This is a genomic window from Nocardia arthritidis, from assembly GCF_011801145.1.
GTDB classification, from domain to species: domain Bacteria; phylum Actinomycetota; class Actinomycetes; order Mycobacteriales; family Mycobacteriaceae; genus Nocardia; species Nocardia arthritidis_A.
Window position 1 is genome coordinate 5,332,643 of record NZ_CP046172.1, and the last position, 57,671, is coordinate 5,390,313.

A 57,671-nucleotide genomic window follows, 5' to 3' on the forward strand; every position below is an offset into this window, starting at 1 on the left:
CATCGACGCAGCCGCTCCAAATCCAAATCCAAATAATGATCATCATCCCCGGGCTGCCGCCGATCCCCTGCGGCATCTTCTGCGTGCTGGAGCCGGATCCTGCTGACCCCTCGACCATTCCGTTGCCTACGACGACCAATCCCGGCAACTGCCAAGGACTGTGGATACCCACCTGCCCGCCTAGTACGCCGCCGAACCCGTCGACATACCAAACACCCACCGTGACAGTACAACCCACGTCACCCTGGTATCCGCCGACACCGACCACCCCACCGTGGTACACGCCGACGCCGACCACCTCTCCCGGCCCCGTACCGTCACCGACCACGCAGCCCACACCGAGTCAGCCAACCAACCCGCCACCCACACCATCCGAAACCCCCACCACGACAGCACAACCCACACCGCCACAGCCGACTACAACTGGGTCTGCTCCGAGTCAACCAAGCAGCCGGCCGCCGACGACTACCCCAGGCCAACCACCGCTCGAAACATCCACCGCGATAACGCAGAGCGATCCCACCGCGTCGACGCCTACGCCGGGCCAGCCGAGCAGCCAACCCCCAGCCGCGCCCCCACCGAATCAACCGCCACCCGAATCACCCACCGCAACAACACAACCCGTATCGCAACAGCCCGGGGAGCCCGCGCCGAGCCAACCGGCTCCGCCAGCCGCTCCACCGGCCCCGGCATCGCCGGACAACGGACAATCCGCAACCCCGGCGACACCGACGCCCGCCCCGCCACCAACGGCGCCCGCGCAACCAACGCCGATTCAGCCGACCACGCAGCCACCGGTATCGCCAACGGATCCGGTCTCATCCCGAGTACCAACGGCGGCAACCGAACCCGCACCACCCAGCCAACCCGCACCGCTGCCGCCGAACCAGCCCGCACCGGGCCCCGAATCGACCCCGATCGCACCGGGCCGGACCGCCGAACCCAAAGCGCCTGCGACCGAGCCGAACTCATCGGCGCCCAGTCAACAGCCGATCGCACCGGCGCCACCGATTCCCGAACCCCGCCCATCTCGAATACCCGGCACGACAACGAAACCCGCTCCCGCAGCACCGGCCGAGCCAACCCGATCAACCGCTCCGATACCACCGCCCGATGAGCCCGAGCCGTAGGTTCGCGCAACGGAACCGTAGTCCGAGATCGACTGCCTACACCAATATTTCGCAGCTCATCATGACGGAATCCCGCCAACCGATATCGGCTCGGGCAGCGGCCAACGCGGTCAGAGTCCAGCGCCAGCGGTGGCGTCGATTACTCGGCCAGTGCCCCAGCGGGCGTCGCCGGAGGCCAAGAACGCGACGATATCGCCAACCTACACGGACATTTCGCAGCTCATCAGGACGGAAACCCGGCAACCATAGCGGCTCGGGCAGCGGCCAACGCTGTCAGAGTCCAGCGCCGCCGGTCGCGTCGATTACTCGGCCGGTGACCCAGCGGGCGTCGTCGGAAGCCAGGAATGCGACGATATCGGCGATATCCTCGGGCTCGCCGACCCGCCCGAGCGCGGCGAGTGACGCGGCGTGCGCGATGGCCTCGGGGTTGTCGCGCAACCATCCGGCGTTGACGTCGGTGTCGACAATGCCGGGTGCCACGGAGTTGACCGTAATGCCCTGTGGGCCCAGGTGTTTGGCGAGGTTCATGGTGAAGTTGTCCAGGGCCGATTTGGTCGCGCCGTATGCGATGGCGTCCGGCATCGTGAGCCGGGCCGCCCCGCTCGAGATGTTGACGATCCGTCCGCCCGCGCGCAATCGCCCCAGCCCCTCCTGGACGACGAAGAACGGGGCGCGCACGTTCACCGCGAAGACGCGGTCGAAGTCGGCGGCGGTCAGCGCGGAAATATCACCGGGGCAGCCGATTCCGGCGTTGTTGACGATGATGTCGACCGCCGCGCCGCCCGTCGCGGCGTCGAAGGCCGCCCACAGCGCGGCGGCGTCGCCGTGCTCGCCCAGCGCCGCCCGGATCGCGACGGCCTGCCCGCCATCCTTGCCGATTCGTTCGACCACCTCTTCGGCCGCCGCGCGATCGGTCGCGTAGGTGATGGCGACCACGACCCCGTCGCGCCCGAGCCGTTCGGCGATGGCCCGGCCGATCCCGCGACTCCCGCCGGTCACCAACGCCACCTTGCCATTCAGCACACCCATGGGACTACCTTCCAGAATTGTTGGTCGATCAATCAATAAAGACCGTAGCAGTTGTTGATCGATCGATCTACAATTGGGAATGTGACAGCTACGACACGGGGACGCCCGCGCACATTCGATCGAGACGAGGCCCTGGCCATCGCGATGCGGCTGTTCTGGCAGCACGGCTATCACGCCACCTCGCTCAGCGAGCTGACCGAGGCCATGGGCATTCGCTCCGCGAGCCTGTACAAGGCGTTCGGCGACAAGGCGTCGCTGTTCCGCGCGGTCGTCGACGCGTACGCCGCGCTGCCGACCGCGGACTTCGCCCGCCGGGCCCTGGACGAAGAACCTTCCGCCCGAACCGCATTCGAGCGAATACTGCGTAAGGCGGCGGACAATTACACGGATCCGGCGCATCCGCCCGGCTGTCTGGTGATCACCGCGGCGACCAACATCACCGAGGCGGACGCGGATATCGAGGCATTCCTGCGCGGGCTGCGCGCACAGAACCTGGAAACCTTCCGCGCGCGCCTCGCCGCCGCGCAGCGCGCGGGCGAGCTGCCACCGGACGCCGACACCGCGGCGCTGGCCGACTATTTCGCCGTCGTCATCCAGGGCATGTCGCAGCGGGCCCGCGACGGCGCCGATGCCGCCGCGCTCGGCCGCGTCGCCCAGCTCGCTATTACCGTATGGCCTTGACGCACAACGGTATTCGGGTCAGCAGCTGAATGCGTACGTGGTGCCTGCGGATTTCGCGACGCCGCTGCGCACATCCATCACGACAATCGTCGCGGTTTTGTTCCGCGGCAGATCGCAACGGACGTCGGCCAATTGCTGCGGCCCGAGCGCGCCGTGCCCGTCGGCCTGCCGCTCGCCGAGTTGCCGCGGGTTGCCGGTATTCACTCCCGCGGCGTAGAAGATGACCTTGCCGCCCGCGGTCAGGCCCGTTGCGCCGTCGAGGAAAATGGTTCCGCCCGTGAGGGTCAACTCCGTCCGCACGTGCACGCCGCCCGCGGGCAGTTGGGTCGGATCGGCCAAATGCGTTACGCCCTCGGCATTCTGGGCGGTGGCCCGGTCGCGGCGGGATGGATCGGCGCATACGTGATCGGACGGCCGGGTCTCCCGCCACACGAAGCCCGGCAGGCAGGTGTCCGGACCGTAGGCACCGCCGTTCGGCGAGCGATGCGAGGGGCCCTGGACGTTTTCGGAGTGCGCGATGTCGCGGTCGCCGGGGGTGACACAGACCTGGTCGCCGTCGTACGCCTCGCGCCATACGAATCCCTGCGCACAGGTGTACGGGCCGTACGGCAGCGCGGAGGCCGGGGCGCCCGGCAGCAGCGCGACCGATCCGGCGAGCGCGGCGAAACCGATGGCGACGGGTGCGTAGCGGCGCACGGGTGCGAGCATTTCGGATCCTTTCGAAGAGGGTTCAGCCGAATTCGACTGCGACCACTGTGCGGAAAGGACCCAACGGGGTTCTAAGCGCCGGCCAACGGCGCGACGTGCAGCGTCAGCTCGCTGTCACCAATTCTGATCACATCGCCGTCGGCCAGCGCGGCGCTATCGACGATGCGCACGCCGTTCACCCGAATGCCATTGACCGACAACAGATCTCGAATAACATAAGTCACGCCGTCGAATACGATCACCGCGTGTTTGCGGCTCACCTTACCGTAGTCGAGCACGATATCGTTCTCCGGCGATCGCCCGATCTTCGTCCGCGGCCCGCACAGCGGATAGGTATGTCCGCGGCTGTCGCGCAGCACCGCGGCGCGGACCGGAATCGACTGCTCGACAACCGTATCGCTGCCGTCCGATGCGGTCGCCGCCCGGACGATCAGCGGCTCCTGCCGCAGGATCCGCCCCTCCAACTGCTGAATCGACGGGCTCGGATCGATGCCGAGTTCACCGGCCAGCGTCGCGCGCAGCCTGCGCGCCGCCTCCAGCGCGTCGGACTGCCTGCCGTTCAGGTACAACGCCGTGATCAATTGCTTCCAAAGGCGTTCGCGCAGTGGGTATTCGCCCACCAGCACGGTCAATTCCGCGACCACGGCGTCGACCCGGTCGCGGGCCAGGTCGGCCGCGGCGCGCGCTTCGATGGCGCCGATGCGTTCGTCGTCCAGCGCGGTGGCGTACACCTGTGCGAACTCGAATCCGCGCAGATCGGCCAGCGCGGGCCCGCGCCATTCGCGCAAAGCCTCGGTGACCGCGGCGCTGGCCGCGTCGAAGCGACCCTCCGCGAGCGCACGCAGCCCGCGCTCCTTGCCCGCACGGAACCGGTCCACGTCGCAGGCCGCGGCGGCCACCGAAATCCGGTAGCCGGCACCGATCTGGGAGAGTACGGCACGTGCGTCGAAACCCGCGTCGCGCAAGGGTTTTCGCAGATTGGACACGATGGTGTGCAGGCTCACCCTGGCGTCCGGCGGCGGATTGTCCGCCCACACCGCGCGGGTCAGGGATTCCACCGCGACCGGCCGGTTCGCGTTGAGCACCAAATACGCCAGGGTCGCACGCTGTTTCGGCCCGCCGAGCGGGCGGTCCACGCCGTCGATGGTCAGTTGCACCGGACCGAGGATCCCGAACCGCACCCGCGCATCCGACATCGAAATATGATAGATCCGTCCGCCGCGATCCCGTTGTGCGGCACGGGTTCCTACCGCTCGGTCCGGTTGCGCGCTACTTCGTGCCGGTGGAGCCGCTGGACGACAGCGAGCTCAGCAGGCAGTCCCAGTGCGGGGCGCCACCCGGGCACCCCGGATTCGCCACCGGCCCAGGCTGTTCGGCGGCAGGCTCCAGCGGAATGGCCGAGGCGGGTACGGCGGCGGCCAGTGGCGCGGTGAGTATCGCGCCGATCAGGATGCCGGCGCCGAGGCGGCTACGCATAGGATTTTTCCTTCCTATCGAGTGAAACTGTCCACGGCACGGTATCGACGCGGCCATCCCGCTGCCAGACCGTGGAATTCCTGCCCGGTAAACATGGGGCTACCGAACGGCCGCATCGTCGTCGCGTGCGACAGCGGCACCCGCACTTCTGAATTACCGTGCGGCGCAGATCAGTCTGTTACTCCGTCCGCGCATGCGCACGATCGAGGTGGCCGCGCGCCTGCTTCCAGTGTCGGGCGATGCGCCGGAGCGCACGGGTTTCGTCGACGATGTCGCGACCGGCCGCCGACTGATACAGCCGCAGGTATGGGCCAGGGGTGACACCACTTGCCTTGCGCCGCAAGGCAAGTGCGATCTGCACCGCCGCGGCGAGATCGGCGGGCAGCTCCCGTGGCGCTGGTGCGGCGAAGCGACCGAGCACGAGTAGCGAATCGCGGATTTCCACCGTCATCCGGTGCAGGCGCCGCCGCACGTCCGTCCCGGGATCGGCTGGCGACGGCGGTATCTCGACACATACCGCGACCAGGTCGCGCCACATCGGCGTCAACCACCGCACCGTTCGGGATGCCGAATCGACGCCGAACACCCGCGCGATCTCGGTGCCGACCCGGGCGCCGAGTGCCAGCGAACCCAAACCATCCATATAGACGAAGGTCATCTCGTCGGCCCGCAGCCGGAATTCGACGAAGGCGCGCCCGGTGCCCGTCGCCGCGCACACCGCGCCCGCGAAAACCGAGGCCGCCTCCTCTACCGAGCATCCGCCGACTATCAGGATCAAACCGTAGGTCAGCACGTGTGCGGGTCGCAGCCGCCCAGCGCGCAGTTCCCGGACGCCGACCGCGATCGCCAGCCAACCGACACCGCCGATCCAGGCCGTGAACAGGGCATAGTAGGCGACGGTCCGCCAGTCCTCGGTGCGATCGATGTACTGCCCGATGGCGCGGGCACGCGCACCGGCCAACAGCATCAGCACCATCGATACGACCGCCGCGCACCACACTGTCAGCCGCATGCGCCGGTAGCGCTCGCCCGTCTGATCCGACCAGCGCCGCGACCACGATTGCGCGAGAACCATCAGCGGCGCGAATGCCGCGACGATGAATACGGTGCCCAGTTGCCTGGTGAACCCGATGTCGAGCAGCCCGGCATCGGCGAGCGCGGTCTGTACCGGCCTCTCCCGCAACAGGTCGGCGAGCACCGCGCACAACTGGGCGTAGGTCAATTGGCGCTCGCCGGAATGGAACCGGCCGTGCAACCAGGTGAGCCGCAGCACGGTTACGGTCGCGGTGAATCCGATGATCAGCCAGGCGATGGGCTCCGGCGCCGACGAGGTCACCCCTGGTCGCCCCAGAACGAACGCATCGGCCACGACGACCGCCACCGCGAGATTCCGGTCAGCAGCAGATCCGCGAACAGCTCCGCCTCGGCCTCCTGATCGTCGGCGAATTCGCCGCGCCCGAGCACTCGCCGGATCAGCGCCGGATCGATATTCGGCAGCAGCCGCCGGATACCGCTCGAATCCCCGGCCCCGCCGCCGTGGCCGAGCACCATATGTCCGGTCTCGTGCGCGACGATGTGGTCGATGTGAAATTCAGTAGTGCCCGGGTAGTACGCGATCACATCGCTATCCGCGCACTCCAGCCACAGCCCGCACAGCGATCCGTCCCCCGTTTCGAAGCCGATCGCCGCGAGCTTGATCGGCCGCCCGCGCCACCGCCCGAGCGCACTCAGGAATTCGGCCCGGTCCCATGGCGAAGGGACCAGTCGCAGCACCGTTTCGCGCGCCGCCATGACGCGCCGCATCGAGTCTTCCATCAGAACCCCCACCGACTCAGCTCTGCCGAATACGTTACGGGACTCCGCAGTTCGTGTCCGCAACGCGGTTCACGTCCGCGGGTTCGGGCCGCCGCCGACGGCCCGCGCCGAAGTCAGTGCTTGGGTCGTGCGAGGTCGGCGAGCGCACCGAATACCGCTTCCAGTACCCGCGCCGTTCGCGCTATGGCGGTGCGCACGGTGCGCCGCGGCGTCGGGAACACCACCGCGGCGGTCCCGCCGACCGCGGACAGGGCCAGGGCGATGCCGCCTGCCGCGGTTTCGGCGCCGATCAGCAGCAGAAAGGCCACGAACAGCAGCGACAGCGTCAGCACCCCCATCAGCAGCCAAGCGGCGATCCGGAACACCTCCGCGCTCGGGGAGGCGGTCATCGGCAGGGCGCCCGGCAGCGAGACCATGCCGCCGTGTACCTGTTCGGCGTCGGCCGTAGCGGGTTCCGGATCGGCACGCCCCGGTGACGCGCCCACCGCCTCGCTCGGCGATTCGGCCTGCGGCGTATTCGCGATCGGATGCTCCTGGTCGAAACCGTGAACATGCGACGTCATTGGTTGCGAATTCCTTTCGTGGGTAAGGCGCGAATGCCGGTCGGCCGATTCCGGATTCGCGATTCCCGCCGACAAACGGGGACGGCATCGATCTTAAGCGCAATCCACCCCATCGGCGCAATCGCCGAATCGTCTGAGAAACAGCAATTTCCGGGGGCCGCCATCGAAACCTCTCGACACGCCATTTCCAAGACCGTTCCAACAGTTGAACCAGTTGCACGTCACCGGATTCCAACGTCCCGGTTCCACAGGTGCAAACAGCGCTTTACCTGCACCGATCCGCAGACCATCCGCGTGCCCCGACCGTTTGGATGGATACACCGCATCCCATCGTCTCTCGTCGCCGATTCCGGCCCAGGCTCGTCCGGCCAACGCCCAAGAGCGCCCCTGTCGGCCATCGCGAGACGATCTCGGAATCAATTACGCGCCCACGCAATCAGGGAAATACGAAAAGGAATTAGAGTCGTAAATAAAGAATCAATCGGAAAACAATCAGCGGGCGCACCGAGCGATATACCCGGAACCGCTCGGCAGCGGCGGCTGTTCGGCGTGCAGCCATCGACGTCGAGTTCCGTCACCGGACGCATCGGCCGAGCCGGGCGTGCATCTCGCGCCGGAGCCCGGCCGCCAGGCCCTGTGTGAAGTCAAGCGCTGGATGGGACTCGACACCGGGCCTAGGTTGTCGGCGCGCCGTCCCGAATATCCAGCGGCCGTTCACGATCGAGGGTCGCCATCAGCTCGCGCACGGTCACCTGGTCGGCATCGCCGTCCTCGCGGTGCCGGTGCCGCCGTCGTATGACCGGTACGGGCTCGGCGGCATCGGCCGCAGTCGGCAGGACACTTTCCCGCCCCGCGAATTCGTCCAGCAGGCGCCGCATGTCGAATGGCTGGGCGTCGGCTTCATCCAGCGGATCGCGGTCAGCGCCAGGAAGTTCCGCCGGTGCGCCGAAGCCCGGCCACGGCAGCTCTCCGGCGATCTCGGTCCACCACCGCGGGCATTCGTCTGGCACCTGCCATCCCGCGTGTTCCGTTGCGGGCGTTGCGGATTCGTCGGCAAGCAGGCAGCGCCGGGCGATGGAGACGGTACGGTCCAGCTTCCGGTAGGTCACCGGCGCGCCGAATTCCGGTGCCAGCACGACCCGTTCGTTGCCCGCGTAGATGCCCGAACAGCTGCCCCGGGCGTCGTGTATGACGATCAGATCGCCGCGCGCGAGATCGCCGAGCAGAACCGGGATTCCGATGGCGGACTGGCCGAATACTGTCTTCGGCACCTCGATACCCGCCTTGCGGAAGGCGAATTCGACGAAGCGCGCGGAGACGGTTCCACGGTCTTCGGGCATGTACTTGTCGTCCGGGTCGTGGAATACGGTCCCGACCAACGCTTCTCCCACCGCCGCCGCGGTAGCGGCCGCCGCATCCCGCGATGCCGACCATTCGTCGCTGGCGCGACCGGACAACGCCCGCTCTCGGCGCACGTCATCGTCGTCGACGACCAGCCCGGCAACCACGTTCGGAAGTTGATGCATCGGAACTACCGCACGGCGTCGTCGCAGCAGCAATACGGAGATGGGCAGCACCAGTGCCGCCCGCACCGGGCGCAGCCGGCGTGCCGCGCGCGAGGATTTGGCATGCCTGCGCCGTTTGCGCTGCCCGATCTCCTTGATCCGGACTCCACCGGGCCCAGCGGCACCGCGCTCAATTCCGCGGCGCCGCTTCAACATTCGAGCCCGTACCGCGACCAGCGCCCACCCGCCGACCACCACGATCGCGCAGCACGATATCGCGGGCAGCGCCACCGTTTCGAGCACCGCGACGCTCTGACCGCCCAACCACGGATACAGCAGCACCACCGCGATGGCCGCGATATGCGACAGGAGCGATCCCGCGACCGCGTCCCGCACCCGAACCGGCGACATGGTCTTCCCGCGCCGGGCCCGAACATGCCGGGCAACAACGATTTCGGGTACCGGCGTGTCCACCGCGCTCGGCGACGGTTCGCATGCGGCTTCCGGCGCGACCATCACGATGACGGGGTCCGGCACCATCACGGGTGTCGGACCGTTCGCCGGTTCCGGCGCGATCGCGTTGCCGGTCAGCCGATCCCACGCGGCCACCAGCCGCATCACGTCCCGCGGCTCGAGTCCGCACGCGACGAACCAGGCGCGAGCCATCTCGCGGTGTTCGGGCAACCGCCGATAGTCGGGGCGCCGATAGTTGTAGACGGTGGATTTGGACAGCGCGCCATCGCATCTGCGCAGGATCTCCGCGCCGGAGATGCCCACGGCGGCGGCGACCATCGCCGCACGGAATTCCGCGCGGGTCAGCGGGTCCCGGGCGGTATCGAGCACATCGCTCGTCCGGGCGGCCCCGGTCATGCCCGGGTCGGTGTGCGGTCCCGGATCCGGCCCAGGTGCGATAGCGATACGAATCCTGCTCCGGCGCGCACCATCTCGGTTCGCGGGAACCACACCGACTCGACGATCACACAGCCGAACACGAAAACCTCCCAGCTAAGCGGGAGTTCGGGGTGCGACCGGACAGCGCCCCGCATACGGTCGCTACATCCCGGGCCGGGCCACACTCGCACCTGGCGAACTCCCCGGCCACAACCAGCGGTGAACAGAGGGACTTCGACACCAAACGCGCCACCCGGCGATGCCGGCAACCTGTGCGCGACCCCTGCCGCAGGCGGGAGCACGGCAATTCTTCCACGCGAATCCCCCACCGGCCACCCTGAAACGACCAGTTTGTAATTCGCGTGCGGCCCGCCGTTTCCAACACGATACGACCAGCGGTTTGTTCGCGAGTCCAGCTGTTGCACAACCGGCTTGGACGGCTTCCTTGGACATGCCTACCGCGCAGCCGCGCCGACCTGCCCGGATGCCGGTCCAACACGATTGCATCCGCGCTTACATCCGCACATGCATCGGGCGTCTGCCCACCGGATCGCCGCCGCAGTGCGACACCTACTCGGCAGCTACCACCCGCAATCTTTCAGCGACCATCTGCCGGACCCCGCACCCGGCACAACGATCGGCGAACGCGCACCGACCGCGCGTTCGCTTCGATACCCTTATCGCACAACGACTCCCGCTGTGCACCGACGCGAGGCGATTGGAGTCCATGGCGGCCGGATCGCACGATCGGCCCGGCCGGGGACGAAAATCATTGCAGGGGAAGGACATCCACAGATGACGGCGCGGTGGACGGCAGCGGGGGTCGTAGCGGGGATAGGCGCACTGATGTGCGGGCTGGCGGCGGCGCCCGCCGACGCGGATCCGCTACCGCAGTGGGCGCCCCTCGGCACCACGCTGTACACCTTCGGCGATGCGAATTTCTGTGCGGGCACGATCGGCGTCGCACTGGAGGCCGCACCCAACCTACCCGGCCACGTGCTCGCGCATGTCACCCCGCTGGGTTACCAGCGCGGCCCATGCGGCAATCACGTGATGCTGGGCTGGGTCGGTTCGGCGGGCGCGCGGTCCCAGGACGTCTACGTGCGAACCGACGCCGCGCCCGGCGAGACCGTCACCGTCGACCTCTGGTTCGGGATGGGTCCCGCGAAACTCATGGCCGACACGTGGCCGATCCAGGGACCGTTCGCGGAATGGTATCTCTGGGTGCCTTGATTCAGTCGGTCTTGCGATCCTGTTGACCGAGGATGAAGGCGCCCTGGCCGTCCGGGTCGAGGCCGGTGTCCAGGATCTTGTCGTCCAGGAATGCGGCCGCCTGCCGATCCAGGTAGATCCGCGAACCCTCGGCGGTCAGCACCTCGTCGTCGTCGCGCGGTTTGTCGACGATGGCGAGTTGCAGTGTCTCGGCGCCGTCCTCCGTCGAAATGCGCAGTCCGGCGTTCTCCGATGCGTCCTGCGCCGAGGTGATGGTGCGAACCGCCTCGACGGCATTCGGGGTGAGCATCAACATCTGTCTGGTTCCTTCCGCTCTCGTGACAGTCAGCCGGTAGCCGACGGACTCCAGTTCCCGCTGGTCGGCCGTCATCGTGCTCGGCGGCACCGGCGTTCTCCCCCGGGTTACCCACAGCCGGTCCCCGAAACCTCGACACGATATTCATCACATCAGCGATCCTCGAGCCGGGCCTCGAGGATCGCCGCGATTTCGGCCGCTCGGTCGGCGTTCAGCATTCCGGTGTGCCATTCATCGATCGATATCCGTTCGATCCGTCCCGTGATGTGCGCGCGCCAGCTCTCCGCGAGTCGGTCCCGGCCGGATTCGCGGGCCGCGGTGAAGAGCAGGGCGTCGCCCGCGAAGCGGCCCGGAACGTATGGGACCGGCCGCGAGAAACTTTCCAACACCCGTTCCACCTGCTTGGACGACAGCAGCCCGGCCCGGCTGATCCGATCGCCGAGCAGCGCGTAGAACTCCGCCAGATCCTCGATCTCCGGCACGTCGTCCAGGCCGAGCGCGTCGCGCCAGCCGCCGAGTATCCGCGCGACGGCGGTCGCGACCTCGCGCCGCGTCGGCTCGGGTGCCTCCGCCGGACCCGACTCCGGACTCGCGTCGACGAGCGCCAGCAGGCCGACGGGATGCCCCAACTCCTGCAGTCGCACGGCGATCGCATGCGCGATCTGACCACCCAGCGACCAACCGACCAGATTGCACGGGGTGTCCGGGAACCGCGCCAGGATCTCGCGGACGTACCGATCCGCATATGCCCCAACGGATTCCGGCCGCGGCTCAGCGGCGACGATGTACGGGTCCTGCAGGCCGTAAACCGGGCGGTCCGGGTCGAGCTGTCCCGCCAGTGCTCCGTATACCCAGGCCAGGCCGCCGCCCGGATGCACGCAGAACAGCGGCGGCCTGCTGCCCGACGAGCGCAGCGGCGTCAGCACGCCGAGCGAGATATTCGGCCCGTTCTCCATTGCTTTCGCCAATGACGCCGGTGTCGCGTCGGAGAAGAGCTCACCGTATTGCAGTTGTCGGCCGGTCCGGGAGCGCACCAGCGAGACGACCTGTATCGCGGTGAGCGAGTTGCCGCCCAGCGCGAAGAAGTCGTCGTCGGCGCCGACCCGCTCGACGCCGAGCACTTCGGCGAACACGGCGGCCACGAGTTCCTCGGCCGCCGTCGACGGCGCGCGGAACACCCGCGGCGTGCGTTCCGGTTCGGGCAGCGCCCGCCGATCGATCTTTCCGCTGCCGGTGAGCGGCAGTTCGTCGAGTACGAGCACGACGTCCGGCACCATATAGCCCGGCAGTCGTTCGGCCACCGATCGGCGCACGGCGGCCGGATCCAGCTCACGTCCCGCCACGTACCCGATCAGGCGCACGGCATCGTGGATCACGGCCACCGCCTGTTCCACGCCCGCGACGCCGGCCAGCGCGGCCTCGACCTCGCCGAGTTCCACGCGCTGCCCGCGCACCTTCACCTGCGTATCGGATCGGCCGACGTATTCCAGAACCGCCGCGCCCGAACCGGATTCGTCGACGATCCAGCGCACCAGGTCACCGGTTCGGTACATCCGGCGTCCCGGTTCGCCGAACGGGTCCGCGACGAACCGCGACGCCGTCGCCCCCGCCCGGCCCCGATAGCCCCGTGCCACACCGGAACTCGATACATAGAGCTCTCCGACCACTCCGGCGGGCACTGGACGCAACCATGCATCCAGTGCGACCACGCACACACCGGCGATCGGGCCACCGATAACGATCGGGCGGTCCGGCGTCAGTCGCGCACCGGTCACCCAAATGGTGGTCTCGGCCGGACCGTACAAATTGTGCACCCGACGCACACCCGCCGAATCCGTACCAGCCCACCGCGACACCACCTGCGACGAACACCGATCACCACCGGTCAACACCACCCGCAAATCATCCAAACCCACCGGATCCACCGTCATCGCCACCGCAGGAGTCAAAAACGCATGCGTAATATGCCGGTCGCGCAACAGATTTCGCAACGGCTCGCCGCCGTACACATCGGGTGGCGCGATCACCAGTGCCCCGGATCCGGTTACCGCGAGCAGCAATTCCAGGATCGCCGCGTCGAAGGTCCGCGCGGCGACACCCAGTATCCGCGAATCGGCATCGACCGCACCGCGATCCAGGTGATCGGCGACCACCGAGGCCAACCCGGCATGCGTGACCTCGACGCCCTTGGGCTGTCCGGTCGAACCCGACGTGTACACCACATACGCCGTGTTCTCCACGCGCAACCTTCGGTCGGTCAACGGAGTTCGCGCACACCGCTCGATCCGGTTCGCGGTGGCGGGATCGTCGAGCACCAGCCACGAAATCCCTTCCATGGGCAGCGCGGCACGATGGCTGCCCATCGTAATCCCGAGCAGCACACCGGAATCGGCGCACACGAATCGATTGCGCTCCAGCGGATGCGCCGGATCCACCGACAGGAACGCGGCCCCCGTCTTGGCGATCGCCCACACCGCGACCACCCATTCCACGGACCGCGGAACCGCCACCGCGACAACCGATTCCGGACCGGCACCGCATTCGGTCAGGTAACGCGCCAAGCGGTTCGAGTGCTGGTCGAGGTCCCGGTAGGAAAGCCGCCGATCATCGTCGAGCACGGCCAGCCCATCCGGGTTTCCGGCCACGGCGGCCGCCAGCAAGCTCGGGAGCGTCACATCAGGCGTGACGGCTCGGTGGTTGTGGCCCCATTCGTGCAGTCGCGCGCGTTCGGCTGTCGACAGGGTTTCGATATCCCGCAGCGGGACAGTGGGATCGTCGGCGATCGCCGCCAGTACCTTCCCCAGCCGTCGCGCCAGCGACGCGATGGTAACCGCGTCGAAAAGGTCTGCGGCGTAGCTGATCCCGACGGGCATCGCGCCGTCGCGATCAGGGGCGTCGGTGAGCGTGAACGTCAGATCGAAGCGCTCGGTGCCGGTGTCGGCATCCGAGGGCGTCACGCTCACCCCCGGCAGTTCCAGACCGGCCTGATCCAGGTTGTGGAAGGCGAGCATCACCTGGAACAGCGGATGATGCGCCTGACTGCGCGGCGGATCCAGCGCCTCCACCACCTGCTCGAACGGCACCTCCGCATGCGCGAACGCGTCCAGGTCCACCGCGCGGACCTCTTCGAGCAATTCGGCGAACGACACCGATTCGTCGACTCGGGTGCGCAGCACCACCGTATTCACGAACATGCCGATCAGGTCGTCCAGCAGTGCCGATCCGCGACCGGAAACCGGTGTACCGATGGCGATGTCGCCGCCGCCGGACAGTCGGGACAACACCAGCGTCAATGCCGCGTGGAAGACCATGAACACCGTCGCGCCCCGCGCACGCGCCAACCGTCGCAGCCCGGACACCACGCTCGGTTCGATCGCGAAGCCGTACCGCGCGCCCCGGTGGGTGGCGACCGCGGGGCGCGGCCGATCGGTCGGCAGTTCCAGCACCTCGGGCAGATCCACCAATCGGCCGCTCCAATACCGGATCTGCCGCGCGAGCGGCGATTCGGCATCGTCGGCCGAACCGAGCAGTTCACGCTGCCACAGCGTGTAGTCCGCGTACTGCACCGGCAGCGGTTCCCAATCCGGTTGCCGCCCAGTGCATCGCGCCGTGTACGCGGTGGCGAGATCGCGGGCCAGCGGAGCCATGGAGAACCCGTCGGCATTGATGTGGTGCACGACGAGCACCAAGACGAATTCACGCTCGTCGTCGATCGAGAGCAACCGAATCCGCAGCGGGACACGTTCGGCCACATCGAATCCTTTTGCGATCACATCGGAAACCGCTGTGGACCAGTCGTTTTCGGCTATCGTAGTGGGAGCGAGATCGATATCGGCCGTGTCCGCCAATTCCTCGATCGGAACCACCGACTGGAACGGCACGCCGTCGATATCCGGGTACCGCGTCCGCAGTACCTCGTGCCGCGTCAACACATCCCATACCGCCGCCGACAATGCCGCCACGTCCAATGCACCCGACAGGCGCAGCACCAGCGGGATGCTGTAGGCCACCGATCCCGGCGCGAACCGGTTCACGAACCACATCCGCTGCTGCGCGAACGAGAGGGGCACCCGCGCGGGCCGGATCCGGGGCCCCAGCGGCAGTCCCGGCGCGGCGCCGGCGCCGGCCACCCGCGCGGCCAGCTCGCCGACGGTCGGGGCATCGAATACGTCCCGTACCGCGATCGCGGCGCCCACCCGATCCGACAGTCGCGCCGACAACCGGGTGGCGGACAGCGAATTTCCACCCAGCGCGAAGAAGTTGTCGTCGATGCCGACCCTTTCCACCCCGAGAACCTCGGCGAATACGGTCGCGACGAGTTGTTCCAGCGGCGTCGACGGCGCACGGTAATTCGCCTGCGCGAACACCGGTTCCGGCAGCGCCGCCTTGTCCACCTTTCCGTTCACCGTCAGCGGCAATTCATCGACCATCATCACCAGGTCCGGCACCATATATCCGGGCAGCCGGGCACCGAGGCGTTCGCGCAGCAACCTGCCAAGAGATACTGGGCCGCACCACTTCTCATGCGGCCGCAGCACATCCGTCGTACCGTGACGCCGATCGAGATTCCGGCGCAGCGCGTAGACGAGGTACAGGCCGGTGCCGGTCATATTCGGCGCGATGCGATTCGCGACCTCGAATCCGTGTTCGCACAACAGCTTTTCGACACCCGCCAACCGGTCCTCGACATCGTGGACCTCGAGCACCATCCGATCGATGAACGACCAATGACACGGCTCGATACCACGCAACGCATCCAGCTCACTGCCCTCCACATCGATCTTCAGCAGATCGATGTGATCGATCCCGTATTCCTGGATGATCTGCGACAAGGTTCGAACCGGCACCTCGATGCGCTCGCAGCGCAGCCTGTTCTCGATCAGCTGCTCGAGTGAGACGAGATCTTCACTCTCCGTTTGTGATTCGTGGTGTATGAAGGATTCGAGGAGGTCGCGCTGCACACTTCGGTCCGTGCCGCGACCGGACAGCATCGACATTTCCGGATAGTAGGTGAAGGTATCGGTGGTCGATTCCGCGCCGATCGCGTACGGCACCAAAATCGCATCCAGGTCGTGCAATGCCGCATTGGCCTCATACATCCGCCGCAGCTCCGGCATCGGCTCGACCGCATAGATTTTCACGGCCGGTGAGATCTGCTTCGCATAGATCGAGAACATCCCGATATGCGAACCGAGATCCACCACACAACCCGACTCCGGGATCGTCATACCGGCATGGCAGTACTCCGCGCGTCCGAAGATCTCCTCGTACAGGAATTCGACGTTGGACCGGTTACGGCCGACCACCGACATACCGTTCGGCAGCTCGTGCAATTCGTGTGCTTCGATCACGCCATCGCGTTGTAACTCTAGGCATTTCAGTGCCACAGGAGCGTTGGCTGGGTCGGGAACCGCATACGCGATGAGCTGTTTGGAACCGTCCGGCACCTGGGTGTCGCGCGCCGTGACTACAGCGCGGGCGACGGCGTCCTCGGCCGCGAGGACGGCCTCGATCTCGCCGAGTTCGATACGGTACCCGCGGATCTTGACCTGCTCGTCGGCGCGACCGACATACTCGAGCACACCCGTCTGGGTCCATCGAACCACGTCACCGCTGCGGTACAACCGGCCGCCGGTCGGATCGAACGGGTCGGCGATGAAGCGCGCCGCGGTCAGGCCCGGCCTGCTCAGGTATCCTCGCGCGACCTGATTACCGGCGACATACAGCTCGCCCGCAGCGCCTATCGGTACCGGGCGCAGCCACGAATCCAACACGTACACACGCAGATTCGCCAACGGCACACCGATCGGGCTCACACCCGGATCACCCGACCAATGCTCCTCGGCGAGCACCTGTTTCGTCACATGCACGGTGGTCTCGGTAATGCCGTACATATTCACCAGCACCGGACCGCGTCGCCCTTCGATAGGCCGCCAAGCCTGTAACCGCTTGGGATCCAACGCCTCACCGCCGAACACCACCATCCGCAGGGCCGACTCGGCACAGTCGCAGCCGGACTCGAGCAACGCGTAGAACGCCGACGGCGTCTGATTGAGGATCGTCACGCCCTGCTCGACAACCAGACCCCACAGCTCGGCAGGCGAATACGCCACCTCACGCGGCACCACCACCACACGACCACCGTGCAGCAGCGCACCCCAAATCTCCCACACCGAAAAATCGAACGCCTGCGAATGACACCACGCCCAAACATCATCCGAACCAAACCCACACCAAACTTGCGTCCCACCGAACAGCGACACCGCATTCGCATGAGTCACCGCAACACCCTTGGGATTACCCGTCGTACCCGACGTATAGATCACGTACGCCACGTTCTCCGGACACAACCTGCCCGAATCGATATGCCCGTCCGTGGTGTCCGGCAGCTGATCGATACGCAGACACGATGTGCCGCCAATGAGATCGGCGGTTGTCTCGTCGGCGACAACGAGCCGCGGTTGCGCGTCCGCGACGATATAGGTGAGCCGGTCCGCGGGCGATGCGGGATCGAGTGGCAGGTAGGCCGCGCCGGTTTTCAGCACCGCGAGCAGGGCGGTGATCAGATCGATGCCCCTCGGCAGCGCCACCGCGACAATGCTTTCCGGCCCGGCGCCCTGTGCGGCAAGTGCCGACGCCAGGCGATGCGCACGAATATCGAGCTCTCCGTACCTGATTCGCTGCGCCCCGGCGATCACCGCGACAGCATGCGGCGTCCGGGCGGCCTGCCGATCGAACAGATCGACAAGGGTCGCACCGGAATCGATCGGGACGGCGGTGTCGTTCCACTCCCGCAGCAGGCGCTCGCGCTCGCCCGCCGACAGCTGCTCGATCTCGCGCACGGGCCGTGCCGGGTCGTCCGCGATGGAGCCGAGCAACTGTTCCAGGCGTCCGGCGAATGCGGTGATCGCGGCGGAGTCGAACGCCTCCGGCCGGTATTGCAGACGGATCCGCAGTGTGTCCTGCAGGATCATGGTGCAGGTCAACGGGTAGTGGGTGGAGTCGGCGCCGACCACCTCGGTGATCTCCAGGTCGCCATGCCCGGTGATCCGCCGGATGTGCTGGGTGTCAACGGGATACGACTCCAGCACCATTACGGTGTCGAACAGGCTGTCGTAGCCGGTGAGCTCGTGGATCTCGGTCAGGCCGATGTACTGATGGTCGAGCAGCGCGGTCTGCTCGCGGTGCAGCCGGGACCACAGCTGTGTGACGGTCTCGGCCGGGTCGAGCCGCACCCTGGCCGGAATCGTATTGATGAACAGTCCGATAGTTCGCTCGGCAGCGGACAATTCGCCGGGGCGCCCGGATACGGTGGAGCCGAAGACGATATCGGTCCGGCCGCTCGACCACGCGATCGTCATCGCCCACACCGACTGCAGGACGGTGTTCACCGTCACTCCGGCCGCGGCCGCCGCGGCTGTCAGCCGCCGGGTGCCCGCGCTATCGATCGTGATCGACAGATCCACCACCGCACCGGACGCGGCGGTGTCCGCGATCAGGGTGGGTTCGGCACCGTCGAGGGCCTTCGCCCACGCCGCTTTGGCCGCCTCTCTATCGCGAGTTGTCAACCACGCCAGGAAGTCTCGATACGATCCCGGCTCCGCGCCGGTGGCACCGGCGTAGCCGGTGAACAAATCGGTGATCAGCAGCGGCAGCGACCAGCCGTCGACGATCGCGTGGTGATACGTCACGATCAACGCCCAACGATCGGCGGCCAACCGGGCGACGGTGAACCGCAGCAGCGGCGCGGAAGCGAGATCGAACCTCCGGCCCTTCTCGACCGCGGCCAGCTCGCGCAGTGGGCCGTCGGAATCGCGAAGGCCGGTGAGATCGACTATCTGCCAGGGCAGTTCGAGGTCGTCGCCGATCACCGCGACGGTCGCGCCGCCGCCGGTGGTGGTGAACGCGGTCCGCAAACCGTCGTGCCGCGTCAACAGCGCCGCTGCCGCCGCATGCAAGCGCTCCGGGTCGAGCTCGCCGGACAGGTGCAGAATGACCTGTGCGGCATAGGAATCGGTTGCGGCCAGTTCGGCGTGGAACAGCATTCCGGCCTGCAACGGGGTCACCGGCCACACATCGGTCAGCGACGGGTAGCCGCGGTCCAGCGCGGCGATTTCCGGCCGGGTCAGCGCGACCAGCCCGAAGTCCGATGGGGAATGCCCACCGGCGCAGGGTGTTTCGGCGTGTCCGGCGATCGCGGTCAGTATCCGCGACCACAGCCCGGCCAGCTCCTTGATCGCGGAGTTGCCGAGGAGTGTGCGGGGGTAACGGAACGTGGCCCGCAGCCGGTCCTCCAGCACTATCGCGCTCACATCGACCGCCGGGGTTACCGGCACGTCCGGATCCGGCGTCACCCGCAATTCCCCCAGACCGCCGTCCAGCCCGCCACCGAGATCGGCGGTCGAGACCCGGCCGAGGTAGTTGAACCCGACGCGCCCGGGCATCCGGGCGGGCAGCAGATCCGCGGTTTCCGGGTTGAGGTAGCGCAGCATTCCGTAGCCGATGCCTTTGTCCGGGATCGAACGGAGGGTTTCCTTCACCGAGAACACCGCCGCCGCAACGGCATCACCACCAGCGGCCACGTCCGCGAGATCGATATCGGTCAGGTCGAAGCGGACCGGGAACATCGTGGTGAACCAGCCCACGGTCCGCGACAGGTCGGCGCCCGCGAGCACCTGCTCCTCACGGCCGTGTCCCTCCAACCGGATCAACACCGACGGCTCGGCGATACCCTGCCGTTCGCGCCAAATCCGCAGCGCCACAGCAAGTCCCGCGATCAGGCCATCGTTCACGCCACCGTGGAACACCGTCGGCACCCGAGTGAGCAACGACCGCGTCACCGACTCAGGCAGTTCGACTTCGAGCTGATCGAGCGTTGCGGCGGTGTCGATCTCCGGATCCAGTTCCCGGCCACCCAGCACCGGATCGACACCCGACACCATCGACTGCCACAACCCCAACTCCCGAATCCGGGTCGCTTCGGTCGCCGCTGCCGCCAAACCGTGCGACCAGCGCCGCATCGATGTGCCGACCGGAGCCAGTACCGGCGTCACGCCCGCCCGCGCCTGCGCCAACGCCGACAACAGATCCGGAACCAGCACCCGCCACGACACACCGTCGATCACCAGGTGATGCGCCGCCACCACCAAATATCCCGGCGCACCATGTCCGGCGGCGTCCAGCCAGACGAACTGCACCATCACGCCATCGGCCGGAGCCAACCGGCCCAGCGCGGAATCCAGTTCCGCCGCAACAAAATCGGAGTCGATGTCGACGCCCGGATCGATTACGCGACGATGCAGCACGCCGGGCGCCGATTCGCCATTCGGCGGGGCGACCACCAACGACCATTCCCCGGAATCATTGCGCCACAACCGGGAACGCAACATGTCGTGCCGCGCCATGACCGCGCGTACCGCCGCCGCCATCTCGGATTCGGCGACGGCTTCCGGCAACCGCAACACCACATGCTGATCGAACCGATCGAATCCCTTCCCCCACTCCACCATCCACCGCGCCACCGGCAACAGCGGCATCTCCCCCACACCGCCACCGGCCAATTCGGCCAAACCACCGGGCTCATCGGCCACTCGCGCATGCGCCGCCAACCGGGCCGGAGTCCGATGCTCGAACACATCGCGCGGGCCGAACACCACACCGAGCGCTCGCGCCCGGGAGACCACCTGGATCGAAACGATCGAATCTCCGCCCAGCGCAAAGAAATCCTCGTCGACACCGACCCGCTCCACCCCGAGCACCTCGGCGAAAACCCTCGCCACGATCTCCTCCACCGGATTCGACGGCGGCCGGAATGCCCGCGGGCTCGAATGGGGTTCCGGCAGCGCCCGACGATCGATCTTGCCGCTGCCGGTCAACGGCAATTCATCCAATACCAGCACCACATCCGGCACCATGTAGCCCGGCAGCCGCTCACCCACCTGCCGCCTGATCTCCGCCGGATCGACGGCATGCCCCGGTGCGGCCACCACGTACCCGACCAACCGGATACCGCCGCTGCCGGAGGCATTTTCGGCGGTACGCACGATGACGACGGCCTGCTCGACACCGGTGACGGCGGTGAGCGCGGCCTCGACCTCCTCCGGTTCCAGCCGCTGCCCGCGCAGCTTCACCTGGAAATCGGATCGGCCAACGTACTCCAACTCACCTGTGCCCGAGCAGGTTTCGTCGACGGTCCAGCGGACCAGATCACCGGTCCGGTACAGCCGCCCGCCCGGCGCACCGAAGGGATCGGCGACGAAGCGGGCCGCGGTCAGGCCGGCCCGGCCCAGGTACCCGCGCGCGACACCGCGTCCCGATACGTAGAGTTCGCCGACCAAGCCGGCGGGCACCGGGCGCAGCCACGGATCCAACACCACCGCGCCGACACCCGTGATCGGGCGGCCGATCCGCACCGGCCGACCGGGCGCGAGCTCGGCCGCCGTCACCCAAATCGTGGTCTCCGCCGGACCGTACAGGTTGTGCACCGTGCGTGATCCCGACGCGTCGGTGCCCGCCCACCGCGACACCAGTTGCGGTCCGCATCGGTCGCCACCGGTCAGCATGACCCGCAGATCGTCGAGGCCCGCCGGATCCAGCGACAGCGCCACCGACGGGGTAAGGAAGGCGTGGCTGATGCGCTCGGCGCGCAACAGGTCTCGAAGTGGCTGTCCCCCATAGACATCCGGCGGGGCCAGCACCAATGTCGCACCACCGGACAGTGCCAGCAACAGCTCCAGTATCGCCGCATCGAAGGTCCGGGCGGCGACGCCCAGCACTCGTGAATCGGCGTCGACGGCACAGCGCTGCACATGATCGGCGACCGCGGCCGCCAACCCCGCGTGCGTGACCGCCACGCCCTTGGGCCGCCCGGTCGAACCCGACGTATAGACGATATAGGCCGTATTCGCCGCCCGCACCGGCCGATCCACGTCGGTCGGCGCGCATTCATCGAGCCGTGCCACGACCGCCGGATCGTCCACCACCACCCATGTCATGTTCTGATCCGGCAAAGCGGGCCGTTGCGCTTCAGTTGTAATGCCAACTCGCGCACCGGAATCGGCACATACGAACTCGTTCCGTTCGATCGGGTGGGCCGGATCCACCGAGACGAACGCGGCGCCCGCCTTCGCGATGGCCCATACGGCCGACACCCACTCCAGCGATCGCGCAGCCCCGATCGCCACCACCGATTCCGCACCCACTCCGTACCGAATCAGCAACCGTGCCAACCGGTTCGAGTGTTCATCCAACTCCCGGTACGACATCGACCGGGTGCCGTCGATCACCGCGATACCGTCCGAACCCGCGGCCACCGCCGCGGCCAGCAGATCGGGCAGCGTGACCGAATGCCCGACGGCATCGTCATCCGCGGTTCCGTTGCGACCCCATTCGCGCACCAGCCGATTTCGCTCGGATTCGGGCAGCGCGTCGATATCGCGTACCGGCGCGGCCGGGGCGTGTGCGAATGTCCGCAGCAGCCGCAGCATTTGGTCGGCGAGCCCGCCGATCGTGGCCGCATCGAACATCTCCGGCCGGTACTGCAACCGGATTCGCAGCGTATCCCGCACCATCGCGGTACACGTCAGTGGATAGTGGGTGGCATCGGCGGCGGTGATGCCGGTGATCGCGAGATCACCGCTGCCGACGGTGTTTTCGATGCTGTCGAAATCGATCGGGTACGACTCGAGCACCATCAGGGTGTCGAAGAGGCCGTCGTGGCCCGTCAACGCGTGAATATCGCGCAGCCCGATGTGATGATGGTCGAGCAACGCGGCCTGCTCACGCTGGACGCGGGCCCACAGCTCGGCGACGGTCTCGCCGGGATCCAGCCGGATCCGGGCGGGAATCGTATTGATGAACAGCCCGATAGTGCGTTCGGCGCCGGGCAATTCGGCGGGACGCCCAGAGACCGTCGCGCCGATGACGATATCCGTCCGGCCGCTCAGCCGCGCGACCATCATCGCCCACGCCGACTGCAAAACGGTGTTCACCGTGACCCCGGCGGCCGCGGCCGCGGTCATCAGCGCGCGGGTATCAACACCGTCGAGCGCGATCGATCGCTGCGTCACCGATGGTGTACCGGCCGTCGCGTCGCTGCCGATCAGGGTGGGTTCGACGCCGTCGAGAGCATCCGCCCACGCGGCGAGGGCGGCATCCCGGTCACGAGTTGTCAACCACGCCAGGTAATCCCGGTACGAGCCGGGCGCGATGCTCGAATGCTCGCCCACGTATTCGCTGAACAGCTCGGTGATCAGCAGCGGATAGGACCAGCCGTCGAGGATGACATGGTGGTTGGTGATGATCAGCGCCCAGCGATCACCGCCCAGCGCGGCGACGGTGAAACGCAACAGTGGCGGTGTGCCGAGTTCGAAGGGCCGCGCCTTCTCCCGCGCCGCCAGCTCGTCCAACCCGGCCGCCGGATCGGCGGTATCGCTGAGATCGACTACTTGCCAAGGCAATTCGACACTATCGCAGATAACCGCAACGGTCGTGCCCGCGTCGGTCGTGCCGAACGCGGTTCGCAAACCCTGGTAACGTCGCACCAGAGTTTCCGCCGCCGCGCGCAGGCGCGGCAGATCCAGAGCGCCGGACAGGTGCAGAACCAGCTGAGCGATATAGGCATCCGCCTCGGCGCCCGCCAAGTGGGCATGGAAGAGGAGTCCGGCCTGCAGCGGGGTCACCGGCCATACGTCGCTCAGTGACGGGTAGGCGCGGTCGAGCGCGGCGACTTCCGACCGATTCAGCTCGACGAGTTCGAAATCGGATGGGGAATGTCCACCGGCGCCCGGTGTTTCGGCGTATTCGGCGACAGCGGTCAGCACCCGCGACCACAATTGCGCCAGCGCTTCGACCTCGTCCGGATCGAGCAGGGTACGCGGGAACCGGAAGGTCGCTCGCAGCCGCTCTTCGAGCACGATCGCGCTCACATCCAGCACGGTTGTCACCGGCATACCGGGATCCGGCGATGCGTGCAACTCACCCAAGCCGCCGTGGATCTCGGCTTCGCCGGTATCGGCGTTCGTGATTCGGCCGAGGTAGTTGAATCCGATGCGGCCGGGCATCCGGTCCGGCAACAGGTCGGCGGTGTCCGGGTTGAGGTAGCGCAGCATCCCGTAACCGATGCCCTTGTCCGGGATCGAGCGCAGGGTCTCCTTCACCGAAAACACCGCGGCCGCAACCGCATTCCCGCTGGCGACCACTTGATCGCAGTCGATTCCGGCCAGATCGAAACGGACCGGGAACATCGTGGTGAACCAACCCACGGTCCGCGATAGATCCGCACCGGCGAGGACCCGCTCCTCACGACCGTGGCCCTCCAACCGGATCAACACGGACGCTTCGGAGACTCCCGCCCGCTCCCGCCAAATCCGGACCGCCACAGCCAAACCCGCGAGCAGGCCATCGTTCACACCACCGTGGAACACCGTCGGAACCCGAGTGAGCAACGACCGTGTCACCGACTCAGGCAGTTCGACTTCGAGCTGATCGAGCGTCGCGGCGGTGTCGATCTCCGGATCCAGTTCTCGTCCACCCAGCACCGGATCGACTCCGGCCACCATCGACCGCCACAACTCCAACTCATCGACGCGAGTCGCTTCGGTCGCGGCGGCGGCCAACCCGTGCGCCCAGCGTCGAACAGACGTACCGACCGGCGGAAGCACCACCGCCCCATCGGATTTCACTTGTTCGAGCGCTGACATCAAGTCCGGGACCAGGATCCGCCACGACACACCGTCGACCACCAGATGATGCGCCACCACCACCAACCACCCCGGCACGCCGGCTCCGACCGGATCCAGCCACACGAACCGCACCATCACACCGCCGGTCGGATCCAACAGACCCAGGGCCGAATCCAGTTCCGTGACAGTGATTTCGGCCACCCGCGCCGTACCGCCGGTCGCGATATCCGGGTCGAGCACTCGGCGATGCAGCACCGCCGCCGGATCCACCGCCCCCCGCGGGGCGACCGTCAGCGACCATTCGCCGGACTCGTCGCGCCGCAACCTGGAACGCAACATATCGTGGTGATCGAGCAGCGCACCGATGGCCGTGATCAAACCCGACTCGTCGACGCCCGCAGGCAGCCGGACCACGACGTGCTGATCGAATCGGTCGAAACCCTTGCCCCACTCCACCATCCACCGAGCCACCGGCAACAGCGGCATCTCCCCCACGCCACCGCCTGCCAACTCCGCCAAACCGCCGCCCTGGCCGTCGTCGAGCCGCGCGCATGCCGCCAGCCGCGCCGGGGTCCGCTGCTCGAACACATCCCGCGGACCGAATACCACGCCCGACGCCCGCGCCCGGGAGACAACCTGGATCGAAACGATCGAATCCCCACCCAGCGCGAAGAAGTCATCGTCCGCACCGACCCGCTCCACCCCGAGCACTTCCGCGAAAATCGTTGCGACGACCTCTTCGGCGACCGTGGACGGCGCTCGGAACGCATGCGGGCTGAAGACCGGTTCCGGCAGCGCCCGGCGATCCACCTTGCCGCTGCTGGTCAACGGGAACTCGTCGAGCACCGTCACCACATCCGGCACCATGTATCCCGGCAGCCGCCTGCCGATCGATTGCCTGATCGCCTCCGGATCGACCGCGTATCCCGCTTCTTGGCGGACATATCCCACCAAACGTACGGCGGCGTCGGCACTTTCCCGCGTGACGACGATCGCCTGCTCGATTCCATCGAGCTCGCACAGCGCGGCCTCGACCTCACCCAACTCCAACCGCTGGCCGCGCACCTTCACCTGGAAATCGGACCGGCCGACGAATACCAGAACACCAGCGCCCGAACCGGTTTCGTCGACAACCCAGCGCACCAGGTCCCCTGTTCGGTACAACCGATTCCCGGCCTCCCCGAACGGATCGGCGACGAAGGTCGACGCCGTCAACCCGGCCCGGCCCCGATAGCACCGGGCCACACCGGAACCCGACACATACAGCTCGCCGACCACGCCTACCGGCACCGGACGCAACCACGCATCCAGCACCACCACCGAAATGCCGCCGATACCCGAGCCGAGGTTCAGCGAATCTCCGGCCCGCAGCTCACGGCTGATCATCATGATGATCGTGGCCTCGGTCGGACCATACGTATTGAAAAACCTTCGCACACCGGCACTGTCGCTATGCGACCATCGCGTGACCAGCTGCGGCGAGTAGCGCTCACCGCCGACCGTCAGCACGCGCAGCTCGTCCAGCCCGTCCGGATCCATCGATGACACCACCGACGGGGTCAGGAACGCGTGGCTGATCCGCCGATCACGCATCAGCTCGGCCAGCGGCTGTCCGCCGTATACGTCCTCGGGCGCCATGATCATGGCGGCGCCCGCGGGGACGGCGAGCAGGATCTCGAGCATCGCGGCATCGAAAGTCCGTGCCGCGACGGACAATACACGCGAATCGGCATCCACCGCGTAGTGCTGGATATGCGCGGCGGCGACCGCGGCGAGTCCGGCGTGGGTGACATCAACACCCTTGGGACGTCCGGTCGAGCCCGACGTGTACACGATGTAGGCGGTATTGCTCGCCCGCAGTACTCCACGCCGATCCGTATCGGCCACCGGCGTTTCCGGGGACCTTTGGATTCGGCTTGCCACGGCCGGGTCATCGATCACCTGCCACGACAAACCGTCCACCGGCAGTGTCGCGGCGTATCGACCGAGCGTAATCCCCGCTCGCACACCGGAATCGGCGCACATGAATTGGTTGCGATCGAGCGGATGCGCCGGATCGATGGACAGGAATCCGGCGCCGGTCTTGCTGACCGCCCACACCGAGAGCACCCACTCCAGCGATCGTGGGAGCGCGATGGCGAGGATCGACTCCGGTCCCGCCCCGCATCCGATCAGGAAGTGCGCCAGTCGATTCGACTGTTCATCGAGTTCGCGGTACGAGATGCGGCGATCACCGTCGACGACGGCATCGCCATCCGGATTGGCGGTCACCGCTGCGGCCAGCAAGACCGGCAGCGTCAATTCGCCCGCATTGTCCGCGATGCCGAGAGCGGTACGGTCGAGTCCGCTGTCGCCACCCCGATCCGTGAGGAGCAGGCGCCGTTCCTCCGCCGACAGAATGTCGATGTCGCGCACCGGTACGGTGGGATCGATGACGACGGCGCGCAGCACCCGTCGCAGGCGATCGGCGAATCCCGCGATCGTGCCCGGGTCGAAAAGGTCGGTGGCATAACCGAGTCGGACCGGAATGGCCCCGTCGCGATCAGGGGTGTCGGTCAGCGTGAGGGTCAGGTCGAATCGTTCGACGCCGGTGTCGACGCCGGAGGGGGTCACGTCGACGCCGGGCAGTTCGATCCCTTCCGCGTCGAGGTTGTGGAATGCGAGCAGCACCTGGAACAGCGGATGATGCGCCTGGCTGCGCGGCGGATCCAGTGCCTCCACCACCTGCTCGAACGGCACCTCGGCATGCTCGAACGCGGCCAGGTCCACACCGCGTATCCGGCCGAGCAGTTCGGCGAACGACACCGACTCGTCCACCCGCACGCGCAACACCACCGTATTCACGAACATGCCGACCAGCTCGTCCAACACGGCCGAGCCGCGACCCGATACCGGTGAACCCACCGCGATATCGCCGCTGCCGCAAAGGCGCGACAGCACCACCGAGAGCGCAGCGTGGAACACCATGAACACGGTCGCCCCGTGCGACCGCGCCACCGCATGCAGGCCGTCGACCACCGCCGGATCGAGTACGAAGCCATAGGTCCCACCCTTGTGGGATGCGACAGCAGGCCGTGGCCGATCTGTCGGCAGCTCCAATACCTCCGGCAGATCGCGCAATTCGTCGGACCAGTACCGAAGCTGCCGGGAAAGCGGCGAATCCGGGTCGTCCGGCGAACCCAGCGATTCCCGCTGCCACAACGCGTAATCCGCGTATTGCAGCGGCAACGGCGCCCAATCCGGTGGCCGCCCAGCGCGCCTGGACGAGTACGCGGTCGCCAGGTCCCGCGCCAGCGGACCCATCGAGAAGCCGTCCGCACCGATATGGTGCACCACCATCACCAGGACGAACTCATCGCGCCCCACGGACAAGAGCCGCACCCGCAACGGGACCCGCCGCGCCACATCGAATCCCACCCGCACTATGCCGGAAACCGCACTCGCCAGCTCGGTCTCGGCCACCGGCGCCGGACGCATATCCACGTCGACCGCATCGGCCAGTCCCTCGACCGGAATCACGGATTGGAACGGGACGCCGTCGATATCCGGGTAGCGGGTACGCAGTACCTCGTGCCGGGCGAGCACATCCCACAGCGCCGCCGACAATGCCGCCACATCCAATCCACCGGACAGCCGAAGCACCAGCGGAATGCTGTAGGCGACCGATTCGGGCGCGAGCCGATTCACGAACCACATCCGCTGCTGCGCGAACGAAAGCGGCACCCGTTCGGGCCGCTCCCGGCGGCTCGGTATCGGGCCGTCGACCGCCGCCCGCGCGGAAACCGCTCGCGCGGAGATCAATTCGGCGAGCTCGCGAACCACCGACGCATCGAAGATGTCGCGCACCGCTACGGCGACACCCGTCCCCTCGGCCAATCGGGCGGCAAGCCGCGTCGCCGACAACGAATTGCCGCCCAGCGCGAAGAAGTCGTCGTCGGCCCCGATCCGGTCCGCCCCGAGCACCTCGGCGAATACCGCCGCGACGCGCTCTTCCCACGGTGTCGACGGCGCACGATAATCCGCGCGTGCGAATACGGGCTCCGGGAGGGCCGCCCTGTCCACCTTTCCATTCATGGTCAGCGGCAATTCGTCGAGCACCAGCACCCGATCCGGCACCATGAACCCCGGCAGCCGCCGTCCCACGGCCCGCCGCACTCGCACCGGGTCGGCGGCACCGGTCACATAGGCAACCAGCCGTGCGCCCGAATCGGGTTCGTGCACAACAACAACGGCCTGTTCGATGCCGTCCAGCTCGCACAGCGCGGCCTCGACCTCACCCAATTCCAGCCGCTGGCCGCGCACCTTCACCTGGAAGTCGGATCGGCCGACAAAGGTCAAAACCCCGGTGTCCGAGCCGGTTTCGTCGAGATTCCAGCGAACGAGATCCCCGGTGCGGTACAACCGGCTCCCCGGCGGCCCGAACGGATCGGCGACGAACCGCGACGCGGTCAGCCCTACCCGGCCCCGATAGCCTTGCGCCACACCGGGACCCGATACGTACAGCTCACCGGCCACACCCACCGGCACCGGGCGCAACCACGCGTCCAGCACCACCACCGACATGCCGTCGATGACCGAACCCATGCTGACCGGATCGCCGACGCGCAGGTCCGCACTGCCGGTCACCCAGATCGTCGCCTCGGCCGGGCCGTACAGGTTGTACACCTTGCGCCCGCCCGTGATATCCGTTCGCGACCAGCTCGACACCATGGCTGGTTGGCAGGCCTCGCCCGCCGCGATCAGTGCTTCCAAGTCGTCGAGCCCGGCGGGATCCAGTGCGGCCGCGACGGTCGGGGTGAGCACCGCGTGGGTAACCCGTTCGATCCGCATCAGCTCGGACAGGGGTTGCCCGCCATACGCTTCCGGCGGGGCGATCACCAGCGCCGCGCCGCCGGAGACCGCAAGCAGCAGCTCGAATACCGCCGCGTCGAAGGTGCGTGCCGCGACGCCGAGCACCCGCGAATCCGGGCCGACCCCGAAACGCGCTCGCTGAGCTTCGCATACGCCCGCCAGCCCGGCGTTGGTGACCTCGACACCCTTCGGCCGTCCGGTCGAACCCGAGGTGTAGACGACGTATGCCGTACTGCCGACCAGTAATCGGCCACATCGCTCGGCATCGGTCACCGGAGCCGGCGAGCATCCTTCGAGCCGCGCCGCCACCGCGGCATCGTCCAGCAGCAGCCACGAGACCCCGTCCCGCGGCAGCGCCTCCGCGTAGCAGCCCAGCGTAATACCAACCCGCACAGCGGAATCCGTACACATGAAATGATTGCGCGCCAGCGGATGACCCGGATCGAGGGACAGGAATCCCGCCCCGGTCTCGGCGATAGCCCACACTGCCGTCACCCATTCCAACGAGCGCGGCATCCCCACCGCCACCACGGACCCCGGACCGACGCCGTGCCCGATCAGCAACCGCGCCAGACGGTTCGACCGCTCAGCCAACTCCGCGTAGGAGATGCGGCGATCGCTGTCCACCACCGCGCATCCGGCCGGGTTGGCCGCCACCGCCTCGGCCAGCAATGCGGGCAATGTCGTGGCCGCGATGTCCGCGCTGCCGCCGCCCCAGCGCAGCAGCCGTTCCCGCTCCGATATCGGCAGGGTTTCGATCGCACGCACCCGGATGCCCGGATCGACGGTGATGGCGCGCAACACCTCTCGCAGTCGTCGCGCGAGCATCCCGACCGTGGCCGCCGTGAATGCCTCGGTCCGGCATTGGAGCCGGACCCGCAGGCCGTCCTGCACGGTGACGCTACAGGTCAAGGGGTAGTGCGTGGAATCGGCGGCGGCGACCCCGGTGACCGCGAGCTCTCCTTCACCGGTGAGCCGCCGAATGCCTTGCATATCAATGGGATAGGACTCGAGTACCATCACGGTGTCGAAAAGGGTGTCGTAGCCGGTGAGCTCGTGGATATCGGTCAGGCCGATGTGATGGTGGTCGAGCAGCGCGGCCTGCTCATGTTGTATCCGGGTCCACAGACCGCCGACGGTCTCGGTGGGATCCAGGCGGATTCGAGTCGGAATCGTGTTGATGAACAGGCCGATGGTGTGCTCGGCGGCGGGCAATTCGGCCGGACGCCCCGACACCGTGGTGCCGAAGACGATATCGGTCCGGCCGCTCAGCTGTGCGACCATCATCGCCCACACCGATTGCACGACGGTGTTCACCGTCACCCCGGCCGCGGCGGCCGTAGCCGCGAGTTCCCTGGCGCCGGTCTCGTCGACCGTTATCCATTCGTCCGCGACGGCGCCTGCGCCGGAGTTGCCCGCGACCAGTGTCGGTTCGGCTCCGTCCAATGCGGCCGACCATGCCGCGAGCGCCGCGTCGCGATCGCGAGTTGCCAACCACTCCAGGAAGTCTCGATATGAACCCGGGGCCGGGATGCTGTCGTCGCCCGCGTAGTCGGCGAACAGTTCGGTGATCAGGAGCGGGTACGACCAGCCGTCGAGGATGACGTGGTGGTTGGTCAGGATAACCGCCCATCGATCGGCGCTCAGCCGGACCACCGTGAATCGCAGCAGCGGCGGCACTTTCGGATCGAATCGGTGCGCCTGCGCCGCCGCGGCCTTTTCCGCCAATCCCGCCTCGGGGTCCGGGTCATCCGTGAGATCGACTACCTGCCAAGGCAATTCGATGTCATCACAGACGAGCGCGACGCGTTGTCCGGTACCGGTGGTGGTGAATGCGGTCCGCAAACTCGCATGCCGGTCCACAAGGGCGCGCGCGGCCGCATGCAGGCGGTCGACGTCCAGCCTGCCCGCCAAATGCAGGATCAGTTGCGCGACATAGGCGTCCGTCTCGGTGGCGGCGGTCAGTTCGGTATGGAAGAGCAGTCCGGCCTGCAACGGTGTCACCGGCCATACGTCACTCAATGACGGGTGGGCGCGGTCGAGCGCGGCGACTTCCGATCGGTCCAGCGCGACGAGCCGGAAATCGGACGGGGAGTGGATACCGGCCGGGGCGGTTTCGGCATGCTCGGCGATCGCCGTCAACACCTGCGACCACAGTCGCGCCAACTCTTCGATCTCGTTGGCGTCCAGCAGCGTACGCGGGAACCGGAAATCGGCGCGCAAGCGGTCCTCGATGACGATCGCACTCACGTCCACCGCGGTGGTCACCGGCATCTCTGGGTCGGCGGTGACATTCAGGTCACCCAATCCGCCGTCGATTCCGCCGCGGAAAGCGTTGTCCCCGTTGCCGATCTGGCCGAGGTAGTTGAACCCGATGCGCCCGGGCATCCAGGCGGGCAGCAGATCCGCGGTTTCGGGTTCAAATACCGCAGCATCCCGTAACCGATGCCCTTGTCCGGAATCGAACGCAGCGTCTCCTTCACCGACAACACCGCCGCCACAACAGCATCCCCACCGGCGGCCACATCTCCCGGATCGATATCGGTCAGATCGAAGCACACCGGGAACATCGAGGTGAACCAACCCACCGTCCGCGACAAATCCGCACCGGCAAGCACCTGCTCCTCGCGACCATGACCCTCCAGCCGAACCAACACCGACGGCTCGCAGATCCCCTGACCCTCACGCCAAATCCGCACCGCCACAACCAAACCCGCAAGCAAACCATCATTCACACCACCGTGGAACACCGCCGGAACCCGGGTGAGCAACGACCGCGTCACCGATTCCGGCAGCTCGACCCGCACCCGATCCAGCGTCGCCGCCGTATCGATCTCCGGATCCAGCTCCCGCCCACCCAGCACCGGATCGACACCCGACACCATCGACTGCCACAACCCCAACTCCGCAACGCGAGCCGCCTCCCCGGCGGCAGCGACCAGCCCGTGCGCCCAGCGCCGCACGGACGTCCCGACCGGCTCGAGCACCGGAACCCCGCCCGCCCGCGCCTGTTCCAGCGCCGACATCAGATCCGCACCAGCACCCGCCACGACACACCGTCGACCACCAGATGGTGCGCCACCACCATCAACCACCCCGGCACACCAGCACCCACCGGATCCAGCCAAACGAACTGCACCATCACCCCACCGGTCGGATTCAACCGGCTCAGGGCCGAATCCAACTCTGCCGCAGCGATATCCGTCACCACGGCAAGACCGGTCCCGGAATCGAGCTCATCGATCGCGCGTCGGCGCAGCGCCCCACCCGCGCCGGTATCAGCCGAATCCGATACCTCCTGCCGCATCAGGGCAGCGACCTCATCCGCCGGGGCAACCACCAGCGACCATTCCCCGGAATCGCTGCGCCGCAACCGAGAACGCAATATGTCATGACGCGCCAGCACTGCGCCTACGGCCGCGGCCAAATCCGCCGCATCGACACCATTCGGCAGCCGCAGCACCACATGCTGGTCGAACCGATCGAATCCCTTCCCCCACTCCACCATCCACCGCGCCACCGCCAACAGCGGCATCTCCCCCACCCCGCCACCGGCGAATTCCACCAAACCACCGGACCGGTCGGCCGACCGCGCATGCGCCGCCAACCGGGCCGGGGTCCGCTGCTCGAACACATCCCGGGGACCGAATACCACCCCCAGCACCCGCGCCTTCGAACAAACCTGGATCGAAACGATCGAATCTCCGCCCAGCGCAAAAAAATCGTCGTCGACACCGACCCGCTCCACCCCGAGCACCTCGGCGAAAACTCCGGCGACGATTTCCTCCGCCGGATTCGTCGGTGCGCGAAACGCCCGCGGAGCCACCACCGGTTCCGGCAATGCCCGACGATCGACCTTGCCGCTACTGGTCAACGGCAACTCGTCGAGCACCGTCACCGTGTCCGGCACCAGGTAACCCGGTAACCGTTCGCCCATCGATTCCCGCACGACGGCCGGATCGATCACGGATCCGACTCGGGCAACGACATACGCGGCGAGCCGTGAATCGGTGCGTTCGCCGGAGGTCTGTAGGACCACGACGGCTTCGGCGATTCCTTCGGTCGCGCAGAGCGCGGCCTCGACCTCGCCCAACTCCAACCGCTGCCCGCGCACCTTCACCTGAAAGTCGGATCGCCCGACGAACTCCAAACACGTTGCACCCGAACCAGATTCGTCAATAGACTGCCGCACGAGATCGCCGGTCCGGTACAGCCTGTTCCCCGGCTCACCGAACGGATCCGCGACGAACCGCGACGCAGTCGCCCCCGCCCGGCACCGATAACCCCGCGCCACACCGGAACCCGATACATACAGCTCGCCGACCACACCGGTAGGCACCGGGCGCAGCCACGCGTCCAACACCACCACGGACATCCGCGCGATCGGACCACCGATCCGGACCGGTCGACCGGCGACGAGCTCGCTACCCGTCACCCAGATAGTGGCCTCGGCCGGGCCGTACAGATTGTGCACCCGACGCACACCCGCCGAATCCGTACCAGCCCACCGCGACACCACCTGCGACGAACACCGATCACCACCGGTCAACACCACCCGCAAATCATCCAAACCCACCGGATCCACCGTCATCGCAACAGCAGGAGTCAAAAACGCATGCGTGATATGCCGGTCACGCAGCAACTCCCAAAGCGGCTGTCCCCCATACGCATCCCGGGGAGCCAACACCAAAGCCCCGCCACCCGAGACAGCCAGCAACAATTCCAGGATCGCCGCATCGAACGTGCGCGCCGCGACACCGAGCACCCGTGAATCGGTATCGACCGCGCACCGGCGCACGTGATCGGCGACCACAGCGGCCAGCCCGGCATGGGTCACCGCCACACCCTTCGGCTGCCCGGTCGAACCCGATGTATAGATCACATAGGCCGTATTCGCGGGCCGCACCACCCCGCACCGCTGCGCGTCGGTGACCGCGTCACCCTCGCACAGTTCGAGCTCCGCCGTGACGATCGGATCGTCCAGCGCCAGCCAAACGATGCCGTCCCCGGGTAACGAAGCGCCATCCCGTCGCGTCGTAATGCCCACCCGCACACCGGAATCCGCGCAGACGAAAGCATTGCGCTCGGCCGGATGGTCCGGATCCACCGAGACGAATGCCGCACCCGTCTTCGCGATCGCCCACACCCCGAGAACCCACTCCAGCGATCGGCCCGATCCGATCGCCACCACCGACTCCGGGCCTATCCCCCGGCCGATCAGCAACCGCGCCAACCGATTCGAGGACTCGTCCAACTCCCGATACGAAAGCCACCTGTCCCCGTCCACCACCGCGACGGCATCCGGATCCACCGCGGCCAGCAAATCCGGCAGCGTCGGATCACCGTCGATGACAGGAAGTTCCACGGTTCCGCTGCTGCACCACTCGCACACCAGCCGATGCCGCTCCATCGGCGACAGGACGTCGATTTCGCGCACCGGGATCGTCGGATCGGCGGTGACCGTCCGAAGCACCTGTCGCAGCCGTTCAGCGAGCACCTCGATCGTGTCCGGGTCGTAAAGGTCCGTGGCATAACCGAGTTCGACCGGTATGGCGCCGTCGCCATCGGGTGCGTCGGTGAGCGTGAACGTCAAATCGAAACGCTCGACGCCGGTTTCGGCGCCGGACGCGGTCGCCACGACACCGGGCAGATCCAGCTTCGCCTGATCCAGATTGTGGAAGCCGAGCATCACCTGGAACAGCGGGTGGTGCGCCTGGCTGCGCGGCGGATCCAGCGCCTCCACCACCTGCTCGAACGGCACCTCCGCATGCGCGAACGCATCCAAGTCCACGCCGCGGACTTCCGACAGCAGTTCGGCGAACGGCACCGACTCGTCTACCCGGACCCGCAACACCACGGTGTTCACGAACATGCCGACCATATCGTCGAGTTCCGCCGCGCCGCGGCCGGATACCGGCGAACCCACCGGGATATCGGCGCTGCCCGACAACCGCGACAGCACGACCGCAAGGGCCGCGTGGAACACCATGAACACCGTGACCCCGCGCGCGTGCGCCAGCGCTCGCAATCGGTGCACCACCGCGGGTTCCACGACGAAATCGAAGGTCGCACCCCGATGCGAGGCCACCGGCGGACGCGGCCGATCGGTCGGCAACTCCAAAACCTCTGGCAGTTCGTGCAATTGGCCAGCCCAGTAGCGCAACTGGCGGGCGAGCAGCGAATCCGCGTCCGCCGCCGAGCCCAGCAGCTCCCGCTGCCACAGCGCGTAATCGGCGTACTGCACCGGCAGCGGCACCCAATCGGGCTGCCGCCCAACGGCCCTCGCCGAGTACGCCGCTCCGAGATCGCGCGTCAGCGGACCCATGGAGAATCCGTCGGCGTTGATGTGGTGCAGCACCATCACCAGAACGAACTCGTCGGGTCCCGGTGCGAAGAGCCGCACCCGCAGTGGAACCCGCTGCGCCACATCGAAACCCGCCGACACCACATCGGCGATCGCATCCGGCAGGTCGGCCGCGGCCACCGGCACCGGGCTCAGATCCACCTCCGCCATCGAAGCCAATTCCTCGACCGGCACGGTGACCTGGTACGGGATCCCGTCCGCATCCGGGTACCGGGTGCGCAGAACCTCGTGCCGGACAAGCACGTCCCAGACCGCCGCCGCCAGCGCGGGCACCCGCACCGCACCCGACAGCCGGACGACGATCGGAATGCTGTAGGCCACCGATTCCGGCGCGAACCGGTTCACGAACCACATCCGCTGCTGCGCATAGGACAGCGGCACCCGCTCGGGACGCGGCCGCGCGGTCAGGCGCGGTCCGTCGGATGTCAGCGGCGAATTCGCCATCCGGGCAGCGAGCAGCGCGGCGAGTTCGGCGACCACCGAGGTATCGAATACGTCGCGCACCGCGACCGCGACGCCCGCACCGTCGGACAGCCGCGCCGACAGCCGGGTCGCGGACAGCGAATTCCCGCCCAGCGCAAAGAAATCCTCGTCGACGCCGACCCTGTCGACCCCGAGCACCTCGCCGAACACCGTCGCGACGAGCTCCTCCAGCGGCGTCGACGGCGGCCGATAATACGCGCGCGCCGCCGCGGGCTCCGGCAGCGCGGCCTTGTCGACCTTGCCGTTCACCGTCAACGGCAGGCGATCCAGCGCCATCAGCACGTCGGGCACCATGTATCCGGGCAGCCGGTCACCGAGCCGGTCGCGGATCAACCTCCCCAAAGATGCCGGGCCACACCATTTCTCGTCCATCCGCAGCAGCTCGGCGCTTTCCTCGCCGAGACCGGGCTCGGCGCAGGCACGGATGGCGTAGACGATGTGCAGATCGGTTCCGACGACATTCGGCGAAACGCGCGCCGCCACCTCGAATCCGTGTTCGCACAACAGCTTTTCGACACCCGCCAACCGGTCCTCGACATCGTGGACCTCGAGCACCATCCGATCGATGAACGACCAATGACACGGCTCGATACCACGCAACGCATCCAGCTCACTGCCCTCTACATCGATCTTCAGCAGATCGATGTGGTCGATCCCGTATTCACGGATGATGTGTGACAGGGTGCGGATAGCGACGTCGACCTGCTCGAATTCGAGCCGGTCGGCGATCAGCTGATCGACATACCTGTCCCCCAGATCGCGGCTCTCCGCCTCGAATTCGTGGTGGATGAAGGATTCGAGGATCTCGTGCTGCACCCTGCTGTCGGTCCCACGACCGGACAGCACCGACATCTCCGGATAGTAGGTGAAGGTATCGGTGGTCGATTCCGCACCGATCGCGTACGGCACCAAAGTCGCGTCCAGACCGTGCAATGCCGCATTGGCCTCATACATCCGCCGCAACTCCGGCATCGGTTCCACCGCAAAGATTTTCACGGCCGGCGACATCCGCTTCGCATAGATCGAGAACATCCCGATATGCGAACCGACGTCCACCACACAACCGGTCTTCGGCACCGTCACACCGGCGTGGCAGTACTCCGCGGTCTCGAAGATCTCCTCGTACAGGAACTCGACATTCGACCGGTTACGGCCGACCACCGGCATACCGTTCGGCAGCTCATGCAATTCGTGGGCCTCGATCACGCCATCACGCTGTAATTCAAGGCATTTCGCGGCAACGGGTGCGTAGCGCGTATCCGGTACGAAGTAGGCCACCAGCTGTTTGGCCGGTGCCGCGTCCGGTGTGGCCGGTGCGGTGGTGTGGGTGGTGACGACGGCTTGGGCCACCGCGTCCTGTGCCGCGAGGACGGCCTCGATCTCGCCGAGTTCGATACGGTACCCGCGGATCTTGACCTGCTCGTCGATGCGGCCGACGTATTCCAGCACACCGTCTTGCGACCACCGGACCACGTCGCCACTGCGATACAACCGCCCACCGGCGGGATCGAATGGATCGGCGACGAAACGCGACGCCGTCAAACCGGGCCGACCCAAATATCCCCGCGCCACTTGAACACCGGCGACATACAGCTCACCCGCGACACCCTCCGGCACCGGGCGCAGCCACGAATCCAACACGTACACACGCAGATTCGCCAACGGCACACCGATCGGGCTCACACCGACCTCGCCGGACCATTCCGCGAGCACCTGCTTCGTCACATGCACGGTGGTCTCGGTAATGCCGTACATATTCACCAGCACCGGACCCTCGGCCGACCGCCAACGCTGTAATCGGCTGGGATCCAACGCCTCACCGCCGAACACCACCATCCGCAACGCCGAATCGGCAGCATCACACCCGGACTCGAGCAACGCATAGAACGCCGACGGCGTCTGATTCAGGATCGTCACCCGTTCCGAGACAACCAGATCCCACAACTCAGCAGGCGAATACGCCACCTCACGCGGCACCACCACCACGCGACCACCGTGCAGCAGCGCACCCCAAATCTCCCACACCGAGAAATCGAACGCCTGCGAATGACACCACGCCCAAACATCATCCGAACCAAACCCACACCAAACTTGCGTCCCACCGAACAGCGACACCGCATTCGCATGAGTCACCGCAACACCCTTGGGATTACCCGTCGTACCCGACGTATAGATCACATACGCCACGTTCCCCGGACACAACCTGCCCGAATCACCGCGACACACCGGACCGTCCGTCAACTGATCGATGCGCAGACACGGAACATCAACGGCCCGAACGAGATCGGCAGTGGTCTCGTCCACAATGACCAACTCGGGCGCGGCGTCGGTGAGGATATAACCGACCCGTTCCGGCGGCGACGCCGGATCCAACGGCAGATAGGCGGCACCGCTCCGAAGTATCGCGAGCATCGCCGTGATCAGCGCTATCCCCTTCGGAAGCGCAACGGCAACAATGCTTTCCGGGCCAGCACCATACGATCGAAGCACTGCGGCCAAACGATCCGCGTCCACATCGAGCTCACGGTAGGTCACCCGTCGCGCACCCGCGACGACGGCGATCGCATCGGGTGTGTCGGCGGCCTGCCGATCGAACAGATCGACAAGGGTCGCACCGGAATCGATCGGGACGGCGGTGTCGTTCCACTCCCGCAGCAGACGCGAGCGTTCATCGTCGGCGAGCAGTTCGATATCACGCAACAGCGTCGCGGGCTCGGTCACGACGGCCCGCAGGAATTCGTGGAAGAACCGGAGGAACCGGCGGTGATGGGCGGCGAGTTCTTCCGGCGTATACAGGTTGTGGTTGGCGACGAAATCCAGCCTGGTGTGGCCGGAGCGCGCGCCGGAGTAGACGCTCACGGACAGATCCGCGACCAAACCCGGTGTCAGCACCTGGAATTCGCCGACGATAGGGCCGAGGGCGATCCGCGTATCGAACATCATCAGATCCACGTATGGACCGAAAACCTGTGTCTGGGAGACGCTTTGGCCCATATCCCGGAACATGTCCTCTTGCCGGTAGCGCTGCCTGCGGAGTACGTCTATCAGCTGCCGCTGCACCGCCGCGATCAGTTCGCCCGCGGTATCGGTCGCGGCGGTGGTGATCCGGAACGGGACGGTGTTCGCCAGCATGCCGCCGGAACGCAGCGCCGCCGCGGTGACCCGCGCGGAGACGGGCAGGCTGAGCACGACGTCGTCGCCGCCGGTCATGCGGCCGAGGAAGATTCCGAATGCCGCCAGAATCGGCACCGCGGGATTCGTCGATGTCGCTTTGACGGCGGCGTCGAGCAATTCGCAAGTCTCCGGCGGAAATACGCCGCTCACCGAAATCGGATGCGCGTCGGCCTGTGCGTCGCGTCCGGCCAGGCTCACCGGCGCGGGCAGATCCGCCAATCGGCGCGACCAGAATTCGCGATCGGATTCGAAGCGTTCGGAGGCGCGATATTGGGCGTCCGCGGCGACCAGATCGGCCAGGGCTTGAATCTTCGCCGCCGCCGGTTCCCTGCCCTCGAATGCGGCGGTGTACAGCTCGCCGACCCGATTCAACAGGGAAATCGCGGCGAGCCCATCCAATGCGATGTGATGGGCTCGCACGTACCAGAACCAACGCCGCTCATCCACCCGCAGCACCGCGGTGGCGATCAGCCGATCCCGATGCAGATCCACCGGTCTGCTGTATTCCGCGCGCATCCATTCGTGCGCCGCGGCGACCGGATCCGGCGCCGTGCGCATATCCAGGCACCGGACCGGTTCGTCCAACGGACGGTCCACCACCTGCCGCACCGCGCCGTCCACCTCGATCAGGCGCAGCCGCCCGGCCCCGAACTCACCGGCCACCCGCCAGAACGATTCGGTGAGCAATTCGACATCCAGATCGCCGCGCAGATCGATACACAGCGCATTGGTGATCGGCGTCGAACCGGCCAGTTGTTGTGCGAACCAAATTCCCTGTTGAGCTGCCGAAAGCGGAAAGGGAACGGTCAATTCGGCTCCTGCGGCTAGAGGCTGGTGGAATTTACGATGCGGAGCGGGACATACTTTCCAGCGTGGCCAGCGAATCGAGCCCGGCGAGCACCTCGGCGCTGGGAATGCCGAAATCGATCAGGCAGGCGATCTCGTCGACACCGATCTCCCGCAGGCGCGCGACCATCGATGACGTGGAATCCGGCGTGCCGAACAGGCCGTTGCTCCGGTAGTAGCGCTCGAATGCGAAATCCAGCACCTTGGCGCGCGATTTCTCGTCCAGGCTGTCCAGCGCGGCGGAGCCCCGCCGCCACAGGTCGACCGAATCCTCGAGATAACTTTTGAACGGTCCTTCGACGGCGCGCCGCACCGAGTCGGAGTTCTCGCCGACAAAGGTGTGCAGCATGACCGTGACGGTGCCATCGCCCTCACCGTGCCCGGCCCGGGCCGCGCGATATGCCGCGATCTTGTCCGCCAACTCGTCCACCTCTTGAAACAGCAGTGCGGTAAGCACATTCACGCCGAGAGCGCCCGCCATCTCGAAGCGTTCGATGCCGCCGCTGCAGGTGAGCCAGGTGGGCAGGGCCGGTTGGACCGGCGCCGGGAATATTCGCACCGAGCGCTGCTCACCCATTCCGTTCGGCAGCGAAATCGGCTCTCCCCGCCACAGCCGCCGCACGGTATCGATACCCGACCGGGTTATCTCGACCCGGTCGGCATAGTTGTGGCCGGCGAGCACGAAATCGTCGGCATTCCAGCCGGTGGCGAATGCCACGTCGACGCGTCCGTCGGACAGGTTGTCGACCACCGACCAGTCCTCGGCGACGCGCACCGGATTATGCAGCGGCAGAACAACACTGCCCGCCCGGATGCGGATCCGCCGGGTGCTCGCCGCCAGCGCGGCGCCGAGCACCGCCGGATTCGGGTACAGCCCGCCGAATTTGTGGAAATGCCGCTCAGGCACCCAGATGGCCTTGAATCCGTTGGCATCGGCGAAACGGGCGCTTTCCAGCAGCAGTCGGTAGCGCTCATCGGAATTCTGCTGTGCGTCGCTGGAGAAGAACAGCAAACTGAAATCCATGGGCCGACGGGACGACTCGGAATCGGCGCCGTTGCCCGCCCCGGCCAGTTCGGCGACATCGGCGAGGCTGAGGCCGTCGAAGATCTGTTCCGCGGTGATCTCCGTGCCGTACTGATCCTCCAGAATGGTCATCAGCTCGGCCGCTTTCACCGAATCGAGGCCGAGCGAGGTGAGCGGCGAGTGGGGGTCCACCGATTCGCGTTCCAGTCGCGCGGTGGCCCACTCGACAAAGTATTCCAGTACCGCGGGACGGGTCGTGGTTTCGGTCATATCGCGCTCTCCTCCAATGCCGCCGCTGACGAATATTCCGCACGCAAACGTTGCCGCTGAATTTTTCCGCTGGTTGTCTTCGGTACCTCACCTTTGCCGACGAATACGACCCGGTGTAGGCCGATCGCATGCTCGCGGCTCACGATGTCGCGAATCGAACCAGCCAATTCCGCCGCGCCGTCGTCGTCCAGCGGAGCATCGAGTTCCTGCACGACCATCACCCGGTCCTCGTTATCGATATTCGCCGCGAATACGGCGCAGCCACCGGGCCGCAGCATCGGATGGGCTGCCAGGATCGTCCGCTCGATATCCTGTGGGAATACATTGCGGCCGTGCACGATCATCAACTCCTTGATGCGCCCGGATATGTACAGCTCGCCGCCGCATACGAAGCCGAGATCGCCGGTCCGCAGATATTCGCGCCCGTCCGCGCCGGCGATCCGTGCCGCGAAAACTCGCTCGGTCTCGTCGGGTTTGTTCCAGTATCCGGCGGCGATACTTTCGCCGCGCAGCCATATTTCGCCGACCCGGTTCTCCGCGCACCGCGTCCTGGTGTCCCGGTCGACGATGGCGATATGTTCCGGATCGGCGGGACCCATGCCGAGTAGCTCTCGGCCGCACGGGTTTTCGGTCGCCACGCCGTGTTCGATATCCTCGGTCGAGAAGTATCGCGAACGCGCGCCCGAACGCAGCGGTCCACCGCTGACGTACAGGGTGGATTCGGCCAATCCGTAACAGGGCACGAAGCTTTCCGCGCGAAATCCGCTCACCGCGAAGGTTTCCGCGAACTTCCGCAGCGTATTCGGATCCACCGGTTCGGCGCCGACGAATGCGGCGGTCCAGCCGCTGAGATCGAGCCGCGCCGCATCGGCCTGGGATACCCGCTTCACACAGAGGCCGTAGGCCAGATTCGGGCCGCCCGCCATGACGTTGCCGCTCTCGGATATCGCGCGCAGCCAGGTGAGCGGGTCGCGCAGGAAGGTCATGGGCGCCATGAGGGTGCCGGGAATTCCGGCGAACATCGGCAGCAGTATTCCCTGTATGAGGCCCATATCGTGATATGGCGGCAGCCAGGAGACCGTGGAACTGTTCCTGGTGAGCTCGAAATTCCGCTCCATCAACCCGAGGTTGTGCATCAGATTCCGATGAAGTACCGCAACGCCTTTGGGGGCTCCGGTCGAACCCGAGGTGTATTGGAGAAAGGCGATATCGTCCGGCTCGGGGGGCGATTCGAGGCTCGTGCCACAATCCGGCTCCGGCCCGGCCGAACTGCTATCGATAATGCGAATATCGGCACCGAGCAGCCCATTGTCCACGGGTACCGCTGCCAGCGGCGCGATGGCCGCCACCACGCCGCTGTCCCGGATAATCGCCGCCAGGGTGGCCCGCTGATGCGCGGTGAACGGAAGGTGCGCGGGGACCGCGATCCGCCTGGCCGTCAAGCAGGCGAAAAACGCCTCGACGAATTCGGGGCCGGGTGGGCAGAGCAGCATGACGCGATCGCCGGGTGCGGTGACTTCCCGTACCCGCTGCGCCAACGGGGCCACCCGGTCCCACAGGTGGCGATAATCGACCTCCCGCTTCGCTTCCCGGTGGCCTGCGAATACATATGCGGTCCGGAGCGGGGTCTGCCGCGCGCGCAGTGACAGGATATCCACCAGCGTGCGTGGGCCATACGCAGATTGTTCGTCGACCATTGATACCTCCGCATCGGAAAAAGACAGAGCAAATCCGGTGTGCGAAAACGATTCTCGGCGATACGCCGATACATACGGCCGCGAACCGGTCGGTCAGTTCCGCCGTGCGGCCGTCAGAAAGCTACGATCTCGGTAGGCAATGCCGGGGGCGGGTACCGCATTCCGTCGACGACCACCCCGACGAATAGACCGATTCCGCTACGGTCGGCGCCTTCCTTCCCGTTACCCGCATGCGCCTGGCTCCTCCCGGATCCTCGGCCGCTGCGCCCGGCCGTCCGTTGCGTCGACCGGCCGGGCAGCGGCTACCCGAAATAGCTGCTAAAGGAATAGTTCAGGCCTCATCTTGGCAGAACCCGGCGGTCACACCGCGATATTCGATCATTACGGCCGATGTGTCGCCCCGTGACCGGGGTATTCGTCCCGGTCGGTCATCCAATTCCGGTATACCTCGCGGCGCGCCGGAAAAACCCGCCGACGGGCCGATCGGCGGCCGCACCAACACGTGCGTGACAGGGGTCCCAGCGGACCGGACATATCCGGCGACTCAGCTCGGCATTCCCAATTTGCTCTGGCCATCGCGAACAATCCCGCCCAAGAAATCCCGGAAACGCTCTTCCGGTGTGCCGAACGGGTTGTCGTTGATCAGATACGTCCAGGTCGAGGTGGGGCGTTTCAGGCCGAGCGCTTCGAGATCCGCACCGTCGTCGGTGATTTCGACCCGATCGAATGTCTCGGCCGAGCGCCGATATGCTTCCGGTAGGAATTCGCTGAATTCGGCGACCGCGATGCGGTGGAATTCGTCGATGGGGGTCTCCCGTCCCAAGGCGCGCAGGTGAATTCCCTCGCGCACATCGGCCAGGTATGCCAGATGTTCGCTCCAACAGCGGTCCAGGTGGTAGAGCACGATCGCCCTCGCGGTATCGCTCAGCGCTTCCGCCCCCGCCGTCTCCAGCAGTAGCTCGTATCGTTCCGAGCACAGTTCGCGCAGTCGCCGCGGCGCCTCGTCACCCGTCAGCACCTGATGGCGGTGGTCGAGGACGACCTCGCGCTGGATATTGATCAGGTTGTGGTAGCGCCAGGTGTCGCGGTGGATCTCGAGGTGCACACCCTCGGCGACCCGCTGGGCGTGTGCCATGGCCCGCCGGGCCCGCGCGGAGCGCACCCGCCCGTCCTCGCCGGCCTCGACCCGGCGCCGGGCATCCGGAAGGTGTACCAGCACATCGTCTTCCATGCTGGTGAAGAAGACCGAACTGCCGGGATCGCCCTGACGTCCGGAGCGGCCGCGCAGCTGATCGTCGAGCCTGCTCGTGTGGTAATGCCCCGAGCCGACCACACACAGCCCGCCGAGTTCGGCAACGCGCTCGCGGCCCGCGCCGTCCACCGAGCCGAGCCGAATATCGGTGCCGCGGCCCGCCATCTGCGTCGAAATCGTCACCCGCCCGAATTCGCCTGCGCGAGCGATGATTCCGGCCTCCTCGGCATCGTTCTTCGCATTGAGCACCACGCCGTCGATACCCGCCTCGGCCAGCATGCCCGCGATCAGCTCGGATTCGGCAACGCTCAAAGTGCCCAGCAGGACCGGTCTTCCGGTCTCGTGCACGGTGCGCACGTACTCGACGATCGCGGCCTGCTTCTGCGCCATGGTCGCGTACATCCGGTCGGGCTCGTCGTCGCGCACGCACGGCACGTTCATCGGGACGCGTCCGGTCTTCAGCCGGTAGAACTCCGCCAGCTGATCGGCGACGGCCACCGCGGTTCCGCTCATCCCGCACACCGTGCGATAGCGACCGATCAACGCCTGCACCAGGATCGAGTCGAGCACCTCGCCGGTCGGGCTGGCGGCGAGCCCTTCCTTGGCCTCCACCGCCGCCTGCAATCCGTCGGGCCAGCGCTGCAGCAGCGCCACCCGGCCGCGGGCGACATTGATCAGCTGCACCTTGCCATCGCGGACCAGGTAGTCGACATCGCGGTGCAGCAGCGCCCTGGCGTGCAGTGCGAGCTGTACCTTGGTGAGCAGTTCGGCGTGCGTGTCGGTGTACAGGTCGACGCCGCCGAGCCGGTGCTGGACCAGGTCGATTCCGGCGTCGGTGAGAAAGACGTTGCGCCGGTCGCCGTCGACCTCGTAGTGCTCCCCAGTGGTGAGCTCGCGCACGAGCCGGGCGAAGGTGATCTCGTTGCGCCCGCGGTCGACATCGCCCGCCAGCACCAGCGGCACCGTCGCCTCGTCGACCATCACCGAGTCGGCCTCGTCGACGATCACCACGTCCGGCGCGGGCAGCACCACCTCCGCGGGGTCCGTGCGCAACCGGTCGCGCAGCACGTCGAAACCGACCTCGCTCACCGACACGTAGGTCACGTCGCAGGTGTACGCCGCCCGCCGGTCCGCCCAGTCGGCCTGCTGATCCACCCAACCGACCGAGACGCCGAGCATCGCGTACAGGTCGCGCATCCATTCCGCGTCGCGGCGGGCCAGGTAGTCGTTCACCGACACCACGTGCACCCGCCTGCCCTGTAGCGCGAATCCGGCCGCGGCCAGTGCGCCGGTCAACGTTTTGCCCTCACCGGTCGCCATCTCGACGACGTATCCGTTGAGCAGCGCGACCACGCCGATCAGCTGGACGTCGAACGGTGTCTCGCCCAAGGTCCGGCGCGCCGCCTCCCGGCCGAGCGCGCACACCTCGGCGAACTCGTCCCGGTCGAACGGCCGGTCCGGCGTCGTGCGCAGCCGCTCGGCCGCCGCCGTCAGCTCGTCGTCGGACAGTGCGCGCAGCACGTCCGCGCGCTCGCCCGCCGCCGCGACCACCCGCCGGTAGCGCAGCACGTTCTCGGTGCCGGGCCGCTCGATGAGCCGCCGCACCCGCTGCCACACGCCATCGCCCCTACTGCCCATCGCCAGACCTGACCTCACCGCTGCGCAACAACTGACCGGATGTCCGAACATACCCTCGGCGACAGGCGGGTTCACCAAACGACCCCACTGGCGACGTCTCGACGCGCGCGCTGCACACCGCGGCGGCGTTCGGGCGCACCGACCGCCACGAACTCGCCGATCTCGGCCCGCTACCGCGGCTCGGCGACGTCGAGATCGGCGACATCCTGGTCCGGCGCTATCTGGACCCGCTGCACCGGACCGATACGCCCGAACTGTATCTCGATACGTTGCAGCACTACCTCGACAGCATCGAATCCACCGCGCGGCGATTGATCGTCCATCCCAACACCATTCGATACCGGATCGATCGGTACCATGCGCTCACCGGCGTCGACCTACGCAAACCCGCTGTCGCACTGGAACTTTGGTGGGCCCTGCAGCGGCATCGGCTGCAACGTCGCGCGGTCTTCGACCTGCCGCCGGACTGAGCGCGTTCACGGCAGGTTCAGCGACGTCCCGGTTCGTCGCGGCCGATCCGGCGCAGTTCCGAAGCCGTCCATGCCTGCCAGATCCGCATCTGGTCCTCGGTCGCCGGGCGTCGTCCGTTCGCCTCCATCGCCTCGATCGTCGCCATCGCCCGATCGATCGCCGCTTGCCGCTGCGGGGGCAGTGTCATGTTGCGCTCCAGCACTTTTCGCGTGATCGTCGCCCAATCCTCGGGGCTGATAGGCATCCGGATTCCTTCCGAGCTCGTCCAGGTGGATGTAGATCCGCGTATCGCCGGGCACGACCGATTCGACCCGGAAGCGGGTTCCCGGCGGGAAAACCACCTCATCGCGCTCATCACTCGCCCACGAAATATCCTTGCCGTGACGGGAATTGATGATCAGCTCGACATTTCCCGCCATCGCCGCCAGTTTGTCGCCACAGGAGAACCCGCTGTCGCGTACGACATTTCCGCTCCGGTACGCCTCCAGGAAGACATCCAACTCGGCCGGATCATCGATCCGCATCGACCGGTAGACCGTCCCGATGTGATCGGGCAGCTTGTTGTATGCGCCGACCAGCGTGCGGATCTCGATGTCGTACCTTTCGAGCAAGGATTCGTCGCCGCCTCGGGTGGCCTGATTCAGCAGGTTGTTGAACGAGGCGGACATATTTCGGCCGATGAGCTCTATTTCGGCATCGGAGACATTCACCAGCTCGGGGAACTCGTCGATTCGGGCCGCGCGGATATCCGCGTGCTCAGGTCCGATACCTCGGTTGCGCGCGTACTCCCACTCCATCATCGGGTCGTAATAGTCGGAATTGGCGTAGTACGACCTGGCCTCGAGGGGCAGCTTCAACCTGTTCTCGGCTGTGTCGGGCGGTGATTCGCGGTGATCCGAACCGGGCCGGTGATGCCGTGGGGAACCGGGTCGCGCACCATCCGGGATGCCGCCGAAATACGGTGCCGACACCATGAACGGAACCAGAACCGGCTGCGACGCTTCATGATTCGCACCGTCGGCCGCCTGCTCAGCTGCCGAATCCGCGCCCTCGGATCGTTCTGCGGCTGAGGTAGATTCGCCGTGCGCTGCCGACGGCACCACCGAAACGTTCTCGGAACGCCGCGGGTTGCCGGATTGCGGTATTTCCTGCCGCCCTGGTTGTGCCGCACCGAGCTCGGAACGCGGTGAACCCTCGTGCGTTGCGGTATACGACGCTTCGTTTCGCACCGGCATCGGAGGCGCCGCGACCTCTGTCCGCTGTGGTGCTGCAAAACTCGTTGGCACACCAGACGATTCGAATCCGGTTGTCGAGCGAGACGGGATATGACCTGTATCGAGGCGTTGCGGTACACCCGAATAGACCTGTGCGACAGGAGAGGACGGCTGAGGTGCGACAGGACTCGCCTCGACCCGTTGCGGCGTACCAGGTTGAGTCGGCGCGGAAGGTGTCTCGACGCCACTCGACAGCCGCACCGGGACAGGACCAGAGTCCGTACGTTGCGGTGCATTCGAAGGGGCTTGCGTCGGCACATCAGACCTCGTCGGCAGACCGGTCAGGGCCGGACCGGAGTCCGTTCGCAGCGGCGCACCCGAATGCGACGTCACGACAGGTACTTCCGAACCAGACGTCACACGACCCGGACCCGAACCGACGTCACTGCGCTGCGACACACCCGAATGCGACGACGCGGCAGGCGATTCCGATCCAGATGGCAGCCGAGCCGGAGCGGAAATCGTGTCGTGTCGCGCTGGCGCGCTGGGGTTCGCCGGTGCCGTGGGTGTTTCAGATCCGGCCGCCACCCTCACCGGAGCGGCATCTGGTCGCTGCGACGAGCCTGGGGTCGCCGGTGCGACAGGCGAATCCGGCACACGAGCCGGAACCGGGGCAACGTCGGCTCGCGGCGGGGTGGTGGGACTCGTTGGTGTGGTTGGTGTTTCGGTTCTTGGCATACTGGCTGGCGCTGCGACCATATCCGTTCGCTGTGGCGTGCCGGAATTCGTCGGCGCGGCGGGCGAATCGGCTCCCGATGACAGCCTGGCCTGTACGGGGATGGCGTCAGTGCGCTGGGGAGCGCTGGTCTGTATCGGCGCGGGCGCGTCGGTTGACGGACGGGCCTGGACAGGGGCGGCTTCCGTACGTTGCGGTACGCCGGTCTGCGTTGGCACAGGCGCGTCGGTTGACGGGCGGTGAGATACCGCAGGGTTGCCGTCTGTCGTTTGAGGGGTGCCGGGATGGGTTGGGGTGGTTGTTATTTCGGAGCGCGCCGGGGTGGGGTGGATGATGGGCTGACTCGGGGTGCTCGGTTGGGTCGGAGTGCTCGGCTGAACCGGAACGCTCGGCTGGACCGGCACACTCGGCTGGGGCGGGGTAGTCGGCTGACCTGGGCTACTGGGGTGACTCGGAACGCTCGGCTGGGCCGGAAGGCTCGGCTGCGCCGGAACGCTGGGCTGGGCCGGGGTAGTCGACTGAACCGGGAGGCTCGACTGACCCGGAGCACTCGGCTGAACCGGACTGCTCGGCTGACCAGGGACATTCGGCTGCGCCGGAGTAGTTGGCTGAACCGGGCTGCTCGGCTCAGCCGGAACACTCGGCTGGGGCGGGGTAGTCGGCTGACCCGAGCTACTCGGGTGACCTGGAACGCTCGGCTGCGCCGGGGTCGTCGGCTGAACCGGGCTGCTCGACTGAGCCGGAACACTCGACTGACCCAGAGCACTCGGCTGAACCGGACTGCTCGGCTGACCAGGGACATTCGGCTGCGCCGGGGTAGTCGGTTGAACCGGGCTGCTCGGCTGAACCGGAACACTCGACTGGGGCGGGGTAGTCGGCTGACCCGAGCTACTCGGGTGACCTGGAACGCTCGGCTGCGCCGGGGCGCTGGGCTGGGCCGGGGTCGTCGGCTGAACCGGGAGGCTCGACTGAGCCGGAACACTCGGCTGCACTGGGGTAGTCGGCTGGCCCGGGGCGCTCGACTGGCCCGGAACGCTCGGCTGACCCGGATTGCTCGACTGAACCAAGATGCTCGGCTGAGCCGGGACGCTCGGCTGCGTCGGGGTAGTCGGCTGAGCCGGGGTACTCAGGTGACCCGGAACGCTCGGCTGCACTGGAACACTCGGCTGGACCGGGGTAGTCGACTGACCCGGAACACTCGGCTGAATCAAGATGCTCGGCTGAGCCGGGGTAGCCGGGTGACCCGGAACGCTCGGCTGCGTCGGGACGCTCGGTTGGGTCGGGACGCTCGGTTGGGTCGGGACGCTCGGTTGGGTCGGGGTAGTCGGCTGTGCCGGGGTGCTCGGCTGGACCGGAGTACTCGGCTGGACCGGAGTACTCGGCTGGACCGGAGTACTCGGCTGGACCGGAGTACTCGGCTGGACCGGAGTACTCGGCTGGACCAGAGTACTCGGCTGGACCGGAGCGCTCGGCTGAGCCGGGACGCTCGGGTGACCCGGGCTGCTCGGGTGCCCCGGAACGCCCGGCTGCGTCGGGACGCTCGGTTGGGTCGGGGTAGTCGGCTGTGCCGGGGTGCTCGGCTGCGCCGGGACGCTCGGTTGGACCGGGGTACTCGGCTGAACCGGGACGCTCGGGTGACTCGGGCTGCTCGGCTGAACCGGAACACTCGGTTGTGGTGTTGCGACGCTTGGGCGTTGGGCTGGGTCGGGGCTTGGGGGTGAGGGTGGGTTCGGGCTGGTGGGTGTCGGATTGTTTTGCCGTGGTGTGGGTTCCGTGGTTGTCGGGTGTTGGGTTGGTGGGGTTTCCTGGTGCGGTTGGGGGTGGTCGGGGTGGGGTGCCGCGTTGTGTTTCGGCGGTGGTGGGGGCGTCGTGTGCAGTGGGCTGTGTGCTGGTCGGTGCGGAGTCGGCCGGTGTGTTCGTGCTCGTCGGGTGGACGACTTCCGGCAGGTCCAGCGATCCGTATCTGGTTGTGTCCGGGCCAGTGGACTGGTTTGCCGGATTCACCGGCGTGTCCTGGAGTGGCTTGGTTTCGGGAACGGATTGGTTCACGGTGGCGGTGGGGTGATCGGGTGTCGTCGATATGCGGCTGGTGGCGACGAGCTTCTCCGGCGGTGTATCAGTGTCCGCCCCGTGCTGGCCAGTTGAATCGTGCTGCGCCGCAGTGGTTTCCGTGTCGGATACGGTGCGTTCCGTAGACGGCTTCGCGCCGGTGAGATTTTCGGTGCGGCTCGCCGACATCACGTCGCCCGCGACCATCGACGCGGACTTGTCCGCGGGACGAACCGTGGACGAGGTGTCGGCGACGGCGTCGATATCAGTGGTCAAGGCGCTCGATCCGAGGCGCTGCCAGTCGTCGTTCGAGATGCCGCCGGCTACCGTGCGGGACTGCATGCGTTGGACGAGTTCACGCATCGCCATCTTGATGGTGACCTGGGTGGCCTTTCGGGCCGCCTCCGCCGCCGCGGACAGCTTCTCCGACTGTGACAGCGCCGCCGACGCCTGTGTGGCGAAACTGGTGAGCACACCGATGATCACCAGTTTGGTGTGCTCGATATCGCTGGCGCCATCCCCCAGGTTCTCGCTGAGCGCATGGCCTTTTTCGACGAGACTGTGCAACGCGCCCTGATCGCCCCCGATCCGTTTCCAGTATTCGGCCAACCCGTCGTGGGTCTTGCCCTCGCTGAGCGCGGCGAACACATCGCGCATCAGCCGCTCGGAATCGGTTTCGCTGCCGTCGAGCGCGGTGGCCATCTCCTGCCAGGCCGCCGCGGCGCGCCGCATCGCGGTCTCGTCGCCCTGCGGCCAATCCCCCTCTTCGACAACCAGTTTCGCAGCAGAGCGCAGGGAGTCTGGAATCTCGATACCCATATCAGGTCGCGAGCCCGTTGGTCGCGGCGGCGTTGACGGCATCCCGCGACTGCATGCCGTCGGCGACTTTCACAACGGCCGCACCGAGTTTCGTGAATACACCGGCCAGGCCATCGATACTTTTCAATCCGGCTTCGGCGGCCTGCTCATAGTTTTTCGCGAACGCCTGCCCCGCCGCATCGGTACCCCAGCATTCGCCTCCGGCGTCGAGCGTCTGCCGCAGTTTCGTCAGCGCGGCCGCGACCGTGCTGGCGGCATCGTCGAAGCGAGAACTGGTGCGCCGCAAGGCTTCCGGATCGACGTCGAGGCTGGTCATCGTACGTCCCTCAGGTATGAACCGGTGCGGTAGTACTCGTCCTCATCGATGACCTGCGGCTGCGGCTGCGAACTATCCGGCAGCATCTCCTGGAAGAGTTCCTTGATCCCGGGAGCGCCGGGCACCAGGTCGGGCAGGTCGGGCGCCGCGTCCGCGATATCCGTGCTCGCCGCGAACGCGGCCCGGGACCGCTCCTCGGCCAGCGCCGCGGCCGCTCGCGCCGCCCGGGCTATTGCCCGGCCCAGCTTTTCCGGCGTCGAACGCTTGAACGCCTCCGGAACCAGATGGACCTCCTTCGGCACCCCGGACGCATCGCACACCACCCGCACCAGCCGGTCCGGCGACCAGGCCTCCGCCGTCATCGCCGCCACCCGCGCCCTGGCCTCGGCGATTTCGCGCCGCTGTTGCTCGAACTGCGCCAGCAGCACCTGAATCCGGTCGCCCAATACCTCGTTGCGCGCCTCCGACGCGCCCCTTGCGCTGGCGTCCATCCGTGCCCCCGTTCCGAGAGATCCGTCAACCTATACCGACGCAACCGAACCGCAATCGGTTCCATCGAATTCACCGCGGCTCGCCCGCCCGCGATTCGCGCACAGCGATCCCGCGCATGCGATTGGTTACGCGAGAAACTGAAAGCTACGCGGGAACAACGCGGGTGGGACCGCAGCGCCGCATACCAACGCGCCACGCGGTCAGGCCGAGGCGAACCCGTCGTCGTAGTAGCGCAACCCATCAGCGAGCCCGTCGATCCGACGTTCACGCACAGTAATTGGCCTCCCACGCCGACTTAGGACCGCACCACCGCATGCCAATACGCCACGCGGCCAAGCCAGCGCGATCCCCGTCGTCGTAGTAGCGCAACCCAACGACGAGCCCGTCGGTTCGAAGTCCGCCCACAGCAATTCGCTTCACGCGCTTGAGACCGCAGCGCCGCATGCCAATACGCCACGCGGCCCGGCCAGTGCGATTCCGTCGTCGTAGTAGCGCAACCCATCAGCGAGCCCGTCGATTTCGAAGTCCGCACACAGCAATTCGCTTCCCGCGCTGACTATTGCACCCACGAGAAGCCGAAAGACACGCGCGAACAACGTAATCCGCTACAGATCAGCGGACCGGCAGCTCCACCGTCACGCGCAGCCCGCCCCCGCCCCGCGCGTTGAGAGCGAGTGTCCCATCGTGTGCTTGAACGATACTTTTGACGATGGCCAACCCGAGGCCCACACCCGCATGATCGCCGCGGATGCGTTCGGTGCCGCGCCGGAACGGTTCGGTGAGCGTGGCGACGAGTCCCGCGGCGAGTTCCTCTCCGGTGTTTTCGATGGTCAGCAGGACGGATCCGGGTCCGATGGCGGTGTCGACCCGCACGCGGCCGTGTTCGGGAAGGTTGTGGACGATGGCATTGTGCAGAAGATTCATCGTCATCTGCAGTAGGAGTGCGGGTGAACCGACGGCGGGGCAGATGGATCCGGAGGTTTCGATGGTGACGCCGTGCTTCTCCGCCAGCGGGAGCAGCGTTTCGGCGGCTTCCTCCGCCATGAGGGACAGGTCGACGCGCTCCCGGGCGAATGACCGCTGGTCGGCGCGGCTGAGCAGGAGCAATGCCTCGGTGAGTTCGATCGCTCGCGCGTTGACGGCGCGGAGCCGCTCGATGAGTTCGTCGCTGTCGCGCTTCGGATCTCGACGGGCGACGTCCAGCAGGGTTCGGGTGATCGCCAGCGGGGTGCGCAGTTCGTGGGAAGCGTTGGCCGCGAACCTGCGCTGTTCGGCGACATGGGCTTCCAGTTTTTCGAGCATGGCGTCGAAACTGTCGGCGAGTTCACGGAATTCGTCGCCGCGGCCCGGCAGCCGGATCCGATGCGAGAGCGACCCGTCGGCGGTCATCCGGGTGGCCTCCGTGATACGGGTCAGCGGGGCGAGCATGCGCCCGGCGAGAATCCACCCGCCAACGAGCCCGAACATCAGCAGGAACACCAGCGCGACCGCCACCGCCGTGCCGAATACGCTCGGTCCGAAGTTGGTCGGGTCGAAGACGCGCCGGATATTGGCGAGGTGCGGAACGAGATTGCCGGCGGGCACGCCCCGCAGCAGGAACGCCCACACCGCGGCGAGCAGCAAAACGCCTGCGAGCATGAGGAATCCGGCGTAGCTGAGGGTCAGTTTGAGCCGAACGCTCAACCCGGGCGCCCTAGCCACGAACCGCGCGCTCGGTGTCGATGCGGTAGCCGACGCCCGCGACGGTGGCGATGATCCAGGGTTCGCCGAGGCGTTTGCGCAGTGCCGAGACCGTGATGCGCACGGCGTTGGTGAACGGGTCGGCGTTCTCATCCCACGCCCGCTCCAGGAGTTCCTCGGCGCTGACGACTCCCCCTTCCGCCGCCATCAGGACTTCCAGCACCGCGAACTGTTTGCGGGTGAGCGCGACGTAGCGGCCGTCGCGGTAGACCTCGCGGCGGAACGGGTCCAGCCGCAGGCCCGCGATCTCCCGCACCGGCGGCCTGCGGTGACCGCGCCTGCGGTCGAGAGCTCGCAACCGCAGCACGAGTTCGCGGAGTTCGAACGGTTTGGTGAGGTAGTCGTCGGCGCCGAGTTCGAATCCGGATGCCTTGTCGTCGAGCCGGTCCGCGGCGGTGAGCATCAGGATCGGCATACCGCTGCCGGAGGCGACGACGTGTTCGGCGATCTCGTCACCGGAGGGTCCGGGAATGTCGCGGTCGAGGACGGCGATGTCGTAGGCGTTGACGCTCAGTAGTTCCAGTGCGGTGTCGCCGTCACCGGCGATATCGGCCGCGATCGCTTCCAGACGCAGGCCATCGCGAATGGCCTCCGCCATATAGGGTTCGTCCTCGACAACCAAGACTCGCATATCCGGATGCTACGAGCGCGCGCATATCGTCGGCATACCGAAAATCACATACGGGCCGGCAACACCGCATTGCCTTGACTGGCCGCATGAGTCAGACAACTCGCAGGCCCACCGGCGTGGTCGCGACCATCATCAAAACCCGCACCTACCGCTCGTCATGGATACCCTTGCGCGGCAATAGGATTGCCGTGGCGGACGGCGCGATCCCCCGCGGCGTCACGGTGTTCGACAACGAATATCCCGCCATAGCCAACCTCAATCCGGCGCTGCTGCGCGCCCTGCGCGAGGCGGCGACCGACGCGGGCATCCAGTTCTACGTCAACAGCGGATGGCGTTCTCCGGCCTACCAGAATCGACTTCGTCGTGCGGCGGTCGCGAGGTACGGCTCCGAGGCCGAAGCCGCCCGGTGGGTCGCCACCGCCGACGCATCCGCGCACGTATCCGGCGATGCGGTCGATCTCGGCTTCGACGCCAGGGTGTGGCTATCCGAGCACGGCGCAGGCTACGGACTGTGCCAGATCTATCGCAACGAGCCCTGGCACTACGAATTTCGCCCGGAAGCGAGCGAATGTGGTTGCCCTCCCATGTATCCCGACCCCGCACACGATCCGAGGATGCGAAAGTGACCGGCGCGTCGTTGGCCGAAGCCCGAGCCGCCGAGGTGACGCTCGTTCCGGCGCGGCGGAAACCGTTCACCCGCATCGCTTTCCGATTCTGTTTCCTGTACTTCGGCTTGTTCTGCCTACTCACTCCGCCGATCGTGTTCGTGTTCACCGGATGGTTCGGCCGCCGGCTCGGGCAGGGCGCGTCGCTCTGGCCCATCCGGAAAGCGCAGCCCGCCCTGAATTGGGTGAGCCGGCACGTATTCGGCGTTACCGCGCAGCTGTATTCGAACGGTGTCGGTGATCAGACCATCTTCTGGGTGCTGCTGTTCTGCATCCTGGTGGTGGCGGTGACGGGGGCCGCGGTGTGGTCGATACTGGACCGGCGCCGCACGCAATATCGCACGCTCACGGGCTGGTTTCTGCTCGGCATCCGGCTGTCGCTGGCCGGTCAGATGCTGAGTTTCGGCTTCGCCAAAGCGATTCCGACCCAGATGCCGCAGCCGTCGCTGACCAGGCTGCTCACCCCGTACGGTGATTTCACCCCGATGGCCGTGCTGTGGTCGCAGGTAGGTGTTTCGCGACCGTACGAAATGCTGCTCGGCGCCGCGGAAATCACCGCGGCGATCCTGCTCTTCATTCCGCGAGCCGCACTGCTCGGCGCGCTGCTGGCCATGATCGATACGCTTCAAATCTTCGTGCTGAACATGACCTTCGATGTGCCGGAAAAGATTTCGTCCTCGCACTTGCTGCTGATGTCACTTCTGCTGTTGGCACCCGAAGCACGACGGCTGACGCGAGTACTGCTGTTGAACCGCACCACCGGCCCTTCCGACGTCCCGTATCCGTTCCATGCCAAGAGATCCCGGCGTATCGCGGCGCTGGCGCAGGCGGCGCTCGCCATCTGGACCACGGTGGCGCTGGTGCAGGGCGGTTGGCACGCGTGGCGTACCGGTGGACCCGACCGCCCCAAACCTCCGCTGTACGGCATCTGGTCGGTATCGGAGTACACCCGCGACGGCCAACCGGCGCCACCACTCACCACCGACGAAACCCGTTGGAAAAAGGTTGTTTTCGACTATCCCCAGGTAATCACCTACCAGCGGATGGACGACACCCTGGTAACCGTCGACGTCGACGTCGCCGACCATCGAATCCGGCTCACCGCAGGAACACCGCCGACCACGTCGGGTACATTGCTATTCCAGCAACCGGCACCGGAAAAGGCCGTGCTCACAGGCGAATTGGACGGCCACCGGGTGACGATCACCCTCGACCGAATCGACCCCGACACCTTCCCCCAACGAAGCACCGGATTCCACTGGGTACAGAACCGCCCGAACCTTTGATGATTCGCGCACAGCGATCAGCTTCCAGCGCATGCTGACCTGCAGAGTTGTTACCGCCCGAACAGTGGCCGGAGGCCGCGCCCGGTGCCCGCGTCCACCGGTGTTGTTCTTCGATGAGATCGACGCATTGCGGACCTGGAGGTCAGATATCGCCGTTGGTGCGGCCGATGAACTGATCGGACCATTTGCGCTTCATGCGCAGACTGGCCTGGTTCACCTTGTCTCGCAGAAAACCCATGGGGCGTCGGATATCGATGATCAAGACGATTCTGTCTTCGTCACTTTCATTGCTCACCTCGTGTTCGAAGGTATCGTCGATCAGCACGCTCTCACGCTCGCGCCAGGTGTGATATTCGGTGTCCACCCGCAGTCTGGGTGGGTTGGTGGACGGCACCTTGAGCGCCAGGTGATATCGAAGGATTCCGGCGTACGGACCATTGTGTGCATTGAGTTTGACTCCGGGTTCGAGGATCGAAATGAACGCGTTCACCACACACGGTGTACGTTCGGCGAACGAGACGATGGTCGGACAGTCCTGGTATGCCTTGGGATTCGGCACCCCGAGCATGTAGGCGTAGTACAGCCGCCAGTCGTCGGAGACCTCTGCCGCCCGGACCGGATCGATATCACGATATTGGGGCAGAT

Annotated in this window: 28 protein-coding genes (2 of these 28 running past the window's edge); 6 read left to right on the plus strand and 22 right to left on the minus strand. The window is 66.6% G+C overall.

Features of this window, described 5'->3' with window-relative positions:
* Window positions 1-1,130, plus strand: partial view of a lytic transglycosylase domain-containing protein gene (locus tag F5544_RS46490; RefSeq protein ID WP_238846617.1) — the 3' portion only. Its footprint begins 985 nt before the window's first position; the window shows 1,130 of its 2,115 coding nt (coding positions 986-2,115); its start codon lies off the left edge, out of view; it ends in the stop codon at window positions 1,128-1,130.
* A 273-nt stretch (window positions 1,131-1,403) separates the two neighbouring features.
* Here the strand turns inward: F5544_RS46490 and F5544_RS24030 are convergent, their stop codons facing one another.
* Window positions 1,404-2,159, minus strand: coding sequence for an SDR family oxidoreductase (locus F5544_RS24030; RefSeq protein ID WP_167475287.1), 756 nt, complete (start codon window positions 2,157-2,159; stop codon window positions 1,404-1,406).
* An 81-nt stretch (window positions 2,160-2,240) separates the two neighbouring features.
* Between F5544_RS24030 and F5544_RS24035 the strand changes: the two genes are divergently transcribed.
* Window positions 2,241-2,840, plus strand: a complete 600-nt coding sequence (locus F5544_RS24035) for a TetR/AcrR family transcriptional regulator (protein ID WP_238846618.1) — start codon at window positions 2,241-2,243, stop codon at window positions 2,838-2,840.
* An 18-nt stretch (window positions 2,841-2,858) separates the two neighbouring features.
* Here F5544_RS24035 and F5544_RS24040 read toward each other — a convergent pair whose 3' ends face one another.
* The 7 genes from F5544_RS24040 to F5544_RS24070 form a co-directional block, all read right to left on the minus strand.
* A complete protein-coding gene (locus tag F5544_RS24040; protein WP_167475288.1) occupies window positions 2,859-3,548 on the minus strand; it encodes a hypothetical protein in 690 nt (229 codons plus the stop codon).
* A gap of 71 nt (window positions 3,549-3,619) precedes the next feature.
* Complete coding sequence (locus tag F5544_RS24045) at window positions 3,620-4,744, minus strand: BTAD domain-containing putative transcriptional regulator (protein WP_167475289.1); 1,125 nt, start codon at window positions 4,742-4,744, stop codon at window positions 3,620-3,622.
* Window positions 4,745-4,817: 73 nt separating this feature from the next.
* Window positions 4,818-5,024 carry a hypothetical protein gene (locus tag F5544_RS24050; RefSeq protein ID WP_167475290.1) on the minus strand — a complete coding sequence of 69 codons (207 nt, stop codon included), beginning with the start codon at window positions 5,022-5,024 and terminating at the stop codon, window positions 4,818-4,820.
* Between the two features lie 178 nt (window positions 5,025-5,202).
* Window positions 5,203-6,405 carry a DUF6545 domain-containing protein gene (locus F5544_RS24055; protein WP_167475291.1) on the minus strand — a complete coding sequence of 401 codons (1,203 nt, stop codon included), beginning with the start codon at window positions 6,403-6,405 and terminating at the stop codon, window positions 5,203-5,205.
* Window positions 6,357-6,839, minus strand: coding sequence for a hypothetical protein (locus F5544_RS46495; protein ID WP_238846619.1), 483 nt, complete (start codon window positions 6,837-6,839; stop codon window positions 6,357-6,359). The genes F5544_RS24055 and F5544_RS46495 overlap by 49 nt, the downstream gene beginning before the upstream one ends.
* A 113-nt stretch (window positions 6,840-6,952) precedes the next feature.
* Window positions 6,953-7,402 (minus strand): hypothetical protein, encoded by a 450-nt coding sequence (locus F5544_RS24065; RefSeq protein ID WP_167475292.1) that lies wholly within the window; start codon window positions 7,400-7,402, stop codon window positions 6,953-6,955.
* 674 nt (window positions 7,403-8,076) lie between these two features.
* Window positions 8,077-9,777, minus strand: coding sequence for a hypothetical protein (locus tag F5544_RS24070; protein WP_167475293.1), 1,701 nt, complete (start codon window positions 9,775-9,777; stop codon window positions 8,077-8,079).
* An 816-nt stretch (window positions 9,778-10,593) separates the two neighbouring features.
* On the opposite strand from F5544_RS24070, the gene F5544_RS24075 reads away from it, so the two are divergent.
* Entirely contained in the window at window positions 10,594-11,031 is a 438-nt protein-coding gene (locus F5544_RS24075; RefSeq protein WP_167475294.1) for a hypothetical protein, read from the plus strand.
* Between the two features lies 1 nt (window position 11,032).
* On the opposite strand, the gene F5544_RS24080 is transcribed toward F5544_RS24075, so the two are convergent.
* From F5544_RS24080 to secA2, 7 genes are all read right to left on the minus strand, one after another.
* A complete protein-coding gene (locus tag F5544_RS24080) occupies window positions 11,033-11,416 on the minus strand; it encodes an iron-sulfur cluster biosynthesis family protein (RefSeq protein WP_238846620.1) in 384 nt (127 codons plus the stop codon).
* A 62-nt stretch (window positions 11,417-11,478) separates the two neighbouring features.
* The gene (locus F5544_RS24085) at window positions 11,479-32,247 is read right to left on the minus strand and encodes a non-ribosomal peptide synthetase (protein ID WP_167475295.1); all 20,769 of its coding nucleotides are present in this window, start codon (window positions 32,245-32,247) and stop codon (window positions 11,479-11,481) included.
* Entirely contained in the window at window positions 32,154-32,909 is a 756-nt protein-coding gene (locus tag F5544_RS24090; RefSeq protein WP_167475296.1) for a condensation domain-containing protein, read from the minus strand. The genes F5544_RS24085 and F5544_RS24090 overlap by 94 nt, the downstream gene beginning before the upstream one ends.
* Complete coding sequence (locus F5544_RS24095; RefSeq protein ID WP_167475297.1) at window positions 32,885-40,690, minus strand: non-ribosomal peptide synthetase; 7,806 nt, start codon at window positions 40,688-40,690, stop codon at window positions 32,885-32,887. Before F5544_RS24095 ends, F5544_RS24090 begins: the two co-directional genes overlap by 25 nt.
* A gap of 31 nt (window positions 40,691-40,721) precedes the next feature.
* Window positions 40,722-42,020, minus strand: coding sequence for a MupA/Atu3671 family FMN-dependent luciferase-like monooxygenase (locus tag F5544_RS24100; protein WP_167475298.1), 1,299 nt, complete (start codon window positions 42,018-42,020; stop codon window positions 40,722-40,724).
* Window positions 42,017-43,717 carry a fatty acyl-AMP ligase gene (locus F5544_RS24105; RefSeq protein WP_167475299.1) on the minus strand — a complete coding sequence of 567 codons (1,701 nt, stop codon included), beginning with the start codon at window positions 43,715-43,717 and terminating at the stop codon, window positions 42,017-42,019. The genes F5544_RS24100 and F5544_RS24105 overlap by 4 nt, the downstream gene beginning before the upstream one ends.
* Window positions 43,718-44,261: 544 nt before the next feature.
* Entirely contained in the window at window positions 44,262-46,607 is a 2,346-nt protein-coding gene (gene secA2, locus F5544_RS24110) for an accessory Sec system translocase SecA2 (RefSeq protein ID WP_167475300.1), read from the minus strand.
* Window positions 46,608-46,876: 269 nt separating this feature from the next.
* On the opposite strand from secA2, the gene F5544_RS46500 reads away from it, so the two are divergent.
* A complete protein-coding gene (locus tag F5544_RS46500) occupies window positions 46,877-47,077 on the plus strand; it encodes a helix-turn-helix domain-containing protein (protein ID WP_238846621.1) in 201 nt (66 codons plus the stop codon).
* A 6-nt stretch (window positions 47,078-47,083) separates the two neighbouring features.
* Here F5544_RS46500 and F5544_RS46505 read toward each other — a convergent pair whose 3' ends face one another.
* The 6 genes from F5544_RS46505 to vanR-Sc form a co-directional block, all read right to left on the minus strand.
* Window positions 47,084-48,052: a hypothetical protein gene (locus F5544_RS46505; RefSeq protein WP_238846622.1), complete on the minus strand. Its 969-nt coding sequence runs from the start codon at window positions 48,050-48,052 to the stop codon at window positions 47,084-47,086.
* A gap of 1,864 nt (window positions 48,053-49,916) precedes the next feature.
* Window positions 49,917-51,896: a hypothetical protein gene (locus tag F5544_RS46510; RefSeq protein WP_238846623.1), complete on the minus strand. Its 1,980-nt coding sequence runs from the start codon at window positions 51,894-51,896 to the stop codon at window positions 49,917-49,919.
* Between the two features lies 1 nt (window position 51,897).
* Window positions 51,898-52,212 carry a WXG100 family type VII secretion target gene (locus F5544_RS24130; protein WP_167475302.1) on the minus strand — a complete coding sequence of 105 codons (315 nt, stop codon included), beginning with the start codon at window positions 52,210-52,212 and terminating at the stop codon, window positions 51,898-51,900.
* On the minus strand, window positions 52,209-52,703 hold the full coding sequence (locus F5544_RS24135; RefSeq protein ID WP_167475303.1) for a YbaB/EbfC family nucleoid-associated protein: 495 nt from the start codon (window positions 52,701-52,703) through the stop codon (window positions 52,209-52,211). Before F5544_RS24135 ends, F5544_RS24130 begins: the two co-directional genes overlap by 4 nt.
* A gap of 613 nt (window positions 52,704-53,316) precedes the next feature.
* Window positions 53,317-54,387 carry a sensor histidine kinase gene (locus F5544_RS24140; protein ID WP_275106963.1) on the minus strand — a complete coding sequence of 357 codons (1,071 nt, stop codon included), beginning with the start codon at window positions 54,385-54,387 and terminating at the stop codon, window positions 53,317-53,319.
* Between the two features lie 10 nt (window positions 54,388-54,397).
* Window positions 54,398-55,075, minus strand: a complete 678-nt coding sequence (gene vanR-Sc / locus F5544_RS24145; protein WP_167475305.1) for a VanSc-type vancomycin resistance response regulator transcription factor VanR — start codon at window positions 55,073-55,075, stop codon at window positions 54,398-54,400.
* Window positions 55,076-55,161: 86 nt separating this feature from the next.
* Here vanR-Sc and F5544_RS24150 point away from each other — a divergent pair, with 86 nt between their 5' ends.
* A complete protein-coding gene (locus tag F5544_RS24150) occupies window positions 55,162-55,701 on the plus strand; it encodes a M15 family metallopeptidase (RefSeq protein ID WP_167475306.1) in 540 nt (179 codons plus the stop codon).
* Window positions 55,698-57,026, plus strand: a complete 1,329-nt coding sequence (locus F5544_RS24155) for a DoxX family protein (protein ID WP_238846624.1) — start codon at window positions 55,698-55,700, stop codon at window positions 57,024-57,026. The genes F5544_RS24150 and F5544_RS24155 overlap by 4 nt, the downstream gene beginning before the upstream one ends.
* Window positions 57,027-57,168: 142 nt before the next feature.
* Here F5544_RS24155 and F5544_RS24160 read toward each other — a convergent pair whose 3' ends face one another.
* Window positions 57,169-57,671: the 3' portion of an aspartyl/asparaginyl beta-hydroxylase domain-containing protein gene (locus F5544_RS24160; RefSeq protein ID WP_167475307.1), read on the minus strand. Its footprint extends 190 nt past the window's final position; 503 of the gene's 693 nt are visible here — the last part of the coding sequence; its start codon lies off the right edge, out of view; the stop codon is at window positions 57,169-57,171.

Coding starts and splice junctions, on each gene's coding strand:
- F5544_RS24030 (WP_167475287.1), bottom strand. CDS start 2,159: ATGGGTGTGCTGAATGGCAAGGTGGCGTTGGTGACCGGCGGGAGTCGC.
- F5544_RS24040 (WP_167475288.1), bottom strand. CDS start 3,548: ATGCTCGCACCCGTGCGCCGCTACGCACCCGTCGCCATCGGTTTCGCC.
- F5544_RS24045 (WP_167475289.1), bottom strand. CDS start 4,744: ATGTCGGATGCGCGGGTGCGGTTCGGGATCCTCGGTCCGGTGCAACTG.
- F5544_RS24050 (WP_167475290.1), bottom strand. CDS start 5,024: ATGCGTAGCCGCCTCGGCGCCGGCATCCTGATCGGCGCGATACTCACC.
- F5544_RS46495 (WP_238846619.1), bottom strand. CDS start 6,839: ATGGAAGACTCGATGCGGCGCGTCATGGCGGCGCGCGAAACGGTGCTG.
- F5544_RS24065 (WP_167475292.1), bottom strand. CDS start 7,402: ATGACGTCGCATGTTCACGGTTTCGACCAGGAGCATCCGATCGCGAAT.
- F5544_RS24070 (WP_167475293.1), bottom strand. CDS start 9,777: ATGACCGGGGCCGCCCGGACGAGCGATGTGCTCGATACCGCCCGGGAC.
- F5544_RS24075 (WP_167475294.1), top strand. CDS start 10,594: ATGACGGCGCGGTGGACGGCAGCGGGGGTCGTAGCGGGGATAGGCGCA.
- F5544_RS24085 (WP_167475295.1), bottom strand. CDS start 32,247: ATGCCCGGGCGCATCGGGTTCAACTACCTCGGCCAGATCGGCAACGGG.
- F5544_RS24100 (WP_167475298.1), bottom strand. CDS start 42,020: ATGACCGAAACCACGACCCGTCCCGCGGTACTGGAATACTTTGTCGAG.
- F5544_RS24105 (WP_167475299.1), bottom strand. CDS start 43,717: ATGGTCGACGAACAATCTGCGTATGGCCCACGCACGCTGGTGGATATC.
- secA2 (WP_167475300.1), bottom strand. CDS start 46,607: ATGGGCAGTAGGGGCGATGGCGTGTGGCAGCGGGTGCGGCGGCTCATC.
- F5544_RS46505 (WP_238846622.1), bottom strand. CDS start 48,052: ATGGTGTCGGCACCGTATTTCGGCGGCATCCCGGATGGTGCGCGACCC.
- F5544_RS46510 (WP_238846623.1), bottom strand. CDS start 51,896: ATGGGTATCGAGATTCCAGACTCCCTGCGCTCTGCTGCGAAACTGGTT.
- F5544_RS24130 (WP_167475302.1), bottom strand. CDS start 52,212: ATGACCAGCCTCGACGTCGATCCGGAAGCCTTGCGGCGCACCAGTTCT.
- F5544_RS24135 (WP_167475303.1), bottom strand. CDS start 52,703: ATGGACGCCAGCGCAAGGGGCGCGTCGGAGGCGCGCAACGAGGTATTG.
- vanR-Sc (WP_167475305.1), bottom strand. CDS start 55,075: ATGCGAGTCTTGGTTGTCGAGGACGAACCCTATATGGCGGAGGCCATT.
- F5544_RS24150 (WP_167475306.1), top strand. CDS start 55,162: ATGAGTCAGACAACTCGCAGGCCCACCGGCGTGGTCGCGACCATCATC.